This window comes from Bradyrhizobium sp. CCBAU 53338, assembly GCF_015291665.1.
Classification (GTDB): Bacteria; Pseudomonadota; Alphaproteobacteria; order Rhizobiales; family Xanthobacteraceae; genus Bradyrhizobium.
In genome coordinates, this window is the sequence record NZ_CP030048.1 from 2,433,833 (window position 1) to 2,490,211 (window position 56,379).

General features: G+C 63.6%; 53 protein-coding genes (1 of these 53 running past the window's edge). 31 read left to right on the forward strand and 22 right to left on the reverse strand.

What is annotated here, in order from left to right; all coding sequences use genetic code 11:
- Both XH90_RS11495 and XH90_RS11500 read left to right on the forward strand, forming a co-directional pair.
- Positions 1-357, forward strand: partial view of an acyl-CoA dehydrogenase family protein gene (locus XH90_RS11495; RefSeq protein ID WP_194481455.1) — the 3' end only. Its footprint begins 873 nt before the window's first position; the window shows 357 of its 1,230 coding nt (coding positions 874-1,230); its start codon lies beyond the left edge, outside the window; its stop codon occupies positions 355-357.
- A gap of 9 nt (positions 358-366) precedes the next feature.
- Positions 367-927 (forward strand): flavin reductase family protein, encoded by a 561-nt coding sequence (locus XH90_RS11500; protein ID WP_194481457.1) that lies wholly within the window; start codon positions 367-369, stop codon positions 925-927.
- A 6-nt stretch (positions 928-933) separates the two neighbouring features.
- On the opposite strand, the gene XH90_RS11505 is transcribed toward XH90_RS11500, so the two are convergent.
- A complete protein-coding gene (locus tag XH90_RS11505; RefSeq protein WP_194481458.1) occupies positions 934-1,842 on the reverse strand; it encodes an NAD(P)-dependent oxidoreductase in 909 nt (302 codons plus the stop codon).
- A 176-nt stretch (positions 1,843-2,018) separates the two neighbouring features.
- Here XH90_RS11505 and XH90_RS11510 point away from each other — a divergent pair, with 176 nt between their 5' ends.
- From XH90_RS11510 to XH90_RS11535, 6 genes are all read left to right on the forward strand, one after another.
- Positions 2,019-3,002, forward strand: coding sequence for an ABC transporter substrate-binding protein (locus XH90_RS11510; protein WP_194481460.1), 984 nt, complete (start codon positions 2,019-2,021; stop codon positions 3,000-3,002).
- 78 nt (positions 3,003-3,080) lie between these two features.
- On the forward strand, positions 3,081-4,775 hold the full coding sequence (ilvD, locus tag XH90_RS11515) for a dihydroxy-acid dehydratase (protein ID WP_194481462.1): 1,695 nt from the start codon (positions 3,081-3,083) through the stop codon (positions 4,773-4,775).
- Between the two features lie 87 nt (positions 4,776-4,862).
- Positions 4,863-5,708, forward strand: a complete 846-nt coding sequence (locus XH90_RS11520) for an ABC transporter ATP-binding protein (RefSeq protein ID WP_194481464.1) — start codon at positions 4,863-4,865, stop codon at positions 5,706-5,708.
- Entirely contained in the window at positions 5,705-6,490 is a 786-nt protein-coding gene (locus XH90_RS11525; RefSeq protein WP_194481466.1) for an ABC transporter permease, read from the forward strand. Before XH90_RS11520 ends, XH90_RS11525 begins: the two co-directional genes overlap by 4 nt.
- Complete coding sequence (locus XH90_RS11530) at positions 6,487-7,254, forward strand: ABC transporter permease (protein ID WP_194481468.1); 768 nt, start codon at positions 6,487-6,489, stop codon at positions 7,252-7,254. Before XH90_RS11525 ends, XH90_RS11530 begins: the two co-directional genes overlap by 4 nt.
- 35 nt (positions 7,255-7,289) lie before the next feature.
- On the forward strand, positions 7,290-8,336 hold the full coding sequence (locus XH90_RS11535; RefSeq protein ID WP_194481470.1) for a peptidase M29: 1,047 nt from the start codon (positions 7,290-7,292) through the stop codon (positions 8,334-8,336).
- Here XH90_RS11535 and XH90_RS11540 read toward each other — a convergent pair.
- Genes XH90_RS11540 through XH90_RS11560 form a run of 5 tightly spaced genes read right to left on the reverse strand, consistent with a single transcriptional unit; the run spans position 8,333 to position 14,040 of the window.
- Positions 8,333-9,325 (reverse strand): 3-hydroxybutyryl-CoA dehydrogenase, encoded by a 993-nt coding sequence (locus tag XH90_RS11540; RefSeq protein WP_194481472.1) that lies wholly within the window; start codon positions 9,323-9,325, stop codon positions 8,333-8,335. The genes XH90_RS11535 and XH90_RS11540 overlap by 4 nt on opposite strands.
- A gap of 3 nt (positions 9,326-9,328) precedes the next feature.
- A complete protein-coding gene (locus XH90_RS11545) occupies positions 9,329-10,417 on the reverse strand; it encodes an NAD/NADP-dependent octopine/nopaline dehydrogenase family protein (protein ID WP_194481474.1) in 1,089 nt (362 codons plus the stop codon).
- The gene (locus tag XH90_RS11550; protein WP_194481476.1) at positions 10,414-11,940 is read right to left on the reverse strand and encodes a class I adenylate-forming enzyme family protein; all 1,527 of its coding nucleotides are present in this window, start codon (positions 11,938-11,940) and stop codon (positions 10,414-10,416) included. The genes XH90_RS11545 and XH90_RS11550 overlap by 4 nt, the downstream gene beginning before the upstream one ends.
- Before the next feature lie 2 nt (positions 11,941-11,942).
- Complete coding sequence (locus tag XH90_RS11555) at positions 11,943-13,232, reverse strand: acyl-CoA dehydrogenase family protein (protein WP_194481477.1); 1,290 nt, start codon at positions 13,230-13,232, stop codon at positions 11,943-11,945.
- Positions 13,233-13,239: 7 nt separating this feature from the next.
- Positions 13,240-14,040: an alpha/beta fold hydrolase gene (locus XH90_RS11560; RefSeq protein ID WP_246755772.1), complete on the reverse strand. Its 801-nt coding sequence runs from the start codon at positions 14,038-14,040 to the stop codon at positions 13,240-13,242.
- Between the two features lie 211 nt (positions 14,041-14,251).
- Here XH90_RS11560 and XH90_RS11565 point away from each other — a divergent pair, with 211 nt between their 5' ends.
- The 4 genes from XH90_RS11565 (at position 14,252) to XH90_RS11580 (ending at position 19,648) form a co-directional block, all read left to right on the forward strand.
- Positions 14,252-15,013, forward strand: a complete 762-nt coding sequence (locus XH90_RS11565; protein WP_194481481.1) for an SDR family NAD(P)-dependent oxidoreductase — start codon at positions 14,252-14,254, stop codon at positions 15,011-15,013.
- A 42-nt stretch (positions 15,014-15,055) separates the two neighbouring features.
- Positions 15,056-15,892 carry an enoyl-CoA hydratase family protein gene (locus XH90_RS11570; protein ID WP_194481483.1) on the forward strand — a complete coding sequence of 279 codons (837 nt, stop codon included), beginning with the start codon at positions 15,056-15,058 and terminating at the stop codon, positions 15,890-15,892.
- Between the two features lie 97 nt (positions 15,893-15,989).
- Positions 15,990-18,341 carry a bifunctional salicylyl-CoA 5-hydroxylase/oxidoreductase gene (locus tag XH90_RS11575; protein ID WP_194481485.1) on the forward strand — a complete coding sequence of 784 codons (2,352 nt, stop codon included), beginning with the start codon at positions 15,990-15,992 and terminating at the stop codon, positions 18,339-18,341.
- Between the two features lie 56 nt (positions 18,342-18,397).
- Positions 18,398-19,648: a flavin-dependent oxidoreductase gene (locus XH90_RS11580; RefSeq protein ID WP_194481486.1), complete on the forward strand. Its 1,251-nt coding sequence runs from the start codon at positions 18,398-18,400 to the stop codon at positions 19,646-19,648.
- Positions 19,649-19,656: 8 nt separating this feature from the next.
- On the opposite strand, the gene XH90_RS11585 is transcribed toward XH90_RS11580, so the two are convergent.
- Complete coding sequence (locus XH90_RS11585) at positions 19,657-20,115, reverse strand: cupin domain-containing protein (protein WP_194481488.1); 459 nt, start codon at positions 20,113-20,115, stop codon at positions 19,657-19,659.
- Positions 20,116-20,145: 30 nt separating this feature from the next.
- On the reverse strand, positions 20,146-21,318 hold the full coding sequence (locus XH90_RS11590) for an ABC transporter substrate-binding protein (protein WP_194481490.1): 1,173 nt from the start codon (positions 21,316-21,318) through the stop codon (positions 20,146-20,148).
- Positions 21,319-21,571: 253 nt separating this feature from the next.
- Between XH90_RS11590 and XH90_RS11595 the strand changes: the two genes are divergently transcribed.
- From XH90_RS11595 to XH90_RS11605, 3 genes are all read left to right on the forward strand, one after another.
- Complete coding sequence (locus XH90_RS11595) at positions 21,572-22,090, forward strand: MarR family winged helix-turn-helix transcriptional regulator (protein WP_194481492.1); 519 nt, start codon at positions 21,572-21,574, stop codon at positions 22,088-22,090.
- 147 nt (positions 22,091-22,237) lie between these two features.
- A complete protein-coding gene (locus XH90_RS11600; RefSeq protein ID WP_194481494.1) occupies positions 22,238-23,929 on the forward strand; it encodes a benzoate-CoA ligase family protein in 1,692 nt (563 codons plus the stop codon).
- Positions 23,930-23,950: 21 nt separating this feature from the next.
- Positions 23,951-24,409 carry a RidA family protein gene (locus tag XH90_RS11605; RefSeq protein ID WP_194481496.1) on the forward strand — a complete coding sequence of 153 codons (459 nt, stop codon included), beginning with the start codon at positions 23,951-23,953 and terminating at the stop codon, positions 24,407-24,409.
- A gap of 15 nt (positions 24,410-24,424) precedes the next feature.
- On the opposite strand, the gene XH90_RS11610 is transcribed toward XH90_RS11605, so the two are convergent.
- Positions 24,425-25,153: a CBS domain-containing protein gene (locus tag XH90_RS11610; protein WP_194481497.1), complete on the reverse strand. Its 729-nt coding sequence runs from the start codon at positions 25,151-25,153 to the stop codon at positions 24,425-24,427.
- Positions 25,154-25,358: 205 nt separating this feature from the next.
- Between XH90_RS11610 and XH90_RS11615 the strand changes: the two genes are divergently transcribed.
- Positions 25,359-27,203 carry an alpha/beta hydrolase gene (locus tag XH90_RS11615; protein WP_194481499.1) on the forward strand — a complete coding sequence of 615 codons (1,845 nt, stop codon included), beginning with the start codon at positions 25,359-25,361 and terminating at the stop codon, positions 27,201-27,203.
- On the opposite strand, the gene XH90_RS11620 is transcribed toward XH90_RS11615, so the two are convergent.
- Positions 27,200-28,171, reverse strand: a complete 972-nt coding sequence (locus tag XH90_RS11620) for a CHAD domain-containing protein (RefSeq protein WP_194481501.1) — start codon at positions 28,169-28,171, stop codon at positions 27,200-27,202. The genes XH90_RS11615 and XH90_RS11620 overlap by 4 nt on opposite strands.
- Position 28,172: 1 nt before the next feature.
- On the reverse strand, positions 28,173-29,720 hold the full coding sequence (locus XH90_RS11625; protein ID WP_194481503.1) for a bifunctional aminoglycoside phosphotransferase/ATP-binding protein: 1,548 nt from the start codon (positions 29,718-29,720) through the stop codon (positions 28,173-28,175).
- Positions 29,721-29,915: 195 nt separating this feature from the next.
- Between XH90_RS11625 and XH90_RS11630 the strand changes: the two genes are divergently transcribed.
- Entirely contained in the window at positions 29,916-30,755 is an 840-nt protein-coding gene (locus tag XH90_RS11630) for a universal stress protein (RefSeq protein ID WP_194481504.1), read from the forward strand.
- A 66-nt stretch (positions 30,756-30,821) separates the two neighbouring features.
- On the forward strand, positions 30,822-33,512 hold the full coding sequence (locus tag XH90_RS11635; RefSeq protein ID WP_194481506.1) for a bifunctional acetate--CoA ligase family protein/GNAT family N-acetyltransferase: 2,691 nt from the start codon (positions 30,822-30,824) through the stop codon (positions 33,510-33,512).
- Between the two features lie 10 nt (positions 33,513-33,522).
- Here the strand turns inward: XH90_RS11635 and XH90_RS11640 are convergent, their stop codons facing one another.
- Together XH90_RS11640 and XH90_RS11645 are read right to left on the reverse strand one after the other, a co-directional pair.
- The gene (locus XH90_RS11640) at positions 33,523-34,011 is read right to left on the reverse strand and encodes a phage holin family protein (protein WP_194481508.1); all 489 of its coding nucleotides are present in this window, start codon (positions 34,009-34,011) and stop codon (positions 33,523-33,525) included.
- Positions 34,012-34,287, reverse strand: coding sequence for a hypothetical protein (locus XH90_RS11645; protein ID WP_194481509.1), 276 nt, complete (start codon positions 34,285-34,287; stop codon positions 34,012-34,014).
- Positions 34,288-34,451: 164 nt separating this feature from the next.
- Here XH90_RS11645 and XH90_RS11650 point away from each other — a divergent pair, with 164 nt between their 5' ends.
- The 3 genes from XH90_RS11650 to XH90_RS11660 are packed head-to-tail and all read left to right on the forward strand — an operon-like array spanning position 34,452 to position 37,468.
- Positions 34,452-35,588, forward strand: coding sequence for an MlaE family lipid ABC transporter permease subunit (locus XH90_RS11650; protein ID WP_194481511.1), 1,137 nt, complete (start codon positions 34,452-34,454; stop codon positions 35,586-35,588).
- A gap of 2 nt (positions 35,589-35,590) precedes the next feature.
- The gene (locus XH90_RS11655; protein ID WP_194481513.1) at positions 35,591-36,361 is read left to right on the forward strand and encodes an ABC transporter ATP-binding protein; all 771 of its coding nucleotides are present in this window, start codon (positions 35,591-35,593) and stop codon (positions 36,359-36,361) included.
- Positions 36,362-36,364: 3 nt separating this feature from the next.
- Positions 36,365-37,468, forward strand: coding sequence for an ABC-type transport auxiliary lipoprotein family protein (locus XH90_RS11660; RefSeq protein WP_194481522.1), 1,104 nt, complete (start codon positions 36,365-36,367; stop codon positions 37,466-37,468).
- A gap of 9 nt (positions 37,469-37,477) precedes the next feature.
- Here XH90_RS11660 and XH90_RS11665 read toward each other — a convergent pair whose 3' ends face one another.
- Entirely contained in the window at positions 37,478-37,792 is a 315-nt protein-coding gene (locus XH90_RS11665; protein ID WP_194481524.1) for a cytochrome c, read from the reverse strand.
- Positions 37,793-37,948: 156 nt separating this feature from the next.
- Here XH90_RS11665 and XH90_RS11670 point away from each other — a divergent pair, with 156 nt between their 5' ends.
- The 3 genes from XH90_RS11670 to XH90_RS11675 all read left to right on the forward strand — a co-directional run bounded on the left by XH90_RS11670 (position 37,949) and on the right by XH90_RS11675 (position 39,892).
- Positions 37,949-38,662 (forward strand): helix-turn-helix domain-containing protein, encoded by a 714-nt coding sequence (locus XH90_RS11670; RefSeq protein ID WP_194481526.1) that lies wholly within the window; start codon positions 37,949-37,951, stop codon positions 38,660-38,662.
- 96 nt (positions 38,663-38,758) lie between these two features.
- Positions 38,759-38,884, forward strand: coding sequence for a hypothetical protein (locus XH90_RS39610; protein WP_256442514.1), 126 nt, complete (start codon positions 38,759-38,761; stop codon positions 38,882-38,884).
- A 279-nt stretch (positions 38,885-39,163) separates the two neighbouring features.
- Positions 39,164-39,892 carry a Crp/Fnr family transcriptional regulator gene (locus tag XH90_RS11675; RefSeq protein ID WP_194481528.1) on the forward strand — a complete coding sequence of 243 codons (729 nt, stop codon included), beginning with the start codon at positions 39,164-39,166 and terminating at the stop codon, positions 39,890-39,892.
- Between the two features lie 55 nt (positions 39,893-39,947).
- Here XH90_RS11675 and XH90_RS11680 read toward each other — a convergent pair whose 3' ends face one another.
- The 4 genes from XH90_RS11680 to XH90_RS11695 form a co-directional block, all read right to left on the reverse strand.
- Positions 39,948-41,237, reverse strand: coding sequence for a TRAP transporter large permease (locus tag XH90_RS11680; protein ID WP_194481530.1), 1,290 nt, complete (start codon positions 41,235-41,237; stop codon positions 39,948-39,950).
- 16 nt (positions 41,238-41,253) lie between these two features.
- Positions 41,254-41,769 (reverse strand): TRAP transporter small permease, encoded by a 516-nt coding sequence (locus tag XH90_RS11685; protein WP_194481532.1) that lies wholly within the window; start codon positions 41,767-41,769, stop codon positions 41,254-41,256.
- Positions 41,770-41,857: 88 nt separating this feature from the next.
- Positions 41,858-42,862 (reverse strand): TRAP transporter substrate-binding protein, encoded by a 1,005-nt coding sequence (locus XH90_RS11690; protein WP_194481534.1) that lies wholly within the window; start codon positions 42,860-42,862, stop codon positions 41,858-41,860.
- Between the two features lie 57 nt (positions 42,863-42,919).
- Complete coding sequence (locus XH90_RS11695) at positions 42,920-43,660, reverse strand: GntR family transcriptional regulator (protein ID WP_194481536.1); 741 nt, start codon at positions 43,658-43,660, stop codon at positions 42,920-42,922.
- A 373-nt stretch (positions 43,661-44,033) separates the two neighbouring features.
- Here XH90_RS11695 and XH90_RS11700 point away from each other — a divergent pair, with 373 nt between their 5' ends.
- A complete protein-coding gene (locus tag XH90_RS11700) occupies positions 44,034-44,840 on the forward strand; it encodes an SDR family NAD(P)-dependent oxidoreductase (protein ID WP_194481537.1) in 807 nt (268 codons plus the stop codon).
- A gap of 6 nt (positions 44,841-44,846) precedes the next feature.
- Here XH90_RS11700 and XH90_RS11705 read toward each other — a convergent pair whose 3' ends face one another.
- Genes XH90_RS11705 through XH90_RS11720 form a run of 4 tightly spaced genes read right to left on the reverse strand, consistent with a single transcriptional unit; the run spans position 44,847 to position 49,126 of the window.
- Positions 44,847-45,545: a substrate-binding domain-containing protein gene (locus XH90_RS11705; protein ID WP_194481539.1), complete on the reverse strand. Its 699-nt coding sequence runs from the start codon at positions 45,543-45,545 to the stop codon at positions 44,847-44,849.
- The gene (locus tag XH90_RS11710; protein WP_194481540.1) at positions 45,542-47,671 is read right to left on the reverse strand and encodes a molybdopterin cofactor-binding domain-containing protein; all 2,130 of its coding nucleotides are present in this window, start codon (positions 47,669-47,671) and stop codon (positions 45,542-45,544) included. Before XH90_RS11710 ends, XH90_RS11705 begins: the two co-directional genes overlap by 4 nt.
- Entirely contained in the window at positions 47,668-48,138 is a 471-nt protein-coding gene (locus XH90_RS11715; protein WP_194481542.1) for a (2Fe-2S)-binding protein, read from the reverse strand. Before XH90_RS11715 ends, XH90_RS11710 begins: the two co-directional genes overlap by 4 nt.
- Before the next feature lie 13 nt (positions 48,139-48,151).
- Positions 48,152-49,126 carry a tripartite tricarboxylate transporter substrate binding protein gene (locus XH90_RS11720; protein WP_194481544.1) on the reverse strand — a complete coding sequence of 325 codons (975 nt, stop codon included), beginning with the start codon at positions 49,124-49,126 and terminating at the stop codon, positions 48,152-48,154.
- A gap of 233 nt (positions 49,127-49,359) precedes the next feature.
- On the opposite strand from XH90_RS11720, the gene XH90_RS11725 reads away from it, so the two are divergent.
- From XH90_RS11725 to XH90_RS11750, 6 genes are all read left to right on the forward strand, one after another.
- The gene (locus XH90_RS11725) at positions 49,360-51,450 is read left to right on the forward strand and encodes a molybdopterin oxidoreductase family protein (RefSeq protein ID WP_194481546.1); all 2,091 of its coding nucleotides are present in this window, start codon (positions 49,360-49,362) and stop codon (positions 51,448-51,450) included.
- A gap of 132 nt (positions 51,451-51,582) precedes the next feature.
- Entirely contained in the window at positions 51,583-52,365 is a 783-nt protein-coding gene (locus XH90_RS11730; RefSeq protein WP_194481548.1) for an enoyl-CoA hydratase/isomerase family protein, read from the forward strand.
- Between the two features lie 386 nt (positions 52,366-52,751).
- On the forward strand, positions 52,752-53,387 hold the full coding sequence (locus tag XH90_RS11735) for a hypothetical protein (RefSeq protein WP_194481550.1): 636 nt from the start codon (positions 52,752-52,754) through the stop codon (positions 53,385-53,387).
- Positions 53,388-53,471: 84 nt separating this feature from the next.
- The gene (locus XH90_RS11740; protein WP_194481552.1) at positions 53,472-53,897 is read left to right on the forward strand and encodes a hypothetical protein; all 426 of its coding nucleotides are present in this window, start codon (positions 53,472-53,474) and stop codon (positions 53,895-53,897) included.
- Positions 53,898-53,902: 5 nt separating this feature from the next.
- Positions 53,903-55,153: a hypothetical protein gene (locus XH90_RS11745; RefSeq protein WP_194481554.1), complete on the forward strand. Its 1,251-nt coding sequence runs from the start codon at positions 53,903-53,905 to the stop codon at positions 55,151-55,153.
- A 119-nt stretch (positions 55,154-55,272) separates the two neighbouring features.
- The gene (locus XH90_RS11750) at positions 55,273-56,088 is read left to right on the forward strand and encodes a hypothetical protein (protein ID WP_194481556.1); all 816 of its coding nucleotides are present in this window, start codon (positions 55,273-55,275) and stop codon (positions 56,086-56,088) included.
- Positions 56,089-56,379 lie beyond the last annotated feature (291 nt).

Consider the following 56,379-nt stretch of genomic DNA (forward strand, 5'->3'; position numbering starts at 1 on the left):
CAAAGCACGCAGATCAAGATCGCCGAAGCCTCCGCCAAGATCGATGCCGCGCGCCTGATCATGCGCTCGGCCTGTATCGAGGCGATGGAGCATGCGCGGCGCGACCATCCGCCCGACATGGCGACCAAAACCAGATATCGGCGAGATGGGGCTTTCTCGGTCAATCTGTGCACGGATGCCGTCTCGATGCTGTTTGCGGCGAGCGGGGCGCGGGGATTGTTCACAACTGGCGTGCTGCAGCGCCAGTTCCGCGATGCGCATGCGATCAATTCTCACCTGGCGTTCAATTTCGATGCGGCCGGAACCAATTATGGACGCGTGGCACTCGGCCTGCCGTCCGAGAATCTTACGCTGTGAGGCCGGCCGATGAATGATCTGCCTAAGCAGCCGGCCATTCCCGACCCGGCCAACGAACTCGCGAGCGACAGTTCGTCGATCGATCCTCGCGATTTTCGCAACGCCCTCGGTACCTACGGAACGGGTGTCACGATCATCACGGCAACGGCCGCCGACGGAAAGCCGTATGGCATCACCTGCAACTCGTTTGCGTCGGTCTCCTTGAATCCTCCCTTGGTCCTTTGGAGCCTTGGAGTTTATTCATCAAGCCTGACCGTGTTTCAGAACGCCAGCCATTTCACCGTTCATGTGCTGGGCACCTCGCAGCAGGCGCTTGCAGACAAATTCGCAAAGTCGTCGGAAGACAAGTTCGCCGGCGTGGAGTGGATACCGGGCCTTGGTAACGCTCCGGTGCTTGCCGAGAGCGTGGCGAATTTTCAGTGCCGATCCGTCAATCGTTATTATGGCGGTGATCACGTGATCTTTCTCGGCGCGGTCGAGGCCTACGCCTACCACGCCAAAGAGCCGCTGCTGTTTGCGCGGGGGACGTATGGCCGGTTTCTGGCTGACGACGAGCGCAAGAAGCCGTAAGGCGATTCAGTGGTCTGTTGCCGAGAGCTTGTAGATTTCCAAGGCGTCCGCGTCTGCGCCGCGCGCAGCTTTGGCGAGCCTGAACATCTGTCCTGCCAGGGTGGCCATCGGCACCGGCGTTGATGTTGCCTGGGCGACGTCGGCGACCGTGTCGAGATCCTTCAGCATCGTCGCAATGTGACCGAGCGGTGGCGAGTGGATGCCCTGGACCATGCGCGGCACGAAGAGCTGAAGCGGGATCGAATCCGCAAAGCCGCCGGCAAGCGCTTCGGGCAGCCGGCTTGCGTCAATTCCCGCATTGGAGGCAAGGCGCGTCGCCTCCGCAAGCACGGCCATCGCGCATCCCACGATCACCTGGTTGCAGAGTTTTGTGGTTTGGCCGGCGCCGGTCGGACCCATGTGGGTGAAACGGCGCGCCATGGCCAGCACATAAGGCCTCGCCCTCTCGATATCAGCTGCTTCTCCGCCCGCCATGATGGCCAGTGTCCCTTCCTCAGCACCCTTGGTGCCGCCGGACACTGGCGCATCGATCCAGCTCGCGCCGTTCGCACCTTTCAATCGTGCCGCGAGATCGCGCGCGGCGTCAGGGTGAATCGACGAGAAGTCGACCACGAGCTTGCAAGCGCCGGGAGCCGTTGCAAGACCCACGGGCCCGAAAATCACCTCTTCGACGGCGGCGGCATCGGTTACGCACATGAAGACGATATCGCAATTCGCCAAGAGGTCACGAGGTGTGTCAGCGCGCTTAGCGCCTGCCTCGATGAGCGGAGCTGCCTTGCCTTCCGAACGGTTCCAGACGTTGACGTGATAACCGGCCTTGAGCAGCCGAAGGGTCATCGGCGTCCCCATCAATCCAAGGCCGAGATAGCCGAGCCTCTCGACGCCCTGCGGGTTTACCTTGCTCGCATCAGCCATAGGTTGCCTCTTTCTGTCGCGGCGCAACGCCACCCGACCGCTGCGCACCATACATAACGTGTCTCGCAGCGAAACCGACCGGCTTGCATGGCTTGCCTGATTGTTTGAACCATGAAACATTTAGGTTGGTCGGGTTGGGTGGCGTCGGTGGGCGCCGGAGCAACGGAGTGGGCACGATGCGGGCAGTTTCGAGGTGGATGCTGGCAATGGGGGCTGTGGCGGTCATGATAGCCGGCGCGAGCCCCACAAGGGCCCAGCAGACGATCCGAGTGGGCTGGACCATCCCGGCGGAGGAATCCAAATACTGGATGATGCGCAGGCCGGCCGAATTTCCCGATATCGGCAAGACCTACAATATCGAATGGACCCAGTTTCAGGGCACTGCGCCCATGACGCAGGCCTTGGCGGCCGGCGCACTGGATTGCGCAACACAAGCGCCGCTCTCGCTCGCCAACGGCGTGGTCGGCGGCAATCTTAAGGCCTACATCGTCGCCCAGCATGTCTTCGAGAAGCCCGGTGGCTTCTCGGTCTATTGGGCGGTCATGGATGATTCCCCGATCAAGACCATCGCAGATCTCAAGGGCAAGACGGTCGGCATTTCCGTGATCGGCGGCGGCACGCAAGGCCCGTTCAACCTGCTTCTGAAGCAGAACGGCGTCGATCCGGCCAAGGACATCAAACTGGTCGAGGTCGGCTTTGCCGTCTCCGAAGATGCCCTGCGCCAGGGCCGCGTCGACGCGGTCAACATGAACCAGCCTTTTGCGGCGCGGGCGGAGGCCAAGGGCGGCATCCGCAAGCTGTTCTCGTTGTCGCAGGCCATGCCGAACATCGTGCACATCCTGGAAGCCTGTCGTGCCGATTTCGTCGACAAGAACCCCGAACTGGTGAAAGCCTATGTCCGCGACATCACGTTGGGCATGAAGAAGGCGCTCGCGAACCGCGAAGAGACCTTGAAGGTCGTCAACGAAGTCCTGAAGGCGCCGATTCCGGTGCTCGAAACCTATCTGCTCAAGGATAACGATTTCGGCCGTGATCCCGGTGCGGCGCCGAATTTTCCCGCGATTCAGAAGATGCTCGACATCTATGCGGATACGGGAATGTTGCCGAAGCTGGATGTGGCGCAGTTCAAGCACCCGACGATCGTCGCGCCGCTGCAATAGGCGATTGGGTCGTCCGTCGGATCAATGAGGTGGCAATGTCCCTCCCCGTGCGGGACGTTGCATGAAGATGATGCAGGCATGAAGAAGCTGCGGTCACGGACAACGACTGACGGGCTCGACCGGGCTCCGCATCGCGCCTTTATGCGCGCGATGGGTCTGGATGATGCGGCCATTGCCAAGCCGATGGTGGGCATTGTGAGCATGAAGGGCGAGCAGACGCCCTGCAATATGACACACGACTTCCAGGTGGCGGCGGCCAAGACCGGGATCGAGGAAGCCGGCGGCACGCCGCGCGAGTTCTCGACAATCTCGGTATCCGACGGCATCAGCATGAATCACGAGGGGATGAAGTTCTCTCTGTTCTCGCGTGAACTGATCGCCGACTCCATCGAAGCCGTCGTCCACGGCCTCGCCTACGATGCGCTGATCGGGTATGGCGGATGCGACAAGACGCTTCCGGGCGTGATGATGGGCATGGTTCGCTGCAACGTTCCTTCCATCTTCATTTATGGTGGCAGCTCGCTGCCGGGGCGCGTGGACGGGCGGACGCTGACGGTGCTAGACTCCTACGAGGCTGTCGGCAGCTATATGACCGGCGATATCGACGCTGCGACGCTCGAGCGGATCGAGCGTGCCTGCCTGCCGACCATCGGCGCCTGTGCCGGTCAGTTTACCGCGAACACGATGGGGATGGTGTCGGAGGCGATGGGCCTGACCATTCCCAACGTGTCGATGGTGCCAGGAGTCTATGTCGAGCGCGCCCAGATCTCGCGGCGTGCCGGACGACTGATCATGGAGATGCTCGAACGGGGTGGTCCGCTGCCGCGCGACATCGTAACGCGCAAATCCCTGGAAAACGGCGCGGCCATCGTTGCCGCGACAGGCGGCTCCACCAATGCCGCGCTGCATTTGCCGGCAATCGCGAATGAGGCCGGCGTCGCGTTCACGATCGATGACGTCGGCGAGGTGTTTGCCAGGACGCCGTTGATCGGAAACTTGCGGCCAGGAGGCAAGTACACGGCGAAGGACGTCTATGATATCGGCGGCGCGGCCGTCGTGATCCGCGAATTGATTCGGAGTGGACATGTCGATGGCAGCTGTCTGACCATCACCGGCCGTACACTCGCGGAGGAATATGGTGCGGCCAACGCGCCCGATGGCGAGGTCGTCTATGCGGCCCGCGCGCCGATGATGCCCGATGGCGGTGTTGCGGTGCTGAAGGGCAATCTCTGCCCTGATGGCGCAGTTATCAAGGTTGCGGGTTTGAAGAGCCAGTTCTTCGAGGGCGTCGCGCGGGTCTTCGAGGATGAAGAGGCCTGTGTCGCGGCGGTACGAGATCGCAGCTACAAGGTTGGCGAGGTTCTGGTGATCCGCAATGAGGGGCCGGTGGGCGGTCCCGGCATGCGCGAGATGCTTGGGGTCACTGCGCTGATATACGGGCAGGGTATGGGCGAGAAGGTCGCCCTGATCACGGATGGGCGGTTCTCCGGTGCCACGCGAGGCATGTGTATCGGCTATGTATCCCCGGAAGCGTATGTCGGTGGGCCGCTGGCGCTTGTGTGCAATGGCGACAAAATCCGGATTGATGCCGCCGGCCGCCGCATGGATTTGCTGGTTGATGCGCAGGAACTCGCTGCACGTCGACGTGATTGGAGGCAACGCCCGCCGCGTCATCGCGCGGGTGCGCTCGCAAAATATGCGCGTCTGGTTGGTCAGGCCCCCGGCGGAGCAGTCACGCATGAGGGACCGGCGGAGTGGCCTTGGTTCGATTGACGTATTGCGCGCGTGAGTGGCGGCCGGTTTGGCAGGTTTCTTGCTAGTCTCGTGTGACGTTCGCGCGTGAGTGAAGCGAGAGGCGGGATGAAGGTAGTGCCTTCGAGATCGAGTGAATGGGTGAGATCGGTGACGTCGCAAAAGCCGGCTTCTGCGATCATCGAGATCGATCGCGTCTCGCAGGTCTTCCAGACTTCGGCGCGCAAGGATCATTTGGCACTATCGGACATATCCTTGACGATTGAGGAGGGCGCATTCGTCTCCATCCTTGGTCCGTCCGGCTGTGGCAAGTCGACGCTGCTTTACATCGTCGGTGGCTTCGTCAGCCCGACCAGCGGTGCAGCGCGGATAAAAGGTCAGACGATCAACGGTCCAGGGCCGGATCGCGGACCGGTGTTCCAGGAATTTGCGCTGTTTCCATGGAAGACCGTGCTGGGAAATGTGATGTATGGGCCGCGCCAGCAAGGTGTACGAGCCGCCGAAGCCGAAGCGCAGAGTCGGGCGCTGATCGAGATGGTCGGCCTGAAAGGTTATGAGAACTTCTACCCGAAGGAACTGTCGGGTGGCATGAAGCAGCGCGTCGCGCTGGCCCGAACGCTTGCCTACCATCCCGAAGTCCTGTTGATGGACGAGCCGTTCGGCGCGCTCGACGCTCATACAAGGACGCGCCTCCAGAACGATCTCCTGAACATATGGGAACGCGACCGCAAGACGGTACTGTTCGTCACCCATTCGGTCGATGAAGCCGTCTTTCTCTCGGACAAGGTTGTCATGATGACGAAGTCTCCTGGTCGTATCAGGGAAGTCATCGATATCGACCTGCCGCGACCGCGACGCCGCAACGAGTTGTTGCTCGATCCGCGCTACCAGAAATACGTCGTCGACATCGAGCGCATGTTCGACGAAAGCGATGAAGCCGGTTCGCCTTCATGACACCGTCGGGGGGCATCGCGAAACGTGCAGCGCCGGTGTTGGCTTGCATCGGATTGCTGGCGGTTTGGCAGGTGGCGTCGCTCGCGATGAAGAGCGACAGCTTTCCCACGGCGTTTGAGGCGATCCGCGCAATTCCGGATATCCTCGGGGACAAGGAATCCCTGATCAACATCCTGGCCTCGCTCCGCCGTATGGCGATCGGATTTGGCATCGCCGTGCTGGTTTCGATTCCGCTAGGTCTGTTTATGGGCCGCAGCCGGGCCGTCGCAGCCTTCTTCAATCCACTGTTGATGGTGATCTATCCGGTGCCGAAGGCAGCGTTGATGCCGATCATCATGCTTTGGCTTGGCGTTGGTGACATCACCAAAACGCTGGTGATCTTCCTCGGTGTCAGCCTGCCGGTGATCTATCACGGTTTTGAGGGCGCCAAGGCCGTCGAGGAGAAGATGCTGTGGTCAGGCGCGGCAATGGGGCTTTCGCCCTTGCAGCGCCTGGTCCGGATCGTGTTGCCGGCCGCGCTCCCGGAGATCCTGACGGGGTGCCGCACCGGCCTCGTGCTGGCGCTGATCACCATGATCACCAGCGAGATGATCGCGCGCCAGTCGGGCGCCGGTAACATTCTGTTCAATGCGCTCGACATGGGGCAATACGATACAGTTTACGCGATGATCATCATCGTCGGCGCGATGGGCATCTGCCTCGATGCGATCTTCGAGCGCGTCCGCGCAAGGCTCGTGCGCTGGTCGGAACCTCAGTTTGACATGCCGCTGAGCTTCTCATGATGTCACGTAGTCTGTCAGCAAGCGTCATCTTTGGGCTCGCGCCGATCGTGCTGGTCATCGCGCTCTGGCAGGCGCTTGTTTCGTTCGGCTTCGCGCCTGCGGTTTTGTTGCCGCCGCCGGGCTTGGTTTTCAACCGGTTGCTCCAGCAACTCGTGACATGGACATTTCAGCAGGAAATCGCGGCAACCCTTGTCCGGCTCTTTGCCGGCTTCGCGATCGCGGTCGTCTTCGGCGTCAGCATCGGCATTGCGGCCGCCGCGAATCCTGCGATCAATGCCGTCGTTCGGCCGATCGTGCGCGTGTTGGCGCCATTGCCGAAAGTCGCGCTCTACCCGGCGCTGCTGTTGTTGCTGGGCTTCGGCCATGGATCGAAGATCACGTTGGTGGCGGCGGATGCACTCTTTCCGATATTGCTGTCGACCTACTATGGCGCATCGACAGTCGAACAGAAGCTGATCTGGTCGGCCATGGCGGCGGGAACGCCACGCTACGAAATCCTGTTCAAGGTCGTCTTGCCGGCGGCGATGCCGTCGATCCTTACTGGATGCCGGATCGGCCTTGTCATTTCCTGCATCGTGGTGTTCCTGGCCGAGATGATCACGTCGACGGACGGGCTGGGCCACGCCCTCGTGACAGCGGCTCGCACCTTCCAGGCGGTCGATATGTTCGTGCCGCTGATCACGATCTCGCTTCTGGGGTTGATTCTCAACGCGTTGTTGGGTGCGGTGCGATCGTTTCTCTTGCGGGGCTTTCCCGAAGCGTGACTTGGCGAACAAGAACAGAGGACCGGGAGTGAATCATGCTGGCGGATCGCATTGAGGCAAAATGGATCGACGCGTTTTGCGAGATCTTTGAGCGTTGCGCCGTCAAGGCCGGCGATACCGCGGCGATCCTCTCGGAAACCCAATCTCGCGCTTTGAATGTGCACCTCGCGGAGCTGGCCCTCCTGCGAATGGGTGCGAAGCCGTTTCACGTGGTCATGCCGACTCCGCGCAACAAGAATATCGTTCCTGTCCGCTCGACGGGCGCCAGCGAGGCGATCCAGAAGGTTGGTCCGGTCATCACTGCACTTCAGCAGGCAGGCTTCGTGGTGGATTGCACGATCGAGGGCCTTATGCATGCGGTGGAGACGCCCGAGATTCTCAAGGCCGGCGCGCGCATCCTGGTGATCTCCAATGAACATCCCGAGGCGCTGGAGCGGATGGTGCCGGATCCGGCACTGGAGAAGCGCGTTCGCGCGGCGGCCAAGATGTTGCGCGGGGCCAAGCGGATGCGGGTCACCTCGAAGGCCGGGACGGCGCTCGACGTCGACATGATCGGAGCGTCGACGGTTGGCGTCTGGGGCTGGACGGACAAACCCGGTACGCTGGCGCATTGGCCGGGTGGCATCGTCGTCAGCTTTCCCAAGAGCGGAACGATCAATGGAACGCTGGTGATGGCGCCCGGGGATATCAACCTCACGTTCAAGCGCTACCTGACGTCGCCGGTGAAGATGACCCTGAAGGACGACTACGTCGTCGACCTGGATGGCGAGGGTGCCGATGCCGCGATGATGCGCGCCTACCTCGCCGCCTGGGGCGATCGGGAGGCCTATGCTGTCTCGCATGTCGGTTTCGGTATGAACCCGGGAGCGCGCTATGAGGCGCTGTCGATGTACGATCAGCGCGACACCAACGGCACGGAGATTCGTGCCGTCTCCGGCAACTTCCTGTTCTCGACCGGCGCCAACGAGTTTGCTGGTCGCTACACCGCGGGCCATTTCGACTTGCCGATGATGGGGACGACCATCCAGCTCGATGGGGTCGCGGTGGTCCGGGAAGGTGTCCTCCAGGACGTATTCGGCTAGTTGCGGTCGCGCACGGGCGGTCGAGCCAGGTCGAAGTGCCTGAGCAAGTCGACCATGGCCTGGAGCCGCTTCACGCGGTAAGCATCAACGTCCATGCCTGAGTAGTCGAGGAACCCGGCGCCTGTGCGCAGGCCGATCCGGCCTTCATGCATGTTGCGCGAAATGACCTCTGGCGCCCGATAGCGGTCGCTTCCCAGTGCGCCCTCCAGATACCGGCTGGCGTAATACAGAATGTCGCCGCCGCCCCAGTCGATGAATTCCAGCAGTCCGAGCACGGCATAGCGGAAGCCGAAACCGTAGCGGATCGCCTTGTCGATCTCCTCGGCGCTGGCGACGCCTTCTTCGACCATGCGCGCGGCCTCGTTCATCGCCAGCGCCTGGATGCGCGGGACAATGAAGCCGGGAGTCGCCGCGCAGACCACGGGGACCTTGCCGATGCCTTCGAGCAACGCCTTGACCTCGTCGATGATGGTGGGGTCGGTGGCTTTGCCGGGCGACACCTCTACCAGCGGGATCAGATATGCCGGGTTGAGCCAGTGCACGTTGAGGAAGCGCCGCGGATTTTCGATTGCTCCGGAGAGATCGTCGACGAGGATAGTCGACGTGGTCGATGCGATGATCGTATCTGGGGCGACCTGCCTTGAAGCTGCCCCCAGCACCTCGCGCTTAAGCTCGACGACCTCGGGTACGCCTTCGAAAACCATTCCGGCTTTGGACAGCGCGGCGCCGCTTTGGCTCGCCTGCACCACCGAAACCCGCGCGATCAGCGGATCGACGTCTGTCTCGGTCAGCAACCCCAGCTTCGCGAGGCTGGCAAAGGTCTTCCTGACCTCGCTGAGTGCATCCGCTCCGAGCTGGGCGAAATCCTCCGCTGAACGCGCCTTGATGTCGATCATCGTGACCGTGTGTCCCGCATAGGCGAACGCGACCGCGATCCCCCGGCCCATGCGACCGGCCCCGAGGCAGGCAATGTTGGCGCGACTGCTCATCAGTCAAAACCCTTCGCGAAGCAGTGTCTGCAATTCGGCCTTGTGAAGCTTGCCAAGCCCCAGCGTCTCCAACGTCCGGCCGCCTTGCGTAAAATCCTCGCCGCAGATTGCGCCGCCGATGGCGAGGAATGCCTTGGCGAGCGGCGTAGCGACGCCAGCCAGTTCAGCCGCAGATACCAGCAGCGACAACCCGAGCCGCAGATCCTCACGCATGTAGCGGTGCTCGGTCAGCACGATCCGTTCGCGCCAGTCGCCGGAATCCGTCAGGCGGTCATGCGAACCGCGGCCATACATCCAAATCTCGCCTTCCTTCGCGTAATGGTGCGCAAGTGGAAAGTGCGGCGCGCCATAGCCTAGCGCCTCGCGTACGGCGATCCGCTCGGCATCGAGGGCGTCGGTCACGCGCCGGATAGCGGCCTGCGTTCCTTCCTTGTGAATGTCCCATCGCTCGAAATGCTCGATCGGGCCCGCGTTCATCACGATCAGCGGCGGATGAATGATGCAGCCCGCATTCATCAGCGCGCCAGACAGCGCGTCACCGCAGGGCTCGATCACATCAGGAAAGGCGCGTCCAATCACCTCGAGCGCGTGTGGCGCCTGGTTGAGCGGGAACACGCCGACCGGCAGCCGCTTGGCGCGGATGGTGATGGCGACCTCGAACGGTCCGTGCTTGCGGGTGAGCCAGGGCAGCGTGCCAGTCTCGGCAAAGCTTGCTTTGGCACGGTTCCCGGCGCCTCTCGCGGCCTGCGCGAAGATCATTGAGCCGAATGTCGCAGGTGGCAGGAAGACCACCTGGCCATCACGCAGATGCGGGGCAAGTAAACGTGCGATGTCCTCCTGCGCGAAAGCGGGAGCAGGGCAGAGGATCAGCTCAACCTCGCTGACCGCCTCGGCGATATCGGTCGTTACCAGCGCCAGCTTTACGTCGTGACGGCCATTGTGGTCCTTCAGCAGGATGCGCGAGCCGGCGGCACGATGTGCGTCGACCTGTTCCGCGTCCCGGCGCCACAGTCGAACCTCGTGCCGCGACAGCGCAAAATCGCCCGCGGCCGCGAAAGAGCCGTTTCCCCCGCCCAGAACCGCAATCTTCAAGATGCTTCTCCTTGCGTGCGCGACTGCGCATCAAGCTGCTTCAGCAGGAAATGCTGAACCTTGCCAAGCGCTGTGCGCGGCATGTCGGCGACGAAGACGATGTCGCGTGGAACCTTGTAACGGGCAAGCTGGGCTTGAACGTGCGCTCTCAGTTCGTCCGCTTCGAGACGGCGGCCGGATCGCCGGATGACGTAGGCGATGGGCACCTCGTCCCAGCGCGGGTCCGGCCTTCCGATCACGGCGCATTCGCTGACATCGGGATGCTCGAGCAGCACCCGTTCGACTTCGGCGGGATAGACGTTCTCGCCGCCGGAAATGATCATGTTCTTCTTGCGGTCGCGGACCCAGAAATAGCCATCGGCGTCGCACAGGCCGATATCGCCGGTACGATACCAGCCGTCGTGCAGCGCATCGCGCGTGGCGTCCGCATTGCCCCAATATTCGAAGAACACGTTGGGCCCGCGCACCGCAATCTCGCCGGGTGTGCCCGCGGGCACCTCGTTGCCGGCCTGATCGATCACCTTCGCTTCGCAGCACAAGCCTGCCAGTCCGGTCGATCCCGCTCGCGACAGGTCCCCGCCGAGGCGGGTATAGACCGCGATGGGGCAGGTTTCCGTCGAGCCATAGACCTGGAGCACCGGCACACCGCGCGCGACGAAGCGATCGATCAGGTGCGCTGGCACGATGGTCGAGCCGGTGGCGACGGCTTTCAGCGAGGAGAGATCCGTTGTCGCCCAAGCCGGGTGCTCGCTGACGGCCTGAATGATTGCGGGCACCATGACCGTCAAGGTCGGCTGTTCTCGTTCGATCGCGGCGAGCGCGGTGTCCGGGGTGAAGCGGGCGTGGATTGTGACGGTCGCACCAAGCTGGAGCGCCGCGGTCGTCTGAATATTGAGACCGCCAACATGGAAGAACGGTAGCACCGTGAGGATATGATCGTCCGACGTCATGTTGTGCATGTGCTGGCTCATCACGCCGTTCCAGAACAGCGCCTCCTGCCGCAGCACCGCGCCCTTCGGCCGTCCGGTTGTCCCTGACGTGTAGACGATCAGAAGCGGGCAGGAGAGATCGGTGTGCGGGTTGCGCCCGCTACTTCCCCTTCGTGCCAGCAGGCTTTCGAGGGTCGTGCCGCGCGGTGGCGAGAAATCGAGGCCAATGACCGCAGTCCCCGGCGCGAGTTCGGAGAGAACGCCCTCAAACGCCTGCTCGAGCACCAGCACCTTGGCGCCGGCATCGGTGAGGATGAAGAGCTGCTCGGCGATCGCCAGCCGCCAGTTCAGGGGTACCAGCATCGCGCCGAGCCGCGCACATGCGTAGAGCAGAACCAGATAGTCGGGCCGGTTCAGGCTCAAGATCGCGACGCGGTCGCCGCGTCCGACACCGCACTCATGCTTCAGGGCTGTCGCAGTCCGTTCGATGCGATCGGCAAACGCCGCGTAACTCAGCCGTCCGCCTTCAAAGGCAATGGCTGTCTTCTCTGGCGCAAACGCCGCGTTGCGATCGATCAGACTACAGAGATCCACCGTCAGTCGTCCGTTTCGCCGGCCTCGTAAAGCGCTTCGCGGCCGATTCGGTCGAGGCAGAGCTCGGCCGTCCAGGGCAGCATCAGCGAGCCGCAGCGGCTGTCGCGATAGATGCGCTCCAGCGGAAGTGACCGCAGCATGGCCTGACCGCCGCAGGTACGGATCGCGAGTGCCGCGAGCTCGTTGGCACCTTCCATTACCGAATATTGTGCGGCGTAGGCGCGCAGCACTTGCTCCTTGCTCGGATTGGCACGGGCTTCTGTAACGGCCTGGAACCAGATCCCCTTGATCTGCTCCAGCTTGACCTGCATTTGCGCGACCGCGATCTGCTTGGTCGGATACATCCGGCGCTTGACCGGCGGCATGCCTGGGACCTCGCCACGCAGATAACGCACTGTGAAATCATAAGCGGCTTGCGCAAGGCCCATATAGGTCGGAGACAGCGTCAGGAACATGTGCGGCCAGCGCATCGCGGCCTGGAAATAGACACCGCGCGGCATCAGCGCGGAATCGTCTGGCACGAACACATCCTTGAACAGCAGCGTTCTCGAGACGGTGCCGCGCATGCCAAGTGGATCCCAGTCGCCGACGACGGAAACGCCCTGCGATTTCGCTGATATCGCCAGGTAGAGCGTATTGCGGCGCGAGGCTTTCTCTCCTTCCTCGATCTCGGTGCAGAGTACGCCGTAATAGTCGGCATGGCCGGAGAGCGACGCAAAGATCTTCTTGCCGTTGACGATCCAGCCGCCTTCGACCGGCTTGGCTTCCGTGCCGAAGGCAACACCGCCCGCGGCTGCGGCGCCGCCCTCGGAGAAGGGTTGCGAGTAGATCGCGCCGTCTTCGACGATGCGCTTGTAGTGGACGGCCCGCCGCTTTTCGTGTTCGGCGCGGGTCTGCGCATCCATGTCGAGGTCATCGGCCAGAGGCCCCGACCACAGCGTCGAGCAGACATGCATGTTCCAGGTGAGCGCCGTTGCTCCGCAATAGCGGCCGATCTCCGCAGCTGCCAGTGCGTAGGTCTGGTAGTTGGCACCTAGCCCGCCGTGCTTCTTGGGTACGGCGATGCCGAGCAGGCCGACGCGGTGCAGGTCGCGATAATTCTCGGTCGGGAAGATCGCCTCGCGATCGTATTTCGCGGCGCGGCCAGCGAATACGCTCTGGCCGATCTCGCGTGCCCGCGCGATGATCTCGGCCTGTTCGTCGTTCAGGCGGAACGCCACTGGATCGAAGATCGGCGCATCCAGCGCGACCCTGTCGCTCGTGCCGATCGTCTTGCTGACTTGCATGGTCATTGCGCAGTCACCCGTGTTTTGCGGCAATAGAATCGACGAAGCTGCCGAGGGCCTTGTCGAAGGCGTCAGGCCGTTCGAGGTTGGCGAGATGGCCGACGCCGGAGAGTTCGACATATTTGGCCGCAGGAATGTAGGTCGCGGTCTTTGCCATCATCGGCGCAGGGGCATTGTTGTCCTTGGAACCGGACACCAGCAGCGTCGGGACCGATATGTCCTTGAGCGTGCTGCGCTGATCGAAGCCGATCAATGCCAGCATCATGGCGCGATAGGTTGCTTCAGGCACGCTTGCCATGCACTCGCGCGCCAGCTCAATTCCCTTGGGATCGGGATCGTCGCCAACGAGCTCATTCACCAGAGACGGTGCCAGAGACTTCATGGTCTCTCCACGGTCGAGCGGACCCAGCCGCGCGGCGATGAACGATTTCTGCCAGTCGCCGTCGGCCTTTCCGAAGGCGGGGCTGGTCTGTGCCAGAACGACCGCACGTGCCAGTTTCTGCGATTGCACCAGCCATTTCTGGACGATCATGCCGCCGATCGAATGGCCGACCAGAATGGGATTTGTCGCGCCAATCTGCTGGATGAATTGCTGGAGGGCATCGGCCAGGGCAGCGATGCTGACGTCGGCGAGCGGCGCCGATCCGCCGTAGCCCGGCATGTCCCATGCGATCGCGCGAAAACGATTGCCGAATGTAGCAAGCTGCTGTCGCCAGGCCCGCGCCGCGCCGCCGATGCCGTGCAGGAAAATCAGAGGTATCGCGTCTGGATCGCCCGCGGCTTCGTAGGCGAAGCGTCCATCCCTCGTTGTCATTGGTGCAGGCTGCGACACGCGGCATCCTCTTTCTTGCCCGGCGATGCTAACAGGCTTGTGTGGGATGGGAAGAGATAATTTTATACTTAAAGCAATTTTCGGGCCGGTCTCCCGCGGAATTCGTTCGCGGCGTGGATCCGCGCTTTCGTTGCAAAAATTTGAAGGTTAAAATATATCGGGAGAACGATCATCGAGCACAGGGAGCAAACGCATGTCCGGATTGCCGCATTCGCCGCACGCGCTGGTAACAGGTGGCGGCCGCGGCATCGGCCGTGCGATTGCGGCGGCTCTTGTCGGTGCTGGTGCCGCCGTGACAGTGCTCGGCCGGAATGCGGCTACCCTCGAAGAAGCGATCAAAGCGGGTGCCGCGCACCATGCCGCCGTTGCCGACGTCTCGGACGAAGCTGCCCTGAGGGCAGCCATCGCCGCAGCGCATGCGCGAAAGCCGATCGATATCCTGATCGCCAACGCCGGCGGCGCCGAATCCGCGCCGTTTGGGAAATCGGACAGTGCCCTGTTTACGCGCATGATGGACGTCAATTTCATGGGCGTTGTCCATGCCATCAGCGCCGTGTTGCCGGGGATGAAGGACCGCCCTTACGGGCGCATCGTCGCGATTGCATCCACAGCCGCGCTCAAGGGCTATGCCTATGTCAGTGCGTACACGGCGGCCAAGCACGCCGTGGTCGGTCTCGTGCGCTCGCTCGCGCTTGAATTGGCAAGCAGCAACGTCACGGTGAATGCGGTGTGTCCCGGCTTCACCGACACGGATCTGGTCGCCGGCAGCATCGACAACATCATGAGGAAGACCGGGCGCACCCGCGAGCAGGCGATCGCCGAACTTGCCAGGCACAATCCGCAGGGCCGCCTGATCACGCCACAGGAAGTGGCGAATGCCGTGCTTTGGCTGTGCAGCACGGATGCGAGCGCAATCACGGGGCAGGCGATTGCCGTCGCCGGCGGCGAGATCTAGCGTGCGTGAGCGGGCGCGGAACAAGAAAGCGAAGGAGATCGCATGAGCAGACCAGCCAATCCCGTCACCTTGCCGCTCTCGGACTATTCGCCGCAGCACTTCTTGCTGGCCGTGGTCGACGGCGTCGCCACCGTGACGCTCAACCGTCCGGAACGGAAGAATCCGCTGACGTTCGAGAGCTATCGGGAACTAACCGACTTCTTTCGCGCCTGCGCGTTCGACGATGCGGTCAAGTCGATCGTCGTCACCGGTGCCGGCGGTAATTTCTCCTCTGGCGGAGACGTATTCGAGATCATCGGCCCGCTGGTAAAAATGGACACCAAGGGGCTGACCGCATTCACCCGGATGACCGGTGATCTCGTCAAGGCGATGCGGGCCTGCCCGCAGCCGATCGTGGCGGCGGTCGAGGGCATCTGCGCCGGTGCCGGTGCGATCATCGCCATGGCGTCCGACATGCGGCTTGCCGCAAGCGGCGCCAAGGTGGCGTTCCTGTTCAACAAGGTGGGGCTTGCCGGTTGCGACATGGGCGCCTGCGCGATCCTGCCGCGGATCATCGGCCAGTCCCGCGCTTCCGAGCTTCTTTACACGGGCCGATTCATGACCGCGGAAGAGGGCGAGCGCTGGGGCTTTTTCAGCCGTATCGTCACGCCGGAGCAGGTGCTGGCCCAGGCGCAACTGCTGGCCAAGCAGGTCGCGGAAGGGCCGACCTTCGGCAACACCATGACCAAGCGGATGCTGGCGATGGAATGGGCGATGTCGGTGGAGGAAGCGATCGAAGCGGAGGCCGTTGCCCAGGCCCTGTGCATGACGACGGCCGATTTCGAGCGCGCCTACGAGGCTTTTGCCAACAAGGTCAAGCCCGTCTTCAGGGGCGATTGAGCGGCCTTTCCCGTTGGGAGGCCCGGGACGGGGACTTGCGCAAAATTATTTTAGGCTTAAAATAGTTTTCATGGCCGGGTGAATTGGCGAGGCTCCCATGAAAGTCGCGATCATCGGTGGTGGACCTGCGGGTCTCTACGCAGCGATCCTGCTCAAGAAGCAGCGCCCGAGCGCCGATATCACCGTGTACGAGCGCAATCGCGCCGACGACACCTTTGGCTTCGGCGTTGTGTTCTCGGATGCCACGCTCGACAATTTCGAAAAGCACGATCTTCCGAGCTACCGCCGCATCACCCGGGAGTTTGCCTATTGGGATGATATCGCCGTGCATTTTCGCGGCACGGTGCACAGGGTCGGCGGCAACGGCTTTTGCGGCTGCTCGCGGCAGAAGCTGCTTCTGATCCTCCAAGAGCGGGCGCGCGAGCTCGGTGTTGTCCTGCAATTCGAAGTGGATATCGACGACGAGTCTCGCTTTGCCGATGCCGACCTCATCCTGCTCGCCGACGGCGTCAACAGCCGTTTTCGCGAGAAATACGCTGAGCACTTCCAACCGGAAGTCGACCTCCGCGCCAACAAGTTCGCGTGGATGGGATCGACCAGGCCGCTCGATGCTTTCACCTTCATCTTCCAGGAAACGGAGTGGGGACCCTTCATCGCCCATGCCTACCAATATGAGGCGGGCCACTCGACCTGGATCTTCGAGACCGATCCGGAGACGTTCGAGCGGGCCGGGCTGACGGGACTGAACGAGACCCAGTCCGCCGCGCGGATGGCCGAGATCTTCGGCTGGTTCCTCGATGGGCACAAGCTGCTCACCAACCGCTCGATGTGGCGCAATTTCCCGATGATCCGCAGCAAGCGCTGGGTGAAGGGCAACATGGTGTTGCTCGGCGATGCCAAGGCGAGCGCGCACTTCTCGATCGGCTCCGGCACCAAGCTTGCGATGGAGGACGCGATCGCGCTGGCCGAGGCGATGGCGAAGGCACCCGACATCAAGGCCGCGCTGGATGTCTACGAGCACGGCCGCCGCGAGGAGGTCGAGAAGACCCAGCACGCCGCCGACGTCTCGCTGGTCTGGTTCGAGCACGTCGACCGCTTCTGGGATTTCGATCCCGTGCAATTTGCCTTCGGCGTGATGACGCGCTCGAAGGCGATCACCTATGACAATCTGAAGCTTCGTGCGCCCGATTTCGTCGCCGAGGTCGAGAAATCATTCGCGAGGCAAGTGCGCAGCAACGGCTTCGACGTCAGCACCGACGAGCCGATTGTGCCGCTATTCCAGCCATTCCGGCTTCGCGAGATGGAGGTCCCGAACCGTGCCGTGATGTCGCCGATGTGCATGTACTCGGCGAAAGAGGGCGTTCCTGGTGATTTCCACCTCGTGCACTACGGCTCGCGCGCGATCGGCGGCGCCGGCCTGATCTTTACCGAGATGACCTGCGTCAGCCGCGAGGCCCGGATCACGCCCGGCTGCGCCGGCCTGTGGAATGACGAGCAGGAAACTGCCTGGCGCCGCATCGTTGATTTCGTCCACGGCAACTCGGCTGCAAGGATCTGCCTGCAACTCGGGCATGCCGGCCGCAAGGGCGCGACCAAGCTGATGTGGGATGGAATCGATCGTCCGCTGGACGAAGGCGGCTGGGATGTGGTCTCGGCGTCGCCGCTGCCCTATTTCCCCGACAGCCAAGTGCCGCGCGAGCTCGATCGCGCCGGCATGAATACGGTGAGAGATTCGTTCGTCGCGGCAGCCGAGCGCGGCGAGCGCTGCGGCTTCGACATGCTCGAGCTGCACTGCGCCCACGGCTATCTGCTCGCCAGCTTCATTTCGCCGCTGACGAACACGCGTACCGACGAATATGGCGGCTCGCTCGAAAACCGGCTGCGCTTTCCGATCGAGATTTTCGAGGCGCTGCGGGCGGTGTGGCCGAAGCACAAGCCGATGTCGGTGCGCATTTCCGCGACCGACTGGGCTGACGGTGGCGTCACCGGTGACGATGCGGTTGCCATCGCGCGCGCCTTTGCCGAGGCTGGCGTCGATCTCGTCGACGTCTCGACCGGGCAGACGGTCCGCGATGGGCAGCCGGTCTATGGCCGCATGTTCCAGACGCCATTTTCCGACCAGGTCCGCAACGAGGCGCGGGTGGCGACCATGTGCGTCGGCAATATCACGACCGCGGACCAGGCCAACACCATTTTGGCCGCGGGCCGGGCCGACCTCGTCGCACTCGGACGGCCGCATCTGGTCGACCCTTTCTTCACCATGAAGGCGGCGGCCTGGTACGGAGCGGACGACGCATTCTGCCCACCCCAATATTTGCCGGGAAAGGACCAGATCTTCCGCAACAGCGCGCGTGATCGGCAGGATCTCGAAGAGCTGAGAATTAAGGCTAAGCCCAAGACCCGGGCCGAGCTCAAGGCGGAGGCGACAAAGCCGCTTGCGGCCGAGTGACCGCCCGTGCGACGCTAACCCCGTTGCCTGGCGTGTTTTGAGTGGAGTTGAGGGCGATGAAGGCGATTATCGTCGGCGGCGGTATCGGTGGTCTCACCACCGCCTTGATGCTGCGGGCCCGCGGCATCGGCTGTGAGATCTTCGAGCAGTCCGATACGATCCGCGAACTCGGCGTCGGTATCAACACGCTGCCGCACGCCATGCGCGAGCTCGCCAGCCTTGGCCTGCTGCAAAAGCTCGACGACGTCGCAATCCGCACTGACCAGCTCTACTACCTCAACCGCCATGGCCAGGAGGTCTGGCGCGAAGCGCGCGGCGTGGACGCAGGCCATGATGTCCCGCAATTCTCGATCCATCGTGGCCGCCTCCAGGGTGTTATCCATCGCGCCGTCGAGGAGCGGCTTGGAATGGAGGCGATCCATACCGGCTGCCGGCTTGGCGCATTCACGCAGGACGAGGGTGGCGTCACCGCTTACTTCTTCGATCGCGCCGGGGCGCACATCCACACGGCGCGCGGCGATATCCTGATCGGGGCCGACGGCATCCACTCGCGCGTCCGTGACACGCTGTTCCCGAACGAAGGGCCGCCGTGCTGGAACGGCTTGATGCTGTGGCGCGGTGCGCGCGACTGGCCGCTGTTTCTCACGGGTAAGTCGATGATCGTCGCCGGTGGCCTCAACGCCAAGGTGGTGATCTATCCGATCGCGGAGGGATCGAGCCAGGCGAGCCGTCTCACCAATTGGGCGGTGCTGGTGAAGGTGGGCGAGGGCAATGCGCCGCCGCCGCGGAAGGAAGACTGGTCGCGGCCGGGCCGGCGCGAGGAACTGATGCCGCATGTCGCGCGCTTCTCGGTGCCCTATGTCGATGTGAGGAGCCTCATCTCGGCGACGCCCGAGTTCTACGAATACCCGACCTGCGACCGCGATCCCTTGCCCTATTGGTCGTCGGGACGCGTCACCCTGCTCGGCGATGCCGCCCATCCCATGTATCCGGTCGGCTCGAACGGTGCCTCGCAGGCGATCCTCGATGCGCGCTGCCTCGCCGACGCGCTGGTGCGCGCCGAGCATCCGCGGCAGGCCTTGATGGAATACGAGAAGAAGCGCTTGCCGATGACCGCGGACATTGTCCGCTCCAACAGGCGAGGTGGCCCCGAGGGCGTCATCGACGCCGTCGAGCAGCTCGCGCCCGACGGCTTCGACAATATCGAGAATGTGCTGAGCTATTCCCAGCGGGAGGCGATCGTACGCGGCTACGCTACCAAGGCCGGCTTCGCCGCGGTCCCGGGACTTGCGGCAGTGCGCGCGTAAAGCGGCCGCTAACCGGCGCCGGGCGGCGGCGGCAGGAAGTGGATGTTGAACTCGGCGGCCATCGCCACGACGTCCTCCGGCTTCTGCTCCTTCATGTTGTGAAGGCCCCAGAACAGGTCGAACAGTTTTTTGGTCGGTGACACCCAGAACAGCACCTTTGCGGTCTGGTCCGATTTGTTGAAGATGCCGTGCGGCACACCCATGCCGAGCCGGATCAGATCGCCGGGCGTCGCCTGCGCTTCCGAATTGCCGAGCACGAAGTCGAGCTTGCCCTCCAGCATGTAGAGATATTCGTCCTGGTCGGGATGGATATGCGGCGGCACGAACGTGCCCGGAGGCAGCGTGGCGTGCCAGGAGAAACTGTTCTCGGTGTTGCTCTTCGGCACATAAGTCTGGCCGAGGATGTTCCAGGAAATGCCCTGGATGCCTTCGTTAGCCCGCGTGATGCCGGTGATTTCGCTCTTCATTGCAGTCCTCCCATAACGCGACGCGCAGTGTTAGTTCGCCTTGCATTCCTTGGCATAGCGGTCGCCGTAGTTCTCGAAAACTTTTTGAACGATCTCGGTCTGGAATTTGCCATCCGGGCGCTTTGCGACCTTGGTCAGATAGAAGTCCTGGATCGGATAGCCATTGATGTTGAACTTGAACGAACCACGGAGCGACGTGAAGTCCGCTTTCTTCAGGGCCGCCGAAACAGCGTCCTTGTTGGAGAGATCGCCCTTCACGCCCTTGACGGCGCTGTCGATCAGCATCGCGGCGTCATACGCCTGCATCGCATAGGTCCCGGGCACGCCGTTATAGGCGGCCTCATAGGCGGCAACAAATTTCTTGCTCTGGGGATTGTCCAGATTGGGCGCCCAGTTCGCGCCGCCGAACATGCCAACGGCCGCGTCCTGCTGCGCCGGCAGGGTTGATTCATCGACCGTGAAAGCCGAGAGCACCGGAATGCTGTCGGCGAGACCAGCCTGCTTGTACTGCTTGACCAGGTTGACGCCGAGGCCGCCCGGCATGAACGTGAAGAGGGCATCGGGCTTCTGCGACGCAATCTTGGATAGCTCCGGCTGGAAGTCCAGCGTGTTGAGCGGCATGTAGGACTCTTCGACGATCTCGCCCTTGTAGTCGAGCTTGAAGCCGGCGACCGAGTCCTTGCCGGCCTGATAGTTCGGCACCATGAGATACATCCGCTTGTAGCCGCGATCCTGCGCGACCTTGCCGAGGATCTCGTGCACCTGATCGTTCTGATAGGACGTCACATAGAAGAACGGACTGCAATCCTTGCCGGCAAACGTCGAAGGCCCGGCATTCGGGCTGATCAGGAATACCTTGGCCTCCGTGACCGGCCGGTGGATCGCCTGAAGGACGTTGGAGAAGATCGGACCGACCACGAAGTCGACCTTGTCGCGCTCGAGCAGGCTCTTGACCTTTGTCACCGCCGCGTCGGGCTTCAATTCGTCGTCGACCACGACGACCTCGACATCGCGCCCACCCATCTTGCTGCCGAGATCTTTCACCGCGAGGGCAAAGCCGTCGCGAACCTGCTGGCCGAGTGCGGCCGCTGGTCCTGACAGAGTCACGATCAGGCCAAGCTTGAGCTTCTCCTGCGCGAGGGCAGGGCTCATCGCGGTGCCGAGAAGAAGTGTGGCTGCGGCCAAGGTCAGTTGCGTCTTCATGATTGATCCCCCCGTGACATCAGGGCTCGCATTGCAGGCCCCGTACTCCAATCCAAGCTTATGCCGATGACGGCGCTCGCGGCAAGCCAAGCTCAGGCCGCCGCCATCTTGCAGGCAGCGGCGCATGCAAGCGGCGCGCCAATTATTTGAAGCCTAAAGAAACTGCCGTGCGGTCGATTGTTGCAGCTTTGGGCTTGCGGCCGGCGTCGATTTATTTGAAGCTCAAAACGTTGGGGAATCCGAGCCGGCGCCAATGCCGGCCGTGAGTGACTGCATCGAGATGCTCGATTCCGAGACCAAGGCCGTCGAAACGCCGGAGGACCACGCCGATGAGCTTCGGCTGTGGTTGCGCCTGCTCACCTGCACGACCCTGATCGAGGGCGAGGTCCGCGGCCGACTGCGGGAGCGCTTCGATGTCACGCTGCCACGTTTCGACCTGATGGCGCAGCTCGACAAGGCGCCCGACGGCATGACGCTGTCCGATGTCTCCAAGCGCATGATGGTGTCCAACGGCAACGTCACCGGCCTCGTCGAGCGCCTCGTGGAATCCGGCCATCTCGACCGCCGCACCTCGGAGACCGATCGCCGTGTCCAGGTGATCCGTCTCACGAAACTCGGTCGTGCCGAGTTTCGCAGGATGGCCGCGGAACACGAGACCTGGATTGCCGATCTCTTCGCCGATCTGACGCCCAAGGATGTGCGCGAACTGATGCGATTGCTGGCCAAGACCAAGGCGTCGGCGCAGAAATCGGCCGCGCGTCGCCGGCCCTAAGCCCATCGGCGGGCCAGCCGCCAAGCCCCTTTTGCCGCAGGAAAATGCTTGGATTGCCAAAATCGACTATTGCGCCAAATTGTTTTAAGCCTAAAATGTTTTCCAGTGAGTGCTGCCGGGTGCTTTCCATGCGCAAAGGAGCGTGCGATGGCCAACGCCGCCAAGGTTCAAGTCTCGGGCTCGCATGACGCAAACGCTGCGACCGCCCATGTCGATACGTTCGGGCGGCAGCATCTGCCGCCGCCGGATCTGTGGCCGGAGTTCATTTTCACGCGGCCGGAGCTGCGCTATCCGGCGCGACTGAATTGCGTCAGCTATTTCCTCGACCGGTGGGTCGAGCAGGGGCACGGCGATGCGCCTTGCGTCATCAGTCCTGCCGTCAGCTATTCCTATCGCGAACTGCAAGCGCTGGTGAACCGCATCGCCAATGTGTTGGTGAGCAAGCTCGGACTTGTGACCGGCGGCCGCGTGATGCTGCGTTCGGCCAACAGCCCGATGATGGTCGCGACCTATCTCGCGGTGATCAAGGCCGGCGGCATCTGCGTGGCGACGATGCCGTTGCTGCGCGCCAAGGAACTGTCCTATCCGATCCAGAAAGCGGAAATTGGGCTCGCGCTCTGCGACGGCAAACTCTCCGACGAGATGGAGAAGGCAAGGCTCGCCGCCCCCGGTCTCGAGCACGTGGTCTATTGGGGCAATGGGACGCCCGACTCGCTCGAGGCGCTGATTGCGGACGCGAGCCCCGAGTTTACGGCAGTCGATACCGCCTCCGACGACATCTGCTTGATTGCCTTCACCTCGGGCACAACAGGCGATCCGAAGGGCACCATGCATTTCCATCGGGACATGCTGGCGGTTTGCGACGGCTATGCGCGCAACATCCTGCGGGCCGAGCAGAAAGATCGCTTCGTCGGTTCGGCGCCGCTCGCCTTCACCTTCGGCTTCGGCGGCGTTCTGTTCCCGATGCACATCGGCGCTTCCTTCGTCGTCCTGGAGAAGACGACGCCCGACGACATCCTGACGGCGATCGAGCGGTACAAGACCACGGTTTGCTTCACGGCGCCGACGGCGTACCGCGCCATGATCGGCAAGCTGCCCGGTCGTGACATATCCTCACTGCGAAAGTGCGTCTCCGCGGGCGAGACGCTGCCCAAGCCGACGTTCGATGCCTGGCTGAAGGCCACCGGCATCAAGCTCATGGACGGGATCGGTTCGACCGAGTTGCTGCACATTTTCATCAGTGCGACCGAAGACGAGATTCGCCCTGGTGCGACGGGCAAGCCCGTTCCCGGCTATGAGGCTAAAATCGTCGATGACGACGGCAACGACGTGCCGGCAGGCACGATGGGAAAGCTCGCGGTGCGCGGGCCGACCGGTTGCCGCTATCTCGCCGACGAGCGTCAGCGAAAATACGTCCAGAACGGCTGGAATATCACCGGCGACACCTATCTGATGGATAGCGACGGTTACTTCTGGTACCAGTCGCGCTCCGACGACATGATCGTGTCATCCGGGTACAATATCGCGGGCACGGACGTGGAAACAGCGTTGCTCACGCACCCTGCGGTCGCCGAGTGCGGCGTCGTCGGTGCGCCGGACGAGGCGCGCGGGATGATCGTGAAAGCCTATGTCGTTGCCGCGCCCGGCGTGACGCCGGATGCCAGGCTCGCGGCCGAATTGCAGGAGCATGTCAAACGCGAGATCGCGCCCTACAAATATCCGCGCGCGATCGAGTTCGTGACGCAGTTGCCGAAGACCGAGACCGGAAAATTGAAGCGCTTTGCCTTGCGGCAATTGGCGCAGGCGGCTGCGACGTCCTCGGGCGTCGCGGCCGAATGAGATGAGGATCGAGAATTGTCCGTGACAACGCCGAAAGGCCCCCAGCTTGCTGTGCTACCCACCGCCGCCGAGGACGACGCCGGTCCCAGGGCGCAGGTGCTTCAGCCATCCGGCTGGCCGGTGCCGAAGGGCTATGCCAACGGCATGGCCGCCGAGGGGCGCATCGTCGTCACGGGCGGTGTGATCGGCTGGGATGCCCAGGAGCGTCTCGCCGACGGCTTCGTCGCGCAGGTGCGCCAGACCCTGAGCAACATTGCCGAGATTTTGGCAGAGGCCGGCGCGCGGCCCGAGCATCTGGTTCGTCTGACCTGGTACGTCGTCGACATGGAGGAGTATCTGACGAATCTGAAGGAGCTCGGCAAGATCTACCGCGCCACCTTCGGCGCACATTATCCGGCGATGGCGCTGGTCCAGGTCGTGCGCCTCGTGGAGAAGGCGGCACGCGTCGAGATCGAGGCCACCGCCGTCATTCCTCGTTGAGTCGCGATTCCCGTCTCAGCTCGCCTTGGCGAGATCATCGTCCTCGGGCGAGTTCAGATAGACGCCTGACATGGTGTCGACCCAGCACAGATGGTCGTGCACCTTCTTGACACCTTCAACGTTTTCCGCCGCAACGATCGCCGCTTGCCGGGAGCGTTCCTCGGTGATGACGCCGCTCAAGTGAACGATGCCGTCGCGCACGATGACGTTCAGCCCGAACGGGCACCAGTCGTATTTCTCCATGGCATCGATGATGCGGCCGCGGATGTGATCGTCGTCGGCCGTCGGATCCGGCACTTCGCGGGCAAGGCCCGCCACCGCCTGCAGAAGATTGGCGCGCGACACGATGCCGACGACCTTGTCGCCGCGAACAACCGGCAGGCGCTTCACGTTGTTCCGCTCCATGAGGTCGACGATCTCCGCGAGCGCGGTATCCTCGGTGATGGTGACGGGTGAGGTGGTCATGACCTCCGCGACCTTGCGGCCATGCTCGTGGACGAAATCGCCGGCCGATTTGCCGGCGCCGAGGATGAACCGCAGCCAGCGGCCGCGCTTGCGGCCAGTGCCGATTTCGCTGCGGCGGATGAAGTCGCCTTCCGAGACCACCCCGACCAGCTTGCCGCCGTCGTCGACGACGGTGAGGCCGCTGACGTGACGCTTCAACATGATGTTCGCGGCTTCGACGATGCTGGTGTCGGGGGTAACCGAGATGACCGACCGGGTCATGATTTGGTGGGCGCGCATGGACTGCTCCGCTGGCTTGTCGAACTTCGTTGGGGAATTTCTAGATCAGGCGCTGGGGTGCGGTTTGACGTAGGTCAAGCCGAGGAGGTCGGTCCCTCCCAGTGAAGCGATCGTGATCAATCCTGCGGAATTGATGCAGCTCAACGTTTTTGCAGCGGCTGGTCATATCGTCTCGCAGACCAGATGCGAGCGAGATTTTTTGGCCATGAGCGTCGTGCAGATCCTTCCTCGGACCGAAGAGCCGGTGCTGCCGGCACCTCCCGTCGAACCGGTCGCAGGCGTGGTTCCTGTTGCGACGCGTAACGAACCGGCTGCCGAGAAGCCGGCGGCCACGCCGATGTCGGAACCTTACCCTGTGGATCGCGCGTTCCATGCGATGCTGGCGCGGTTTACGGGCGGGATTTCGCCGGCGGCCTTGCTGCTCGCCTGGTTCGATTGGAGCCTTCACCTCGCCGCGGCGCCGCAGCGCCGGATGGAGATTACCAACGATATCCTTCGTGACACGGGCCGACTGCTGGAAGTTGCCGCGCACGCGATGTCATCGGGCCAGAAGCCCTGGTCGGTGATCCGGCCGGAGGGGCGGGACCGCCGCTTCAAGGAGCCGCAATGGGAGGCGGCGCCGTTCAATGTTTTTGCGCAGGCGTTTCTGCTCGCAGAGCGCTGGTGGCACGATGCTACGACCGGGGTGCGTGGCGTCTCGCGCGCGAATGACGCCATCGTCGAATTCTCGGTGCGCCAGATGCTGGACATGCTGGCGCCGTCGAACTTTGCGATGACCAACCCGGAGGTGCTGGAGAAGGCCTTTCAGAGCGGCGGCGAGAATTTCGTTTTCGGCTGGCAGAACTGGTACGGCGACCTGGTACGAATGCTGTCGGCCGCGAAGCCCGCCGGCAATGAACAGTTTGTCGTCGGCAGGACGGTCGCGGCGTCGCCCGGCAAAATCGTCTACCGCAATGAGCTGATCGAGCTGATCCAGTACCGTCCGACGACCGTACACGTGCGGCCCGAGCCGATCCTGATCGTGCCGGCCTGGATCATGAAATACTACATTCTCGATCTGTCGCCGCAGAACTCGCTGGTCAAATATCTCACCGATCAGGGCTTTACCGTCTTCGCAATCTCCTGGCGCAACCCGGATGCGAGGGATCGGAACGTCGCGTTCGACGATTATCGCAAGCTCGGCGTGATGGCTGCGCTGGATGCGATCGAACGAATTGTGCCGGGTCGGAAGACCCACGCGCTCGGCTATTGTCTGGGTGGCACGTTGTTGTCGATCGCCGCCGCCAAGATGGCGCGCGACGGCGATGATCGTCTCGGCACCATCACGCTGCTTGCCGCGCAGACGGACTTCACCGAGGCCGGCGAACTGACGCTGTTCGTGAACGAAAGCCAGGTCGCTTTCCTCGAAGACATCATGTGGCAGCGCGGCTACCTCGATACGGCGCAGATGGCCGGCGCTTTCGCGCTGCTGCGTTCGAACGACCTGATCTGGTCGCGGCTGTCGCATGATTATCTGATGGGCGAGGCGGCGGCGCCGAGCGACCTGATGGCCTGGAATGCGGATGCGACGCGGCTGCCTTATCGGATGCATTCGGAATATCTGCGCAAGCTGTTCCTCGACAACGATCTCGCCGAGGGGCGTTATCAGGTGGAGGGCAAGAGCGTCTCGCTGTCCGACATTCATGCTCCGATGTTCGTGGTCGGTACCCTGACCGACCACGTGGCGCCATGGCGATCCGTGCACAAGCTCCACTACCAGGTGGATGCCGACCTGACCTTCCTGTTGACGAGCGGCGGCCACAATGCCGGCGTCGTCGCGCCGCCCGACGAGCCCGGACACAGCTATCAGGTCATGACCAAGGCAGCGGACGCGCCCTATATCGGCCCGGATGAATGGCTGAAGCTGGCGTCGCATGTCGAGGGATCATGGTGGCCCGAATGGAGCCGGTGGTTGATCGCGAGATCGGGCAAGCCCTGCGATCCGCCGCCGATCGGGTATGGCGACATCGATGGCTTGCCCGATGCCCCAGGGGACTACGTTCGGACCTAGTCCTCGGGGTCGAGATCGGGCGTCAGGTCGGAGGCGCGGAAAGGCTTGGTCTTTTCGAGTTTGCGATACGCCGTCGAAGCGGTGCGCAACAGCTTCTTTTCCCGCTTGCGGTCGAGAAAGCGAATGCCGGCCTCGGGGACGGCCTCGTTCAGCGAGGCGGCCAACGTCTGGCCGCGTGCGTCGTCGTTCAACTGTCCGAGGGATTTTTGCGCCCTGCGCAACTGCTTGAGGATGGACTTCTGCTTCGTGAGCGACTTGTCGGCGAACAGATCCTCCAGCGACTCGATTGAATAAGTCAGTCGCTTGTTGAGGATCCGCAGCTTGTGCCGTCTTTCGACGTCGAGCTTGCGGAGCTTCCTCGCCTTCTTGAGCAGCGTCCTTTTCCATTCGATCAGTTGCGCCATTGCGTGGTCGGCGAGCGGGCAGCGACGCAGCCTGATGGCCTCCTTGCTGCGCCGGGTCGACCAGGGGCCGCTATCGATCCAGCTCGTGGTCTGTTCGACCAAGCGGCGATATCGCACCGACTGCAGCGCACGGGCCAGCAGGCGGTGGCTCTCGGCGCGTTTCTCGTCCCAGTGCTGGAGCTCGGCGATCACGGCGAGTTCGTCACCGGCTTCCACTACGACGCGTTCAATCGCGACGTCGAGGTCCCGTACCATGCCGAGCTGGCTGTTCAGCCATTTCAGCTCGGTCCAGACTTTGGGGCGCAGCGCATCGTCGACCATGGGCGAAAAGAAACGAATCGCGGTCCTCAGATGGGTCAGCGCGATTCGGATCTGATGCAGCGCCTCCGGATCGCCACGGCAGGTGCCGTCATGCTGGGCCAGGACCGCAGCGAGGTGACGGCGCGCGATGATCCGAAATGCTGTGTCGCAGGCCATGCCGGCGCTGAGGCGGCCGGGCAACCTACGGCCCGCCGCAGGCCTGGCGCTGCCGAGCATTGTCGAATTCGTACTGGGTCGCGCCATCCTAGCCCGCGCCAATCAGATCGCCTTGCCTGCCGTCAGTGATCGCGTTCCGGCAGCCCTGGAGCGTCTGCGCTTGCGTCCCGGATGCATCGATGATCGTCCAGTCGACATGGCCGATATTATAGTGCTCTTGCAACGCGGCAACCTCTTGCGTGGCATCCGACACGTCGTCGCTGCGGCTGCCGATTCGAGCCTGCCGGGTCGCCAGATCCGCCACCAGAAACAGGCCGGTGAGAGGCACGCCGCTATCCTGGGCCAGCTTGGCGAAGGCGTCTCTTTCGGCATCGCGGGCGAACACGCCGTCGACGATCGCCGAATGACCCTGGGCCAACACGCGGCGGACGCGCTCGGTCAAGGTCGCGTAGACCCGCTCGGCAAGCTCGGGCGTATAGGCAGATGGCGGCAGCCGTTCCGTGTCGGCGACCCCGAACATCTGCTTGCGAATGACGTCGCTGCGCAACACGACGGCGCCTGGTTGCGGCGCGACGATCGGCGCGAGCGCGCGCGCCAGAACCGATTTGCCGGTGCCCGACAGTCCCCCTACCGCGATCAGACGGGGAGGGGGAGGCTGGATCAGCGTCCGGGCGAGACCGAAATAGCGACGGGCCTCGTCAACAATCTCGGCGTCGTCGGGACGGGCCGGCTTCAGCCGCGCCAGCGTCACCTGGGCGCGGATGGCTGCGCGGATCGACATGAACAGCGGCAGCGCGCCGAGCGCGTCGAGATTGTCGAGCGGCGTTGCGGCGAGATACCGGTTCAGAACGACGTTTGCGGCAAGCGGCTGATCGTGGTGCAGCAGGTCCATCAGCGTGAATGCGAGGTCGTAGAGCACGTCGACCGTCGCCATCTGTGCATCGAACTCGATGGCGTCGAACAGGACAGGCCGTCGCTCGATCAGCACGATGTTCGCAAGATGCAAATCGCCGTGGCACCGGCGCACGAAGCCCCGGCGGGCGCGCTCTTGAAGCAAGGATCGGACGCGCAGGAATGCGGCGTGCGAGGCCTGCACAAGCTGCTCGATCTCTGCTGCGGGGAAACGATTGCCGTTCCGCAGGCCATTGCTGTTGCCCTCGATCAAGGCGGGGACCGAGGAAACCCAAGCCTCGCCGTTGGTGGGCGTCGCGGCTGCATGCGAGGCCGCGATTGCGTCCGCGATGGCCGATGCAAAGTCCGAATCGAACCGTCCGGCCTTCGCCAGATGATCCAGCGTCTGGTTCTCGTCGAAACGCGCCATGTCGACGGCATATTCGATCGGCCGGCCGCGGCCGCCGATCGTCACCGACCCGTCCGGCTCCTCCGTGACGGCCGCGATGCCGTGATAGATTTGCGGCGCGTGCGGCCGGTTGATCCTGACCTCCTCCTCGCAGGCAGCCTTGCGTTTCTCGAGTGTCGAATAGTCGAGGAACGGATACTTGACCGCCCGCTTGACCTTCAGCGCCCGCGCCCCGTCGAGGAAGACCGAAGCCGCGTGCGTATCGATCCGCTTCACGCCGGCATGCGCGGTCAGTGCCGCAAAAATCCGTTCCTGGGTCGTCGAATTGACTGTCATCGCTGCCGGCATCATGCGGATGGGGGCGCCAAGCGGTCCGGCCGCAAGCCGAGGTAACGCTTACTCCGGAGCTGCGACCAGTTCTTGACTTCCGTCAAGGCCTGTCGTCGGCAGGCGATGCGGAGTATTCCCGGCTTGAGGAGGATCAAGCGCCCGGACCGAAGGCGGCCTATTCTGGCCGGCAAGGAGAATCCGATGCCCATCAAGGACGTCTTTCTGCCGCTCGTCGGCGAACCCCAGGCTCCCACGCTGGCTGCAATCGAGAAGTGCGTCGCCGTTGCCGCGGATCTCGGCGCCAGGATCACGGGGCTCGCGCTCGCGAACGATGCTTTCGTGCGGCCGAATGTGGTGTTCCCTGACGACCCGGAGGCCGCCGCATTCAGCAATGTGCGCGAGGCGGGCGAGATACAGCAACTGCTGAATGCGTTCACCAACGCGGCCTCGCGAGCCGGCATTCGTGCCCAAAGCCGATCGGGCAAGGTGCCGGCGGACCAGATCGCGTCGACTTTGGCCGAGCATGCGCGCTTCAGCGACCTCGCGTTGATCCCGGTGAAGCCGCACCACAGCCGAACCGAAAACCTCGTTGAAACATTCTTGTTCCACTCCGGGCGGCCGTTGCTGCTATGTCCAGAGGAGCAGGTGGAGGCGCTGCGGCCCGAATTCGAGAACGTCATGATTGCCTGGGACCATTCGGCGCGTGCCGCGCGCGCGGTCGGCGACGCACTACCCATCCTGCAAGCCGCCGCTGTGGTGCGCGTGATCACCGTGGCTGACGACAAGGACGATACGATCACGCAATCCGGCAACAATCTCGTCCATCACTTGAGGGAACACGGGATCTATGCCTCGTTCGAGACGGTGAAGGGCAACGGCAGCTCGATTGGCAAGGTGCTGGGAAGCTGGGCACAATCCCACGCCGTCGACGCCATCGTCATGGGCGCTTATCATCATTCGCGCCTGAACGAGACCGTCTGGGGCGGCGTGACCAAGACCGTCATCGGCCAGCCACCATGCTGGGTGATGATGTCGCACTAGGTGCGTTTCAGCCTCCATCCGGGTTAGCTTCCGTCGGACCCGTTGCCCGATCGAACGATTGTGATCATGTCGACTTATCGCCTGAAAAACCTGTTGTCGCCCCGATCGGTCGCGCTGGTCGGCGCAAGTGCGCGCCCGGCGTCCGTTGGGCGCGCGGTCCTCGAAAACATCGGCAAGGCGGGGTTCAAAGGGCAGTTCGGCCTGGTAAACCTGCGCCATGCCGAGATCGGCGGCGTTGCCGCGGTGAGCCGGCTGGAAAAGCTGCCGTTCGTGCCCGAGTTGGTCGTCATCACTGCGCCCGCGCGCGAAGTCCCTGAAATCATCGACCAGGCCGGCCGGCGGGGCTCGGCCGGCGCCTTGATCGTCTCGGCGGGGCTCGGGCACGGACCGGGATCGCTCGAGGAAGCTGCCATCGCCGCTGCCCGCAAATACGGCATGCGGCTGATCGGTCCCAATTGTCTCGGCATCATGATGCCCGGCGCAAGCCTCAATGCGAGCTTCGCCGCGCACATGCCCGGGGCAGGAAACCTCGCGCTGATCTCGCAATCGGGCGCGATCGCGGCCGGCATGGTGGATTGGGCTGCCCAGCGTGGCGTCGGCTTCTCCGGCATCGTCTCGATCGGCGATCAGATCGACGTCGACATCGCAGATTTGCTCGACCACTTCGCGATGGACCACAAGACCCGCGCCATCCTGCTCTACATCGAGGCCATCAAGGATGCGCGAAAGTTCATGTCGGCGGCGCGCGCTGCCGCCCGTGTAAAGCCTGTCGTCGTGGTGAAGCCCGGTCGCATGGCTCAGGGTGCGAAGGCGGCCGCTACGCATACGGGCGCACTCGCCGGTGTGGATGCGGTCTATGATGCAGCCTTCCGCCGCGCCGGCGTCCTGCGCGTGTCGGATCTGCGGGAGCTATTCGATTGTGCCGAGACGCTCGGTCGGATCGGATCGCCGGCGGGAAAGCGTCTCGCGATTCTGACCAATGGCGGTGGCATCGGCGTCCTGGCTGTCGATCGGCTCGCGGACCTTGGCGGAATTCCCGCCCCCATGACGCCCGAGACGCGCGAGAAGCTCGATGCGGTGTTGCCGCCGACCTGGTCCGGCGCCAATCCCGTCGATATCGTCGGCGACGCGGATGCCTCGCGTTATGCGGCGGCGCTGGAGGTGCTGCTCGACGATCCCGGCAACGATGCGGTCCTCGTGCTCAACGTGCAGACCGCGATTGCATCGGCCGCCGCGATCGCGACGACCGTGACGGAACTCGTCGTCAAATATCGCCAGAAGCACCGCAGTTGGGCCAAGCCCGTGCTGGCAGCCTGGGTGGGGGCCGATCAGCAGATCATTGCGACGCTGTCGGCCGCCGGCATTCCGAATTACCCGACCGAAGACGATGCAGTGCGCGGCTTCATGCATCTGGTGCGGCATCGCGAGGTGGTCGACGAATTGAGCCAGGTGCCGCCGGCGATGCCCGATACGTTCGTGCCGGATGTCGCGACTGCAAGGCAGATCGTCGCGACGGCCATGGCCGACGGGCGCAAATGGCTCGAGCCCGTCGAGATCAAGCATCTGCTTGGGTGCTATGACATCGCGATGGTGCCGACCTATGCGGCTGCCGATGTCGAGCAGGCGGTCAGCTACGCGGAGGAGGTGTTCGCGCAGGGCGACACCGTCGTGCTCAAGATCCTGTCGCGCGACATCATCCACAAGTCCGACGTCGGCGGCGTCGTGCTCAATCTGACCACGCCGGCTGCGGTGCGCGGGGCCGCTGCCGGCATACTTGCGCGGGCGCGGAAGTTGCGGCCCGAAGCCCGCGTTGACGGTGTCATCGTGCAAACGATGGTCGTCAAGGCCAAGGCGCGCGAACTGATCCTGGGCCTTGCCGACGATCCCACTTTTGGCACGGTCGTCGTGTTCGGCCGGGGCGGCACGGCAGTGGAGATCATCAACGACAAGGCCTTGGCTTTGCCGCCGCTCGATTTGCAGCTCGCCCGCGACCTGATCGAGCGGACCCGCGTCTCGCGATTGTTGCAGGCTTATCGGGACGTGCCCGCGGTCAAGCCGGACGCCGTCGCCATGGTGCTGGTGAAGCTGGCGCAGATGGCGGCGGACATCCCCGAAATTCGCGAGCTCGATATCAACCCGCTGCTCGCGGACGAAACCGGCGTGACGGCCGTCGATGCCCGCGTCGCGGTGGGACCGCCGCAGCCGAAATTTGCCGGCTCAGGCCCCGCCAATTTCGCCGTTCGCGCCTATCCGTCGCAATGGGAGCGCCGCCTTACGCTCAAGGACGGCTGGCACATCTCGGTTCGTCCCCTGCGTCCCGAGGACGAGCCGACCATTCACGAGTTCCTGGGTCACGTTACGGCCCATGATCTCCGCCTGCGCTTCTTCGCGCCGATGAAGGAGTTCACCCACGAGTTCATCGCACGCCTGACCCAGCTCGATTATGCGCGCGCCATGGCGTTCATCGCGTTCGACGAAAAAAATGAGATGGTCGGCGTGGTCCGGCTTCACTCGGACTCGATCTATGAGAGCGGCGAATACGCGATCCTGCTGCGGTCCGACCTCAAGGGCAGGGGGCTTGGTTGGGCCTTGATGCAACTGATCATCGACTACGCCAGGTCGGAAGGGCTCAAGACCATCTCGGGCGACGTGCTCAAGGAGAACGTCGCGATGCTCGAGATGTGCCGGCAGCTCGGTTTCGAGATCAAGCCGGATCCCGCCGAGCCCGACATCTGCGACGTCCGGCTCAAGCTCTGACGCTCGCCGGTCAGGAGTGCGCTTCGGGCGCGGTGTCTGCGGCGGATTCCCTGGTCGTCTTTCGCATGTTCTTGACGATGACGGCAATCAGAGGCACCAGAACCGGCACGATCGTGCTGAGCGGATGATGAACCGCGCCGGTCAATTGGCCCTGAAACGCCCGGGCTTCGATCTGGAGGGCCTCGATCGACGTGTCATGGATTTCATTGGCGAGCTCGATGTCGCGGCCTGAAGGCGGGCGTCCGGCCGCGATGAACAGAGCCGCCGCGATGGCGAAATTGATCGCTCCGAGGACGGCGGCCGCAGCGATCGCGCTCCAGATCTGGAGTAGCGCGAAATAGGCTGATAGTTCCAGCATCAGGAGCCCGAATGCGGCGATCAGCGCCGCGAATGCGCGCAAGCCGAACCCGACCAGCAGATGACGAAGCCTGATATCCGCTATGATCCTGTCCGTGCGCCACAGTGCGCGCAGATGCTTGATCACATTCTCCGTATTCACCTAGTGCCTCCTCAGCATGAAGCCGACGACCACGCCGAGCGCGAAGGCGGACGCGAGCGAGGCCACGGGGCGTCCCGCGACGAGATCGTGGAGTTGCTCCTGCTCTTCGCTGACGGTCTCGCCCAGTTCGGCCAGCGCAGCCTTGATCTGATCGGCGAGGGCCTCTGCATGGTCCTTCGATGTCTCGAACATGTCCTCGCCAGCCGTGCTCAGCAGACGTGTGACGTCGACCTTCAGGGCTCTCAGCTCGTCGCTCATTCTGCCGGTGTCGAACATGGGCGGTCTCCATTGAATGGCAGGAGCCTATGCGAGCGAACCCGATAACGATTGATTTGCGTCAATGAGGGGAACAGACCTATGTTTGAGACAAGTCAATCGAGCCGCCCTGTGCCGGCCTAGAAGACAGCGATTGGGGCCGGTCGTCCCATGAGGATATGAGCGTGAATTCGGAACCTCTGTTGCTGGCCACCCCCTCTGGCGATGCGCTCAAATTGCGACCCGAAGGGCCGTGGATCGCAGCCAACGTGTCTGCGCTCGAGACGCTCTGCAGGACGGTTGGCGCGGAAGTTGATCGATCGCGAAGCGTAACGCTCGACATGTCGGGCATCGGTGCGCTCGACACGCTCGGCGCCTGGATTCTGGAGAAGCTGTCACGCCAGGCTGCGTCATCGGGAAGGCCAGCCGAGATCGTCGGCGTGGCGGATCAATTCAGCGGTCTGTTGGCGGAGGTGCGGCAGGTCAATCGACACACGCCTGCGCCGGCAGCCGCACCCAATCCGGTCCTGCTGAGATTGAACGATCTCGGCAAGGCCACGGTCGGCGCCCGCGAAGACATCGCGGTCTTCCTGCAAATGCTCGGCGCCCTGTTTATCGCCGTGATCGGTGTCGTGCGGCGGCCCCGCTCGCTGCGGCTGACATCGCTGGTCTATCAACTCAACCGGATCGGGTTCCAGGCGATTCCCATCGTCGTGCTGATCACCTTCCTGATCGGCGCCATCATCGCCCAGCAGGGGTTTTTTCATTTCCGCAGGTTCGGCGCGGAGTCCTACACTGTCGATATGGTGGGCATCCTCGTCCTGCGCGAACTTGGCGTGCTGATCGTCGCCATCATGGTTGCGGGGCGCTCGGGAAGCGCCTACACGGCCGAGCTCGGTTCGATGAAGATGCGCGAGGAGATCGATGCGCTCTCGACCATGGGGCTCGATCCGGTCGACGTCCTGATCCTGCCGCGCGTGGCTGCACTCGTCATCGCGCTGCCCATTCTAGCCTTCATCGGATCGATTGCCGCGCTGTATGGCGGCGGCCTAGTCGCACAGTTCTACGGCGATATGGGACCGTCGATTTATATCGCGCGGCTGCATGAGGCCATCTCCGTCACCCATTTCGAGGTCGGTATCCTCAAGGCGCCGTTCATGGCGCTGGTGATCGGGATCGTCGCCTGCAGCGAGGGATTGCGTGTCAAGGGCAGCGCGGAGTCGCTCGGCCGGCAGACGACCACGTCGGTGGTCAAGTCGATCTTCCTGGTGATCGTGCTGGACGGCCTGTTCGCGGTCTTTTTCGCCTCGATCGGGATGTGACGATGCCCGAGGCGCAGGCAGAGTTCGCGATCGGCGTCCATGATCTCGTGGTCGGCTTCGGCCGCCAGACCGTGCTCGATCATTTGTCGCTCGACGTCCGCCGCGGCGAGATCCTCGGGCTGGTAGGAGCGTCCGGAGGCGGCAAGTCGGTGTTGATGCGGACCATCATCGGCCTTATTCCGCGTCGTAGTGGCACCATCGAAATCATGGGACGGCCGATCGGTGGCACGCATGACCAAAGCCGGGCGGCAACGTGGGGCATCCTGTTTCAGCAAGGCGCGCTGTTCTCATCGCTGACGGTCAAGCAGAACGTGCAGTTTCCGCTTCGCGAAAATCTCGCGCTGTCGCAGGAGCTGATGGACGAGATCGCGATCGCCAAGCTCGAGATGGTCGGGCTGCGGGCGCAGGATGGGGACAAATATCCGTCGGAGCTATCCGGCGGTATGACCAAGCGCGTGGCACTGGCGCGCGCGCTCGCGCTCGATCCGCCGATCCTCTTCCTCGACGAGCCGACATCCGGCCTCGATCCGATTGCCGCCGGGGATTTCGACTCGCTGATCCGGACGCTGCAAAAGACACTGGGGTTCACGGTCTTCATGGTCACCCATGACCTTGCGAGCCTCACCACGGTCTGCGACCGCGTCGCGGCGCTCGCCGACGGCAAGATCGTGGCGATAGGGCCGATGCGAGAATTGCTGCAATCCGAGCACCCGTGGGTGCGCGCCTATTTCCACGGCAAGCGCTCGCAGATGCTGCAACATGAAATGAGATGAGACATGGAAACTCGCGCGCCCTATGTGCTGATTGGCGGCTTCGTGCTGGCCGCGATCGTTGCGGTTTTCGGCTTCGTCTATTGGCTGAACAACAGCGGCGGCATCGGACCGCGTACGAATTACCACGTGCAATTCCAGGGGCCGGTGCCGGGTCTTCTGGTCGGCGCCGGCGTGCTGTTCAACGGCATTCGCGTCGGCGAGGTGACGCAGCTCGGTCTTGCGCCCGACAATCCGCGCTTCGTCAGCGCCACGATCTCGGTCGCCGCAACGACGCCGGTGCGCACCGACACCAAGGTCGGGCTCGATTTCCAGGGGCTGACCGGCGTGCCGGTGGTGACGCTGGAGGGGGGCATGATCGTCGCCAAATCCGACGAGCCATTGACCCTGATCGCCGAGGCCGGCGCGGGCCAGAGCATGACCCAGGCTGCGCGCGATGCCCTGCGGCGCGTCGACACCGTGCTCGAGGACAATTCCGGCCCGCTCAAGGACACCATCGCCAATCTCAAGACGTTTTCCGACGGCCTGGCGCGCAACACCGGCAAGATCGACGGCATTCTGGCTGGCCTCGAGAAGATGACCGGCGGTGGCACGCCTGCGCAAAAGATTACCTACGATTTGCTCACGCCGCGGGATCTTGGACCGGTCGGTAAAACGCTCTCGGCGTCGCTATCGATTCCCGAGCCGACCGCCGTCGCGATGCTTCAGACTCAGCGCATGCTGTTCTCGTCGGTTGGCGACATCAAGGGCTTCGCCGACTTCCTCTGGGCTGACAGCATTCCCAAGCTGGTGCAGGCGCGGCTGATCGACAGTTTCGAGAATTACGATATCGCGCACGCCCCGCTACGGACGACCGATTTGGGGCAGGCGGACTACCAACTCCTGATCGACATCAGGCGTTTCCGCATCGCCACGGAGGGCGAGACACGGGTCGAGATCGGACTGTCGGCGCGGATCGTCGACAAGAGCGGGAAGGTGATCGCATCGCGTCTGGTGGAGACCAGTGAGAAGCTCGACAAGATCGAGCCCGCCGCCGCCGTCGCCGCCTTCGACGCAGCCTTCGCCCGCATCGCCAGGGAATTGATCGGCTGGACGGTGCAGATGGTGTGATGCTCGGAGCTATTTGAGCGTCTTGAGATAGGACAGGAGGTCGTGGATCTGGTCCGGCTCGAGCTCGAAGGCGGGCATGTCGGCATGGCCGGTATAGATACCTTCGGCGAGCGCTTCTTCCAGGGAATCGATAGGGTAGCGCTGGTCCAGCGTTCTGAACGGTGGAGCGATCTTGAGCGGGCTGGCGGAATGGCGGTCGATGGCGTGGCAGCGTGCGCAATTGACCCGCGCATAGGCCTTGCCACGCTGCTCTGCCGTCGGCGCAGCGAGCGCGGGAGTGATCAGCAACAGCCCAATCAAAGTGAGGGGCAGCACATTTCGCATGGAAATTGGTCCGGTCGAACTCTTGACGCAGAATAGGAGCGGGGACGGGCGCCAAATTTGATCTGGGTCAACAGGCTCTGGCGCAATGCAGTAAAAATGCATTCAGCGCGGTGAACTCCTTTGGTTGCGGAGATTCGGGGGCGCTTGGAGCGGTGGATGAAGGCTTCCGTGACGATGATTGAGCCGAACAGCCATTTTTGCGACGATTGCGCGGTTCGCGGCTTCGCAGTGTGTGCATCGCTGGACCCGGCCGAGCTCAGGGAGTTCGAGCATCTCGGACGCCGGGTGCATTTCGCCGCAGGAGAGACCGTGTTCTCCGAGGAGGAGATCACGACCTCGTTCTACAATCTCCTCGAAGGCGTGATGCGGCTCTACAAGCTGCTGCCCGATGGTCGACGGCAGATCGTTGGCTTTGCGCTGCCTGGCGATTTCCTGGGGATGAATGTATCCGGCCGCCACAATTTCTCGGCCGATGCGATTGGTGCGGTGACGGTGTGCCAGTTCGCCAAGGCGCCGTTCGGGCGCTTCATCGAGGACCGGCCGCATCTGCTCAAGCGCATCAACGAACTGGCGATCCGGGAGTTGAGCCAGGCCCGCGACCACATGGTGCTGCTCGGCCGTCGTTCGGCGGATGAAAAGGTCGCGACATTTCTGCTCTGCTGGCGCGAGCGGCTGGTCTCGCTCAAGGGAGCGTCGAACACGGTCCCCCTTCCGATGAGCCGGCAGGACATCGCAGACTATCTCGGACTGACCATCGAGACCGTCAGCCGCACCTTCACCAAGCTGGAGCGGCACGGGGCGATCGAGATCGTCCATGGCGGCGTCAGCCTGCGCGATCCCGCGCGAGTCGAGGCGCTGGCTGCGGCCTGATTCCCGGCCGCGCCAGACTACTGGCTCATTTTTGATCCCGATCAAAGACGCCGGCCACGCGCCGCCGATAATGGCTCAAATCCGTGGGAGGGCTCGATGCCGATTGACGCGCTGCTGGTGGCCATTGTGGTCGTAGCCATCTTTGTTGCGTTCGCCGTAGCGCTGGCTTGGGCCGACCGGCAGACCAGCACGGGCCGACTCGATTCCGATACGAAGCGCTGAATTTCCCGAGATTGCACTTGCTTTTGGCGCGGCAGCCGCGGCTTCCGCGGCTCATTGAGCCTGTTTTGCGGTGCTCAGGCTCTGCCGCGCGTTGCTGTATCCGCAACTCTGCATCGGCCGAAACGCATCGACGCACCCTGTGGGTGCGCCTTCGTGGGCGCAATCGCGGCATTTTAACAACACTTGCTTCAAGCTGTGTTCGTGCTTTCCGGTTGAAAAGCCTGAGAACGTTGACTACGCAGGAACTCCAGTGCCTCGCAGTCTTAGGAGCCCCGCGGCGTGCCTCAGGACAAGACCGGCGACCCCCGCCAATCGGCGGGAAACAAACTATCGGTCCTGCGCAAGCACCCGATCTTTGCGGATCTGGAGCCAGAGGCTCTCGATCAGCTCTGCCGCTACGCCAAGCACTCCACAGTCAAGCGCGGTGCGACGATCGCTGCCAAGGGAGATCCCGGCAACAATCTGTTCGCGGTGATTTCCGGAACAGTGAAGATTTCCTCCTCGTCGCCTGATGGCCGGAATGCCATCCTCAACCTGATCGGTCCGGGCGAGATCTTCGGCGAGATCGCCGTGCTCGATGGTGCACCGCGGTCGGCGGATGCCACGGCCAACACCAATTGCGAACTCTACATCATCGACCGCCGCGACTTCCTGCCGTTCGTGAAGAGCCAGCCGGCGCTCGCGATGAAATTCATCGAGCTGCTCTGCGCGCGGCTGCGCTGGACCAGCCAGCAGGTCGAGCAGGTGATCTTGCAGAATCTGCCGGGCCGGCTCGCGAGCGCGCTGCTCGGTCTCACGGAGGAGCGCAAGTTCGACTCCGGCAGCGGCACCCTCGCGATCACCCAGCAGGAGATCAGCGAGATGGTCGGCATGACGCGCGAGAGCATCAACAAGCAATTGCGTGCCTGGGCCGGCCGTAACTGGGTGCGGCTCGAGCACGGTGCCATCGTCGTGCTCGACACCGATGCGCTGCGCGAACTCGCCGAGAGCGGCCTCGACGGCGAGTGATCCTGCCGGTCTGGTCCAGGGACGCGCCGACGACGTCAAGCCGGCGCGGCCCGCTTCAGTGCAGGATGTGACGCGGCAGCCAGAGCGAGATCTCAGGCAGGTAGGTCACCAGCATCAGCACGAACAGCATGACGCCGTAGAACGGCCAGATCTTGCGCATGACCTCTTCCAGCGAGACCTTGCCGACGGCGCAGCCGACGAACAGGATTGCGCCGACCGGCGGATGGCACAGGCCGATGCCGAGATTGAGCAGCATGATCATGCCGAAGTGGACGGGATCGACGCCGAAATTCTGCATCACCGGCAGCAGGATCGGCGTCGCGATCAGGATCGACGGTGCCATGTCGAGCAGCGTGCCGAGCAGCAGCAGCAGGACGTTGAGCAGCAACAGGATGACGTATTTGTTGCTGGAGATCGACAGGAAGAACGCCGTCATCTTCGCCGGCATCTGCGTCAGCGCCATGATGTAGCCGACCGCGGATGCGCAGGCGATCAGCGTCATCACCATCGCGACGGTGCGCAAGGTCCGGTGCAGCAACACCGGCAGATCGCGCCATTTGTAGTCGCGGTAGACGAACATGGTGACGAAGAACGCCCAGATGCAGGCGACCGCGCCGGCTTCGATCGCGGTGAAGATGCCGCCCAGAATGCCGCCGAGGATGATGACGAGCGTGATCAGGCCCCAGGCCGCATCGATCGTGATCTTGATGGCTTCCTTGGCCGGCACGGTGCGGCCCTGCGGGTGACCTTCACGATAGGCAATCACCAGGCACAGCATGATCAGCGAGAATCCGATCAGCAGCCCCGGGAAAACGCCTGCCATGAACAGCGCGCTGATCGAGATGGTGCCGCCGGTGGCGAGCGAATAGAGCACGGCGTTGTGGCTCGGCGGCACCAGCAGCGCCTGTACCGAGGAGGAGATGGTGAGGTTGGTCGCGAACACGCGCGGATAGCCGTTCTTCTCCATCTGCGGGATCATCACGGAGCCGATCGCAGAGGTGTCGGCCACCGCCGAGCCGGAGATGCCGCTGAGGAAGGTCGTCGCCAGCACGTTGACGATGGAGAGGCCGCCGCGCAGGCGCGTCAAGCCGACCAGCACGTCGGCAAAGGCGACCAGCCGCCGCGCCATGCCGCCTTCCGCCATGATCGCGCCGGCGAGCACGAAGAACGGGATCGTCAGCATCGCAACCTTGCTGACGCCGTCCGAGATCTTCAGCATCAACGCTTCCAGGGGAATGCCGACCGACAGCGCGCCGGCGATGGCCGCCATCGCCAGCGAATAGGCGATCGGCATCCCGATCAGGAAGCATGCGATCATCGTGCCGAGGAGGATGAAGATGTCCATGGCGATGACTCCCGGCTCACTCGAAGGGGGCGGTTTCGGAGTGCTTGCCGATCGGGTCGGGTGGCACGCCGAGGAAGATCCGTTCGATCACGAACAGGAGCAGACAGACGCCGCCGATCGGAATCGGCAGGTAGGTGACGCCGACCGACAGCGAGGGGAAGTCGGCAATGCTGTTGTGCCAGGTCACTTCGACAAGGCGCTCGCCCCAGATCACCATGAACAGCGCGATCAGCGCCATCAGCAGCTGGACCAGGATGTCGGTTGCCCGCTGCAGCGGCGGCGGAAGCTTCTTGGCGAAATAGGCGACGCTCATGTGCAGGTTGAGCCGGTAGCCGGCGGCGGCGCCGATGAAGGTCAGCACGATCGTCAGCAACACCGCCATCGGCTCCGGCCAGGAAGCCGCACTGTTGAGCACGTAGCGCGTGAACACCGCCCACGGGATCACCGCGGAGATCAAGACCAGTGCGGTGCAGCCGACGAGCACGCACAATAGATAGAGGAAGTCCATCGCTCGGCGAAACAGTGCGGCCATCCGCGTTTCCTGCCCTGTCAGTGGTTCGGATTGTCGAGGCCAAAGCGCGATGAGTGATCGCCGCGCTTTGGCTCTGGTTTGAGCAGGCTCAGAGCGCCTGGATGCGCTGGATCATGGCCTGGTACTTCGGGCCATACTTGTCCCAGACCGGCTTGACCGCATCCTGGAATGGCTTCTTGTCGGCGATCTCGACGATCTGGCAGCCGGCGGCCTTGGCCTTCTCCATCGCCGTCGTCTCGTACTTCTTCCAGAGCTCGCGCTCCTCGAGCTGGGCTTCGCGGGCGAACTTCTTGATCAGCGCCTGGTCGTCGGCGGAGAGCGCGGTCCAGGATCGCTTGGAGAAGCAGAGGATCTCCGGAATGATCAGGTGCTCGGTCAGCGAGTAGTATTTCGCGGCGGTGTAGTGGTTGCTGAACACGTAGCTGGGCGGGTTGTTCTCGGCGCCGTCGATCACGCCGGTCTGCAGCGACGAGAACACCTGGTCATAGCCCATGGCGATGCCGTTGCCGCCGAGCGCATTGACCATGTCGATGAAGATCGGATTGCCGATCACGCGAAGCTTCAGGCCATGAACGTCGGCGATCGACTTGATCGGGTGCTTGGTGTTGTAGAAGCTGCGCGCGCCGGAATCCATCCAGCACAGACCGACGAGATTGGCGTTCGGGCTCGCGGTAATCTTGTCGAGCAGCTCCTGGCCGACCTCGCCGTCCATCATCTTCCAGGACTGCGCGATGTTCTTGAACAGGAACGGCATGTTGACGACGTTGATCTCGTCGACAATCGGGCCGACCGCGCCGGCGCTGACGCGCAGCATCTGGATCGCGCCGATCTGGGTCTGCTCGATCGTTTCCTTCTCGGCGCCGAGTTGCGCGGAGGGGTAGGTCTGGATCGAGAGCCTGCCCTGAGTTGCCTCGGCGAGCTTCTTGCCCATGCTCTCGACGGCGGCAACCGTCGGATAGCCGACCGGCTGCACGTCGGCGGCCTTGAACACGGCCTTGGTCTGGGCGCGGGCCGATGAGATCGGAGCGAGTGTGGCAGCTCCAAGTCCTGCGCCAAGTCCGGCGCTCAATTTGATGAAATCACGTCGTAGCATGGTCGTCCTCCCTCATTAACTTCTTTCGGTGTGTGTCGTTGTTGACCGGAGATCCGGTCATTCCGTGCTGGCGAAAAACTCCGGGTTGGTATGTTGCGTCTCCGAGATGTCGCGGAGCAGGCGGTCGAGATGCCGCTCCATCGCAATCCCTGCACGTTGCGGATCGTGCGCCTCGATCGCCGCGAGGATCGGTTCATGCTCGGCGATCACCTGCGTCATGCGCCCGGCGACCGGCAGCGTCAGTTGGCGATAGCGATCGACATGCATCTTCACGTGCAGGATCAGCGTCCAGATTCCGGGATGTCTGGCGACGTCGGCGATGGTCGCGTGGAACAGCTCGTCGGCCTGGTGAAACGCAGTACGGTCTCCGGCTTCATCCGCTTCGCGCTGACGTTCCACGATCGAGCGCAATTGCAGGATCTGACTCGTCGTCGCGCGTTCGGCGGCGAGCCGCGCCGTCGTTTCTTCCAGCGCCTTGCGGATGATGATGGCCTCGGGCAGGGCGGCGAGCGGGATGCGCGACACGAAGATTCCCGATTGCGGAAAAACGTCGAGCAGGCCCTCGTCGGAGAGCTTGAGGATCGCTTCGCGCACCGGCGTGCGGCTGACGCCGTAGCTGAGCGCGATCTCGGACTCCGAAATCGCTTCGCCGGGCCGGCGTCGCATCGTCACCAACTCGCTGCGTAGCTCGCTATAGATGCGCGACGAGGCCGTCGCGCGCTGCGGTGGCTTGCCGCGGCGAGTGCCGGTCATGGCTGAAGCCGCGGCTTCAGTTTTCTTCGTCGAGCGGGCGGTCATGCGTGCTCTGTGAATTGATATATTAGTATACGGAGCGAGCTGCGAGAAGATCAACTAGGAGATTGGGAGGGGGGTCTCTGCTGCGTTGCAGCAAGAAACGGCCGTTCTCGAACCGAAAGCCGAGCGCGAGATTTCTCTTGCGACCATGACGGATATGTCCGCGCTCAAGCGCCCCTCCCTTGAATCCATTTCCCCGTCCGCCTTCCTAAGGGCGCGCGGAGCGCGGAGTCCAAGTTGAAGCGAGCATCGATCGATGCCGTTTTTGGATTGATGCCTCGGCTGCCGGGTGTACGAACGTTGCGCCCGGACCTCTCGTGTCCGGTCGTTTGGCGCGCAACGAGCAGCTTGGCTGCAACAAGAAAAGGATGTGACCGTGACCGACTATCGCAAGCTCTTCGATCTCACCGGCAAGACGGCCGTGGTTCTCGGCGCCGCATCGGGCATCGGCAAATCGTCGGCCGAGGCGCTGGCCGGGCTCGGCGCCCGCGTCGTCTGCGCCGATCGCGCGCTTGAGGCGGCAGAGGCGACGGCCGCGGGCATCCGCGACGAGGGCGGCTGGGCTGAATCTGCCGCGTGCGATGCTTCGAGCGCTGCGGACGTCAACGCGCTCGCAAAAATCGTAATGGAGAAATTCTCGCGGCTCGACATTGCGGTGACCACGCCCGGGCTCAACATCCGCAAGACCATCCTCGACTACACCGAGGAGGATCTCGACCGCGTCCTGAACCTCAACGTCAAGGGCACGGTCTGGTTCTTCCAGGCGTTCGGCCGCATCATGGTCGGGCAGAAGGGCGGCAGCATCATCGCCTGCTCTTCGGTGCGTGCGGTGACCATCGAACCGGGCCTTGGCGTCTATGGCTCGACCAAGGCGGCGATCGGTCTCCTGGTGAAGGGCTTTGCCTCCGAGGTCGGCCATGCCGGGGTGCGCGTTAATGCGATCGCGCCGAGCATCGTGGAGACGGCGCTGACCAGTCCGTTCAAGCAGCGTCCCGATATCTTCAATCTCTATGCAGGTCACACCGTGTTCAACCGCTGGAGCAGTGCCGACGAGGTCGCGACGGCGGTCGCCTATCTCGCTTCGGATGCCGCCAGCTATGTCAGCGGCAGCACGTTGTTCGTCGATGGCGGCTGGACCGGGGTTGACGGTCCACCAACCGGCCTGACCCAGCTGCACAAGTAAGCCCATCTAGCTCGCAAAGCCCATGCGCTGGCGCAGGTCCCTTTGATCTGCGCCCGTCAGCAGCGCGATCAGCGCCGCCGCTTCCTTCGGATGCGCGGCCTGCGTGGCGACGCCGGCCGTGTACATCGTCACCAATTCGCATCCCGGCGGCAGCGAACCCGATAGCGCGATGCCGTCGGTCGCGAAGATCTCGGTCGCCTGCGTGCATCCGATCGGCCGCGTCGCGGTGGATGCCGCCAGTTCGCGCATCGCCGTCGCACCGTTCGGAAAGATTTTCAGGCGCGACGTGACCTCATGGGCGATGCCGAGCTGATCCAGCACTCTTGCGACGTGCTGGCCTGCGGTCGAGGCCTCGGTGTCAGGGACGTAGATGGCGTCCGCGGATCGCAGGACTTCGCGCAGATCGGCTTCCGTCTTCACGCTCACCTCCGGATCGCGGTTGCGGACGGCCAATGCAGTCTCGACCCGGCCGATGTCCACAATCGAGGAGGGGACGACGAGCTTTTCCGCGGCGAGCTTTGCAAGGAGGGCTTGCGTCAGGATCACGAGATCAGCCGGCGTGCTCGTGCGCAGCTTGTCCGCCATCGCACCGACCGCGCCGAACTCCCCGTCGATACCGAAGCCGGTCTGCGCCTTGAAGGCCTCGCTGAGACCGCGTACCAATCCTTGCGCCGCGCCGCCGCTCAAGATGTTCACTGCCGTCACGATGCAAGCTCCATGGCTGCGATGATTTTGTCCCGGGTGATCGGCAAGTCGCGGATTCGCACGCCAAGGCAGTCATGAACCGCATTCGCGATCGCCGCCGTCACCGGGCCGTGCGCGGCTTCGCCGGCGCCGACCGGCTCGATCTCGGGCCGCCGGATGATCTCGACATCCACAGCCGGCACCTCGCTGAAGGTGAGGATCGGATAGTCCGTCCACGAGGTCGAGGTGATGTGCGTCCGGTCGAAGCGGACGCGCTCCTTAAGCACCCAGCTCGTCGCCTGGATCGCGCCACCCTCGATCTGGTTGATCACGCCGTCCGGATTGATGGCTTCGCCGACGTCGACCGCAAGCGTCAGGCGCTTCACACTGATGTCGTCGGCGCCCTCGATCTCGGCGATGGCGGCGCAATAGGCGCCGGTGTTCTTGTAACGGGCGAATCCGACGCCGTGTCCGATGCCAGATCGTCTCTCAGGCTTCCAGCCCGCGCGTCGTGCCACGGCGCGGATCACGTCCTTCGCTCGCTCGTCGCGGAGGTTCCGCAAGCGGAACGCTATCGGGTCTTCGCCGCGTAAGGTTGCAATCTCGTCGAGCAGCGATTCGATCGCGAACACGTTGCCTTGCGCACCGAGGGTCCGCAGTGCCGAGGTGCGTACCGGCATGGTGAGCAGGCGATGGCTCGTGATGGTCCAGGCCGGGAGATCGTAGAGCGGAACGGAGTTGCGGTCGCCACCGCCGCCATTGGCGGCCGGCGGATTCGTCGAGATCATGCGGGGGTAGGGATTTGCGATCTCGCTCGCCGCCAGCAGCGCCGGTTGTGCGGCGCGCCCTGGCCGCGCGGCATGGCCGTTGCTCCAGATCGCATGACGCCAGCCGACAATCTCGTTGTCCGCGTCGAGATCGGCCGCGATTTCGATCGCCATCGCAGCACCGAACGGCGCGTGAGACATCTCGTCTTGGCGCGACCATTGCACCCGCACCGGCCGCCCACCGGCGGCCTTGGCGAGCAGCACGGCATCGAGCGCGACATCATCGGCGGCATTGTGCCCATAGCAACCCGCGCCCTCCATGTGCTCGACGACGATGTCGTCGGCCGGCAGCTTGAGCACGATCGCAAGATCGGCGCGCAGCAGATAGATGCCCTGGCTGTGCGTCCAGACATGGACACGGTCACCGTCCCATTGCGCCATCGCACAGGACGGCGCGATCGAGGCATGTGCGACATAGGGGCGGGTGAATTGCCGGCGGAGCGTGCGCGCAGGCTTTGCCGCGGGCGCTGTCCTGGTGTCGATGATCGTCGTCTCGACCGGCTGGCTTCGCAGGAAGGCGGCCAGATCGTTTTCATCCGGCAGCGGCTCTCCGGCCGACCATGTCGCGCCCTGGCGCAGTGCTTTCAGTGCCGCTTCCGCCGCGGCCTCGGTGGCGGCAACGACGCCGGCAAAACCAGCGTCGCGGACGATCGCAATCAGCCCCGAGACGGCGCGTGCGGACGCTTCGTCGATCGCAATCAGCCTCGCGCCTGAAATCTCCGGCCTCAGCACGCGTCCGTGCAGCAGCTTCGGCAGCGCGCAGTCATGAATGAACCGCTGCCGCGCAAACACCTTGTCGGGAATGTCGATGCGCTGGGTCGAATGCCCGGCTACGCTGCGCTTGGCGGCGGACTTGGCGACATTGAGCGCCGTCGCATCGTGGTCGAGCGAAACATCGTCCGCCAGTTCCCAATAGCTGGTCCTGACATTGCCTGGACCTGAGATTGTGCCGTCCTCGACATTGAGCAGTGCCGCATCGACGCCGAGACGCTCCGAGGCCGCTGCGAGGAAGCGCTGGCGCACCTCCGCACAGACGTGGCGCAGCGCGCGGCCGGATTGCTGGATCGAGAGGCTGCCGGAGGTGACGCCCTCGTTCGGGCTTGCCACGGTCGAGGCGCGGATCATCTCGATGCGGCCGATCTCGACATCGAGCTCGTCCGCCGCGATCTGCGCCAGCGCCGTGACGATGCCCTGGCCGATCTCGACCTTGCCGGGCGAGATGGCCAGGCGGCCATCGCCCGTGAATCTCACCCAGGACGACAGTCTTGGATTGGCGGCCAGGCTGACCGGCAGTTTCGGGGCAGGGGACGGTGCACTCATCGCGTCGTCATCTCCGATGCCGCCCTGAGCACGGCGCGGACCATGCGGTTATGCGATCCGCAGCGGCAAAGGTTGCGATCGAGTGCCGCTCTGACCTCCATTTCCGTCGGCGACGGATTGCGCCTGAGCAGCGCTGCAGCGCTGATCAGGATTCCCGAGACGCAATAGCCGCATTGCAGCGCCTGTTCTGAGACGAAAGCACGTTGCAGCGGATGCGGTTGCTCGGCCGTGCCAAGGCCCTCCAGTGTAACGACATCCTTGTCTGCCACCGACCGCATCGGCATGTCGCACGAGGCCATCGCGCGCCCGTCGACCATCACGCGGCAGGCGCCGCACTCGCCGGCGCCGCAGCCGAAATGCGCACCTGTGACACCGAGGCGGCCGCGAAGCACATCGAGCAGCGTCTGATCCGGATCGGCATCCAGAGAAACCGCCGTGCCGTTGAGTTGGAACTGAACGGTCGGCATGACCGGCGCGGCCTCAGGACTTGCTGAACTTCTTGACGACATCGGCCCATTTCACAATGTCGCCGCGCAGGAACCTGTCGAACTCCTCCGACGTCATCGACATGGGTACCGCACCCTGCTCGGTCCAGAGCTTGACGATGTCGGGCCGCTTCACCAGCGCGTTCACGGCCGAATTGAGCTTGTCGATGACCGGCTTTGGCGTGCCCGCAGGGGCCATCAGGCCGAGCCAGATCGTCGCTTCGTATCCGGGAACGCCGGCCTCGCCTGCGGTCGGCACGTTCGGCAGCACCGCGGAGCGTTGCTTGCCGGTGGTCGCGAGCGCGCGAACCTGGTTTTCGCCGATGTTCGGCGCCATCGCCGGCACCGCATCGATCATCATCTGCACTTGGCCGCCGATCACGCCGCTGCGCGCCTCGCCGCTGTTGCGGTAGGGGACGTGGACGAGGTCGATGCCCGCCATCGCTTTGAACAGCTCGCCTGCCATGTGATACGGCGTGCCCTGGCCGGAGGAGGCGTAGTTCAGCTTGCCCGGTTGCGCCTTGGCGAGCGCGATGAACTCGGCAAGCGTCTTCGCCGGGACCTGCGGGTTCACCACGATGACGAGATCGGAATAATTCACCGGCGCGATCGGTGCGAGGTCGCGCATCAGATCGTACTTGCGCTGCTCCGGCGTCAGTAGCGATTCATTCGCGGTCTGGGTGTTGGACATCATCAGCAATGTGTAGCCGTCGGCCGGCGATTTCGCGGCTTCGACCGTGCCGATCACGCCGCCGGCGCCGGTGCGGTTCTCGACCACGAAGGGCTGGCCAAAGCGCTCCTGAAGCGCCTGGCCGATCAAACGGGCCGCGACGTCGGCCGGCCCGCCGGCGCCGAAGGGAACGACGATGCGGACCGCATGCGCGGGATAATCCTGTGCCGTGGACGGGCTCGCGGAGAATGCAGCAAGCAGGCCGGCGGCCAGCGCCAGCAGAATTTGTCGGGCCGTCACACCCACCTCCCTGGACTCGTTTTGTTTGATGGCACTGTAGCGGCAGCCGGAGCGGGCTGTCGACGCCTCACAAAGTCGATTTCATCAGGAATATCTGGCGCTTTTCGGTGTGGCAGCGCGGCATTTCGCGCTCGCGGGAGGAACGGGCCACACGTACGGCTTGAGCATTATGCATGGGCACTGCCGGATAAATGCCCTCGGCTCAACGGTATTTTGATGTTACCAAATTGGTCATGAACCAGCACGCCAAGATCGAGATCCGCCACTCCACCTGTCCGCATGATTGCCCGTCGGCCTGCGCGCTCGATGTCGAGGTGGTCGAAGGGCGCAGCATCGGCCGCGTTCGCGGTTCGAAAAAGCAGACCTATACGGCCGGCGTGGTTTGCGCCAAGGTCGCTCGCTATGCCGAACGCATCCATCATCCGGAAAGGGTGACGTTTCCGATGCGCCGGATCGGACCCAAGGGCTCCGGGCAGTTTGCGCGGATCACCTGGGACGAGGCGCTGGACGAGATCGCCGATCGCTTCAACCAGGCGGAGCGCGAGTTCGGCGCGGAATCGATCTGGCCCTACTACTATGCCGGCACGATGGGCCTGGTGATGCGCGACGGTCTCAACCGTCTCACCCATGTGAAGAAATATTCGCGCTTCTATCAGACCATCTGCGCCAACGTCGGGCGCATCGGCTTTGCGATCGGCACCGGCAGGATCGCCGGCGTCGACCCCCGCGAGATGGCGCTGTCCGATCTCGTCGTGATCTGGGGCACCAATCCCGTCAACACGCAGGTCAACGTGATGACGCATGCCGCGCGTGCACGGAAGGAGCGTGGCGCCAGGATCGCGGCCGTCGACATCTACGACAACGAGACCATGAAGCAGGCGGACATCAAGATCCTGCTGCGGCCGGGCACCGACGGCGCGTTCGCCTGCGGCGTGATCCATGTGCTGTTCCGCGACGGCTACGCCGACCGCGCCTATATGGACAAGTACACCGACTGCCCGAACGAACTCGAGGCGCACCTGAAGACGCGTACGCCGGAATGGGCTTCCGCCATCTGCGGCGTGCCGGTGGCGGAGATCGAGGCCTTTGCCAAAGCCGTCGGCGAGACCAAACGGACGTTCTTCCGCCTCGGCTACGGTTTCACACGCTCGCGCAACGGTGCAACACAGATGCACGCGGCGAACTGCATTCCCGCGGTGACCGGCGCCTGGCAACATGAAGGCGGCGGTGCCTTCTTCAACAATTATGCGCTGTGGCACTTCAACGAATCCGTCATCGAAGGCCATGACGCGATCGACAAGACGGTCCGCGCGCTCGACCAGTCGCAGGTCGGCCGCATCCTCACCGGCGATGCCGAGGCCCTGCTCGGCAAGGGCCCGGTCAAGGCGATGCTGATCCAGAACACCAATCCGATGACGGTGGCACCGGAGCAGGCGCTCGTGCGGCAGGGCTTTGCGCGCGAGGATCTGTTCGTCGCGGTGCATGAGCAGTTCATGACCGAGACGGCACAGATGGCCGACATCGTGCTGCCGGCGACGATGTTCATGGAGCATGACGATCTCTATTACGGCGGTGGCCACCAGCACATTTCCGTCGGTCCCAAGCTGATCGACCCGCCTGGCGAATGCCGCTCCAACCACCAGCTGTTGCAGGCGCTGGCGCCGCGGCTTGGCGCGAAGCATCCGGGCTTCGAGATGACGCCGCGCGAGTTGATCGACACGACCTTGAGGCTGAGCGACCACGGCGACATCGCCGGGCTCGAGGCCGACATCTGGCGCGATCTGCAGCCGGACTTCCGCACCTCGCATTATCTCGATGGCTTCGCGCATCCAGACGGGAAATTCCATTTCAAAGCCGATTGGGCGCATCCGCCGTTCGGCCAGACCATGGGCGATTTCGACAAGATGCCGTCATTTCCGGATCATTGGGCGGTGATCGAGCACACCGATCAGGTCCATCCGTTCCGCCTCGCGACCAGCCCCTCGCGCAGCTTCCTCAACACCACCTTCAACGAAACCCCGTCCTCGCAGGCACGCGAGGGCAAAGCGAGCGTGATGATCCATCCGCTGGATGCCGCCGCGCTCGACATCGCCGATGGCGACGCGGTGACGCTCGGCAACATCAGGGGCGAGACCACGCTGATCGCGGTGCTGTTCGAGGGCGTACGGCGCGGCGTGCTGATCGCCGAGTCCGTGCATCCGAACAGAAATCATATCGGTGGTCGCGGCATCAACATGCTGACAGGTGCCGATACCATCGCTCCCATCGGTGGCGCTGCGTTCCACGACAACAAGGTCTGGATCAGGAAAGCGGCCACGGCTTGAGCCGCGCTCGCGTTGTGTTTTCCTGCAAATTTGTGTCGAGGCGCTAAAGCCGCGCCTTCTGACAGATTGCCCTTGCACCTCGCGCCGAAGCTGCCGCAAATGGCTGCAGACCGGGAGCAAGGATTGAGCCGCATGACCGACAGCACGGGCGTCATCACGGAGAAGCGCGGCCAGGCGTTCTGGATCACCATCAACCGGCCGGAGAAGCGCAACGCGCTGAACGGCGACGTGATCGCCGGCATCGCGCGCGGCTATCGCGACGCGCATGACGACAAGGACGTTCGCGTCATCGTGCTGACCGGCGCGGGCGACAAGGCGTTTTGCGCCGGCGCGGACTTGCAGAATTCCGGTGCGGCGTTCGCGATGGATCATTCCAGGCCCAATGTCGATTATGCCGATCTGCTGCGCCTTTCGCAGAACGCGACCAAGCCCGCGATCGCGCGCGTCGGCGGCGTCTGCATGGCCGGCGGCATGGGCCTGTTGTGCATGACCGACATGGCGGTCGCAGCGGATCATGTCATCTTCGGCCTTCCGGAGGTGAAGGTCGGCGTGTTTCCTATGCAGGTGCTGAGCCTGTTGCAGCAGATCGCGCCGCGGCGCCTGATCAACGAATGGGCGCTTACCGGTGAGCCGTTCGACGCGAAGGCGGCAAAGGACGCAGGCCTTTTGAATTACGTCGTGCCGACAGCCGAACTCGACGCCAAGGTCGACTGGCTGATCGGCCGCATCGTCGACAAATCTCCGACTGCGATCCGCCGCGGCAAATACGCCATGCGCGCGATCGCCGCGATGTCGTTCGACGAGAGCATCGCCTACACCGAAAGCCAGATCGCATTGCTGGCGATGACCGAGGATGCCAAGGAAGGGCTGAAGGCGTTCGGCGAGAAGCGCAAGCCGGTCTGGACGGGAAAATAAGAGCGCCCGACGTCGCCTTCGAACTGCGCGTGCCCGCGATAGCGCCCCGCACTGCCTCCGAACCGGAGAGGGCGAGCAAGCCGAAGGGAGACGCTAATCTTCGGCGATCTGCCTAAATTTTAGACATTTTGGCTTTGCGCCTGTTTATTAATCTGAATTGCTGTCCCGGAGACGGTCCGACCGACTGTGGGCGTATGGACGGCACACACGACGACCGGGCGGACCATGACATCGTTGGGGCATTCCAAAAGCGAAAACTTTTCGCATTTGGATTTTTCCCAAACCGTACCAAGTTGCCATCATTCGGAAAAGATTGACGTTTTTCCGTTTTCGTGTACCCTGGTTCCGGATACATTCAAGCGAGAGAGCGTTGGAGCGGCGCGACCATGATGGGCGGCGAGCAGTTCGACTATGGCCAAATTGAACCCGAGGTACGGGACAGGCTGGAGGAACTCGCGGGTGTCATCCTGGAGGGCGAGAAGCGGCTGACATGCAGCGCCTTGGTGATCGGCGCCGCGCTGGTCGAAGCCAAGCAGCATTTTGCACACGGTATATTCGCGAGGTGGTGTCGTGTGGTCTTGAAAATCGAGCCGCGGACGGCGCAACTGCGCATGAATGCCGCGCATCTGTTCCAGCGCCACGGCGATGACGTGTGCCTGCTGCCGTTGACCGCCGCGCAGTATCTGGGCGCTGCATCCGTGGACGAGGTTACGGTGCTCGAAGTGCTCGCGCGTGTGCGGCGCGGGGAGCGGGTGACGGTCAAGTGGGTCGAGCAAACGATCCGCCGCGACAAGGGGGGCTCCGCCAAAATGGAGACCGACGAGGCTCAGTCGGCCCAGATCGCGGCGATGATCACGGCGACGTTGGACCTCCGCGGTTGCCGGCTCTTGCACGCCTTTCTCGAGGAGCGGCCGTCGGCTCGTCAGTTCATGGCGGATCTTGCCGACCGTGCAGCCACGAAGATTCGCACGAGCCGCGGCGCACGGGTGACGCCCGCCATGCTCAGCCTGCCCGCACCCTGATCGGGCATTCCAACGTCGTGACGTGCGACATTCGAAGGAGCCGGACGACCTGTTTTTCGTTCATCATGTGAGAGCAACGGCGCGATGATTCTCGACGAATTGCTGCAACCGATCGTTGATGCGCTGGCCGCGACCGAGCTGGGCGCTCCGAAAACGCAAGCCGTGATCGACCGGCATATCAAGACGTTCGACGGGATGTTGGAGCTTGGCTTGACCTACAAGCAGATCGCTGAGGGTCTGAACGTCCGCGGAGCGCGGGGGCGCACCGGAGCCAAATTCACCGAGCAATCGCTCTACACCTTCATCAGCCGCGCCAGGGCGAGGAAGGATCGCCCGCCTGCGGCAGAAACAAAGCGGCCGTCCGCTCGAACAACCGATTTCGGCCGGCCGTCGCCGCCGAGCGCGGCGCAGAATTCGCCGATACTCGACCGGTTCAGGGAATGCATCGAGCAGGCCCGGGCCCACGCCGCCATGGACGAGCTTCTGTTCCGCCGCGGAAAGTCGCGGTAGCGGGCATGCTTGCCGAGGAGGACCGCACCGAGGTTCAGAGGTTATTGCGCCGGGTCCGCCGTCCTACCGTCGACGTCGCGGTTCAGGTCCACGTTCTCGAGCAGGCCGCATCGTCCTTTCGACGCCGAAGTGCGCGGCGCAGATCGTCGGCTCGTATCGGAGAGGTCGTCCTGCAATTGTCCGCGCTCGTGAACGCGGCACACCAAGCGGCTCGCGCCGGCGCGTGCTCCATCCCGTCGGAAATATTGCCCGAGACGTTCGACGCGCTGGTCGGGCGCTATCCATTCTCGAACGTCGACATGGCCCCGGTCACGGGCGAGACGTTGAAGAATACGGGCGGTCGCGCGGGTTTTTCCCGGACGGCGGTGATATCGGCGCCCGTCGAGCCCCATGTTGTGAATGCGGCGCTGCGCCAGTTCCCGGGTCGACCGCATCTGGTGGCGGTCAGGTCGACAGCCTTTCCGTTTGACGCGGCGCAGAACTACTTCTTCGAGGGGTTGGAAAGGCCGACTGCGGACGATCTGAGGAGGCGGCTCGAGGATTTTATCGTTGGAATGGCGGATGTCGCGCCTGGTTTTCTCGAACATGTGCGCGATCGCGTGTGTCTGGCGACGCGAGATCCGGAACGGCAGAACCGGGGACGGCGAACGCTCTACGACTGGGCCGAGCCGTCGCCCGAGGCCCGTCTGGTGTGGGACGTGCTCGAGGCGGTCCTGCAGCCGATGACGGAGCGGCCGAAGGCGGCGGTTCAGGAGGTCATCGTTAGGATCGTCGATCTGCTGGCGGGGTCGATCGTCGCAGACGGCATCCGGTCCGACGTCATTTCGGCGATGTCGACGATCTGGGTCGCCAGCTGCCAGCACCATATCGTTGCAAGGCGTCTGTCGGGATTGCTCGACGATGCGCCACGGCAGCCGCGGACGCCGCGCCGCCTGCGTCGGCGCGGCTTCTGGATCGCCTGCCATGGCGCCGTGCGCGACTCGGCCGCAGAACTCTGGCGCCGTGCGTGCATGGGCGACCATCGCCACGTCGCGCAGCTCGGCGGCGCTTCCAAGCCCTTCGATGCGAGGTCAGCCTCGCTCGCCGTCGACATCGGCAACCCGCCGAAAGGCCGCGCTACTGGACTTCCGGTGCCGACCCTCGATCTCGCCGCCGCGGCCACCGCCGGGACGACTTTTCGATTTCTCCGCAGCCTTGCAAAATCCTGCGCGGTTCGGCTCTGCCCGCAAGCCGAGCCCGACGTCCTCAGACGATAGATATCGCTTCTTCGACGGATGGCGACAATCTACGACATTTTCGACGCAGGGTTCGTGGGAGCCTTGTTCGTCGAGCCGTGCCCTATTCAGCTGCTCATCGATAGAGGAGAAGTGGCTGGATGCCCGGTTGGTACTGCATCGTCATCTTGTCCGCCATTGGCGGCCAGGGAAAGAGCCTGTTTTCCGAGCTCGTGGCGCTGATCTGGCGCTCGCTCGGATGCCAGGTTCGGGTCTTTTCCGCGGACGTTCAGCAGCGGTTGGCAACCAAGCTCGGAAGCTGCGTCACCACGATCGACACCGATCTGCTCGACGCACCCGACGATCCCCTTGCCCTGTTGCGGGCATTTTCGCCGCTGTCTCTCGCCATCGACCAGGCGGCGAAGAGCGGCAGCAGCATCGTGCTGGACACGGCGGCCACGTGGGACAAGCCGGTCGTCCGTTTCCTGCGCGACATGGGCCTCGATAAGGTGGTTGCCGAGGGCGGGGGCCAGATGATCGTCGCGCTTGTGACGACCTCAAATCGGGACGCCATGCGCGCATTGGCGACGACCACCGGCGTAGTACGCGCTGCGCTGCCGCTCGCCCGCCCGGTGTGGGTGCTGAACGAACGGGTCGGTACCGTGTTCCCGGCGGATTTCGACCCGGGCATCATCGGCCTGGAGCCGGAGCAGTTCGACGAGATGCGTGCGGGCGTGTCGGAGATTGTGCTGCCGCGCCTCGATGATCGCCTGTGGCAGCCCGTGGACCGTGCAGGACTGAACCTCGTCGATTTCGTGACCGCCGATCCGGCGAAACTCGCCGTGTTGTGGGGTGATGCCGCAGGCCGTCCGCTCGACCGGCTCTCGGCGGCGGCGGTGCAGCGGCGCATCGCGAGCTGGATCGCCAACATGATGGAGGAGGGCACGCGGACCCTCAGGTTTCCCCAGGCCGATTAGGCTCGCACCGCACTTTGCGCGAGCCGAGCAGCGCGGGAACGAGGCGGCTCGCAGGCTAATCCGGCGTCTGGCCCGGTCTAGCAGCCATCATAGTTTGATCCGCGACCTTCCATGGGAGCTCCAATTGTTGACACGAGCCGAACGCGAGCAAGTCCTCAGACTGCGGGCCCAAATCCGTCGGAGCCGGATCGGCCCGTGCGAGCGTAGGCTGCGGCAGATCGGCCGCTGGATCGACGCCGTCTGGAGCAAACTCGCGTGAACGGGGACAGCTCCAGGCAGGGCCGCACAGAG

Bases quoted from the DNA above. Each gene is read 5' to 3' on its own strand.
- XH90_RS11500 (WP_194481457.1), top strand. From the start codon at position 367: ATGAATGATCTGCCTAAGCAGCCGGCCATTCCCGACCCGGCCAACGAA.
- XH90_RS11505 (WP_194481458.1), bottom strand. From the start codon at position 1,842: ATGGCTGATGCGAGCAAGGTAAACCCGCAGGGCGTCGAGAGGCTCGGC.
- XH90_RS11510 (WP_194481460.1), top strand. From the start codon at position 2,019: ATGCGGGCAGTTTCGAGGTGGATGCTGGCAATGGGGGCTGTGGCGGTC.
- ilvD (WP_194481462.1), top strand. From the start codon at position 3,081: ATGAAGAAGCTGCGGTCACGGACAACGACTGACGGGCTCGACCGGGCT.
- XH90_RS11520 (WP_194481464.1), top strand. From the start codon at position 4,863: ATGAAGGTAGTGCCTTCGAGATCGAGTGAATGGGTGAGATCGGTGACG.
- XH90_RS11525 (WP_194481466.1), top strand. From the start codon at position 5,705: ATGACACCGTCGGGGGGCATCGCGAAACGTGCAGCGCCGGTGTTGGCT.
- XH90_RS11530 (WP_194481468.1), top strand. From the start codon at position 6,487: ATGATGTCACGTAGTCTGTCAGCAAGCGTCATCTTTGGGCTCGCGCCG.
- XH90_RS11535 (WP_194481470.1), top strand. From the start codon at position 7,290: ATGCTGGCGGATCGCATTGAGGCAAAATGGATCGACGCGTTTTGCGAG.
- XH90_RS11540 (WP_194481472.1), bottom strand. From the start codon at position 9,325: ATGAGCAGTCGCGCCAACATTGCCTGCCTCGGGGCCGGTCGCATGGGC.
- XH90_RS11555 (WP_194481477.1), bottom strand. From the start codon at position 13,232: ATGACCATGCAAGTCAGCAAGACGATCGGCACGAGCGACAGGGTCGCG.
- XH90_RS11560 (WP_246755772.1), bottom strand. From the start codon at position 14,040: ATGACAACGAGGGATGGACGCTTCGCCTACGAAGCCGCGGGCGATCCA.
- XH90_RS11565 (WP_194481481.1), top strand. From the start codon at position 14,252: ATGTCCGGATTGCCGCATTCGCCGCACGCGCTGGTAACAGGTGGCGGC.
- XH90_RS11570 (WP_194481483.1), top strand. From the start codon at position 15,056: ATGAGCAGACCAGCCAATCCCGTCACCTTGCCGCTCTCGGACTATTCG.
- XH90_RS11575 (WP_194481485.1), top strand. From the start codon at position 15,990: ATGAAAGTCGCGATCATCGGTGGTGGACCTGCGGGTCTCTACGCAGCG.
- XH90_RS11580 (WP_194481486.1), top strand. From the start codon at position 18,398: ATGAAGGCGATTATCGTCGGCGGCGGTATCGGTGGTCTCACCACCGCC.
- XH90_RS11585 (WP_194481488.1), bottom strand. From the start codon at position 20,115: ATGAAGAGCGAAATCACCGGCATCACGCGGGCTAACGAAGGCATCCAG.
- XH90_RS11590 (WP_194481490.1), bottom strand. From the start codon at position 21,318: ATGAAGACGCAACTGACCTTGGCCGCAGCCACACTTCTTCTCGGCACC.
- XH90_RS11595 (WP_194481492.1), top strand. From the start codon at position 21,572: ATGCCGGCCGTGAGTGACTGCATCGAGATGCTCGATTCCGAGACCAAG.
- XH90_RS11600 (WP_194481494.1), top strand. From the start codon at position 22,238: ATGGCCAACGCCGCCAAGGTTCAAGTCTCGGGCTCGCATGACGCAAAC.
- XH90_RS11610 (WP_194481497.1), bottom strand. From the start codon at position 25,153: ATGCGCGCCCACCAAATCATGACCCGGTCGGTCATCTCGGTTACCCCC.
- XH90_RS11615 (WP_194481499.1), top strand. From the start codon at position 25,359: ATGAGCGTCGTGCAGATCCTTCCTCGGACCGAAGAGCCGGTGCTGCCG.
- XH90_RS11620 (WP_194481501.1), bottom strand. From the start codon at position 28,171: ATGGCGCGACCCAGTACGAATTCGACAATGCTCGGCAGCGCCAGGCCT.
- XH90_RS11625 (WP_194481503.1), bottom strand. From the start codon at position 29,720: ATGACAGTCAATTCGACGACCCAGGAACGGATTTTTGCGGCACTGACC.
- XH90_RS11630 (WP_194481504.1), top strand. From the start codon at position 29,916: ATGCCCATCAAGGACGTCTTTCTGCCGCTCGTCGGCGAACCCCAGGCT.
- XH90_RS11635 (WP_194481506.1), top strand. From the start codon at position 30,822: ATGTCGACTTATCGCCTGAAAAACCTGTTGTCGCCCCGATCGGTCGCG.
- XH90_RS11645 (WP_194481509.1), bottom strand. From the start codon at position 34,287: ATGTTCGACACCGGCAGAATGAGCGACGAGCTGAGAGCCCTGAAGGTC.
- XH90_RS11655 (WP_194481513.1), top strand. From the start codon at position 35,591: ATGCCCGAGGCGCAGGCAGAGTTCGCGATCGGCGTCCATGATCTCGTG.
- XH90_RS11660 (WP_194481522.1), top strand. From the start codon at position 36,365: ATGGAAACTCGCGCGCCCTATGTGCTGATTGGCGGCTTCGTGCTGGCC.
- XH90_RS11665 (WP_194481524.1), bottom strand. From the start codon at position 37,792: ATGCGAAATGTGCTGCCCCTCACTTTGATTGGGCTGTTGCTGATCACT.
- XH90_RS11670 (WP_194481526.1), top strand. From the start codon at position 37,949: ATGAAGGCTTCCGTGACGATGATTGAGCCGAACAGCCATTTTTGCGAC.
- XH90_RS39610 (WP_256442514.1), top strand. From the start codon at position 38,759: ATGCCGATTGACGCGCTGCTGGTGGCCATTGTGGTCGTAGCCATCTTT.
- XH90_RS11680 (WP_194481530.1), bottom strand. From the start codon at position 41,237: ATGGACATCTTCATCCTCCTCGGCACGATGATCGCATGCTTCCTGATC.
- XH90_RS11685 (WP_194481532.1), bottom strand. From the start codon at position 41,769: ATGGCCGCACTGTTTCGCCGAGCGATGGACTTCCTCTATCTATTGTGC.
- XH90_RS11690 (WP_194481534.1), bottom strand. From the start codon at position 42,862: ATGCTACGACGTGATTTCATCAAATTGAGCGCCGGACTTGGCGCAGGA.
- XH90_RS11695 (WP_194481536.1), bottom strand. From the start codon at position 43,660: ATGACCGCCCGCTCGACGAAGAAAACTGAAGCCGCGGCTTCAGCCATG.
- XH90_RS11710 (WP_194481540.1), bottom strand. From the start codon at position 47,671: ATGAGTGCACCGTCCCCTGCCCCGAAACTGCCGGTCAGCCTGGCCGCC.
- XH90_RS11715 (WP_194481542.1), bottom strand. From the start codon at position 48,138: ATGCCGACCGTTCAGTTCCAACTCAACGGCACGGCGGTTTCTCTGGAT.
- XH90_RS11725 (WP_194481546.1), top strand. From the start codon at position 49,360: ATGAACCAGCACGCCAAGATCGAGATCCGCCACTCCACCTGTCCGCAT.
- XH90_RS11730 (WP_194481548.1), top strand. From the start codon at position 51,583: ATGACCGACAGCACGGGCGTCATCACGGAGAAGCGCGGCCAGGCGTTC.
- XH90_RS11735 (WP_194481550.1), top strand. From the start codon at position 52,752: ATGATGGGCGGCGAGCAGTTCGACTATGGCCAAATTGAACCCGAGGTA.
- XH90_RS11740 (WP_194481552.1), top strand. From the start codon at position 53,472: ATGATTCTCGACGAATTGCTGCAACCGATCGTTGATGCGCTGGCCGCG.
- XH90_RS11745 (WP_194481554.1), top strand. From the start codon at position 53,903: ATGCTTGCCGAGGAGGACCGCACCGAGGTTCAGAGGTTATTGCGCCGG.
- XH90_RS11750 (WP_194481556.1), top strand. From the start codon at position 55,273: ATGCCCGGTTGGTACTGCATCGTCATCTTGTCCGCCATTGGCGGCCAG.